Raw genomic sequence first — 57,671 nt, 5'->3', positions numbered from 1 at the left:
TCCGCACATCCGTCACGCCGACCCGCACGACCGATTCCGCGAACTTGAAGTACGTGCGGCCCTCGCGATCGAACACGGCTTCGAGCTTTGCCGGGTTCGGCTGATCGAAGTCGTAGACCGTCTTCGCGTCGCGCGTCACCTCGACGCGGCTTGTCGCGTCGGCCACGGTGAAACGTTCCGCGCGGTCGATCGTCATCACACTCTTGATCTCATCCCAGCTGGTGCGCAACGCCTTCCCATCCGGCGTCGTGAACGTGACAGTCTTTGCCGGTTTCGCCGTAAAGCGGATCTGCATATGCGTGTCGTCGCCATCACGGATCGCCTGCGCGCCAAAGCGCTCGGCCAGCCGGGACACCTGTGCAGGCTCCGCGGTGACACGCGCGACGACGCTGTTCAAACCGGCCTCGTCGGCATCGCGGCCGGACGACGCATAGTTCAGTGCGGCGGACTTCGGCGGATCGCGATGCAACCGCACATGCCGCCCGCCGAAATCGACGTCCGCATACAGCCCGGTTTGCGTCATCAAGCGATCGAGCGCCTGCATCCAGTTTTCGCCATCACGCGTGGCGAACAACTCCGAAGTCGTCAGGTCGACGTCCTTCTGCGCCGACCCCGTCCACCCTTGCGGAACGAGCGATTTGACGACGTTGCCGACCGGCATCGATGCATGAAGCGCGCGAACCGGCGCGAGCGCGGAGCGCGTGCCGATCAGCACCAGTCGGTTCGTGAAGCCATCGAATCCAGCCGGTTGATCGTCCTTCATTGCAGCGAGTGCGCCGGTGCCGCCGATGAAGGTGTTCGCCTTCTTCCATCGGGCCGTGGCCGAATGGGCACCGACTTTGTACGTGATCGACGCCGGTGTGCCTTCGACGACGACATACGGACCTTCGGTATGGCCGCCTTCGGCGACAATGACTTGTCCCGCGCGAGGCTGGATATAGGTCTTCGCGCCATCGTTGAAGATCAGCGCTGGCCGCTCGGAGATGCTGCCGAGGATGTCGTAGTCGAAATCGAACGGGTCCGTGTTCGCCGCCGATGCGGCCGCGCACACGATTGCCGACGCGGCGCACGCGAGAATCTTGGTCGTGTGCTTCACAGGCCTGCCTCGATCAGGGAAAGGTGCCGAACGAACCGCGTGAGGTACGAACGACCGGGATTGGGATTCGCGCTGTGGTAGTAGGCGATCGCCTTCGCGACCGAGTCGGTTCGCGCAAAGTTCTCGGTGAGGATCGCTTCGGCTACCGCAACGTTGGACGCGGGTGCGAGGGCGTCCCACGCCGACGCGAAGCGCTTGCCGTGATACCGCCAGTTCACCTGCATGAGGCCGACATCGAAATCCGTTCGCCCGCGAGCGAGCAGCGCCTCGACCGCCTTGTAGGCTTCCTCGCGTGACTCGAAGAAGAAGCCCTGACCCGCGACGTTCAACGTCCACGGCCACGCGCGGCCACGGTAGTTCGATTCGTTCAGCGCGATACCGGCGAGGATCTTCGGATCGACGTTGGTGTGCAGCAGCTCGAACGGCACGACAGCCCGGGAGCACGCCCATCCACCTCGCCGCTCGGCGAGCGCAGCTTGGGCGCCGTCATCCAGCACGAGTGGCTGCAGCCAGCCCCGGTCGATGAACAGGTCGTCGAGGGCGACGTCACGCCCGTCGATCGAGACCGTGATACCGGCTTCACGTGAGCTGCGCACGGTCTGGCCAATCAGCGGCGACGCCCACTCGATGAAAGCGTCGAGGCCGCAGTAATAGACCGGCTTGCCCGGCAGCATCGCGACCTGGCGCGTCGCGCCGTCTTGAATCACGATGCTCACCGGGCTGATCACCCGCGCGATCACGGCCGACTGAGCATAGGTGCTCGCCAACGCGATCGCCGCAAAGAGAACCATGCGCTTGATCATCGCGCCCCCCGGTACGGCTCGAGCACCATGTCGCGATTGATCTTCATCATGAAGTGCCGTTCACCCGGCTTCGAGGTGATGGTCGGTGGGATGTTTTTGTAGCGGTCGAGCACCGACTGCGCCGTTTGCGCCGCGATCTGACCAGCCGTGCCGCCTACTTGAGTGACACCAAGCGGGCCCGTCGTCGTGCTCTGATCGCTATTGCTGAACGTGCGAACCAGAATCGCCGTCAAGAACGAGGTCGAGTAGATCTTCAGGAAGTGGTTGTTCACGTCACCACTGAAGCCGGCCGTGCCATCACCGTTAGCACCTTGCGCGCCGTACAGCGGGACGTGTTTGCCGTTCGGCAGACGCATCTCCGCGCCGGCGACGAGAATGGACTCCTGCCCCGGCTGAATGTCCGAGCTGTAGGGCGCAACGATCGTGGTGCCCCACGGAATCACCAGGCAACGCCCATCGCCATTGTTTGCGTACACGTCGCTTTCGACGATCAGCGATGCGGTGCCGGGACGATCCGAGTTGAGCGCCTCGTTCGAGAGAACCGGGATCTTCGCCGGCGGCGACAGCGTGCAGCCGTGCGACTGGCCAACAAAGCCGGTTCGCGCAAAGTCTTTGTCGCCCTCGCTCAGCTGCGCGACGTCGCGCATGAACGCGTTGTCGCGCTGTAGAGTCGTCACCGGTCCGGCAGCCTGGCCGCCGCGCAAAGCAAGTGCAGCAGCCTGCGCCATCGCTTCTTTCGTTGCTGCGTCTTGAGCGGCCGCCTGCTGGAGCAGCATCTGTTGCGGCGAGATGATGCCGTTCGGCAGTTGCGGCTGCTGCGGCTGGGCGTCCTTCACCTTGACACCCGGGCGGAAGATCGGCGAGACATAGATCGTGTCCTGGTCATTCGCCGCTTTGAGCTCGCCGGTGCTTACGCTCGGCAGGACCGCGTCCGCCGACAAGGTCGGCTTCTTCGAATTCGTGGCAGCAGCGGCGCTTGCGGCCGCTGCTGCTTCCGCAGCGCGCCGACGGGCTTCGGCCTGTTGTTGCTCGATGATCTTGTCGACGTCAGCTTTGTCGGCGTTGCTTTTGTCGACCGCTTCGGCCGCTCGTTCACGCTTTGCCTTCAGCGCTTCTGCCTCTGCCTTGTTGGCTTCGAGCGTCTGCGTGTAGAAGCCCAGCGAGCCGATTGCAACGGCGGCAATCGCGCCGATGGCAATCATGACGTTGCGCGGCACCTTGCCCTTGAACAAGGCTTTCTCTTCCGGGCTGCTCGGGTCGATCTGTTTTGCCATGCCGACCTCAGAACCCGAACAAACCGCGGCGGCCGCGCGTGATCGTGACTTCCTCGCCCGGTCGCGTGAGCTTCACTTCATCTGCCAATCGCTGGATGACGATGTACGGGCCGCGGCGGATAAAGTTCGGGCTGACGATGTCGCCGCCGTCCTTGATGGTCGGCACGGCGAACGGCGTGCGCGGCGGCATCCTGATCCAGATGAACGTACCATCGTCGAAAACCGTCTCCGGTTTGAGCGAGCTCGTGCCGGACACGGTGTATTCAAAGTTCAGCTTGTCGGGCGGAACGCCAATCGGCCCGGAATCGGATTGACCAGCATGGTCCGCATCGCGGTCGTCGTCGGGAGCGTTTCCGCGCGTTCGCACCTTCGCCATCAGCGAATTCGGGTAGTTGAAGCGCACGTTCTGGTAGAACAACCCGCCAAGCGGCGACGAGACGAGCGTCAGCTCGTACTCGCGCTTGTTCGTGCTCAGGTGCAGCGTGTTGACGAGGCCGGGCCTCGTCGGCTTGACGTACACGTGGTTTGCACCGTCCGTGTCGATGACCCATTGCACCGAGTCACCCATTGCCGGCTCGCTGATCAGGCTCTCGCCGCGCTCCAGTTCAATCGTCGTGAGTTTCAGCGGTGCCGTCATCACGCGGTAGATTTGGTCGCGGCTATACGGGAACACCGCCATGCGTGCGTCGCCGGGCATCGTGATGGGATCGGCGCCAGAGTTGTACGGGTTCACCGGGCTCATCGCGTCGCCGATGATGCTGCCGACATCAAACCCCGGGATCGGCGAGACAGGACTCGCGGCAGTCTTTGCGGCGAACGCATTGGCCGACGCCACGATCAACGCGAGCGCGCCCCAAGTCAGGAGGGAACGGGGTCGTTTCATGCGCCGGTTTTTTGGAGAGTGAAGAACGGGTAATAGAGACCGTACGGATTCGTGCCGAGTACGTCCTCTGCGGTCGGAGGAATGATCTGGTAGCGCATCGTCAGCGCGAAGCGGACATCGATGGGCTTGTCGGTGGGCGATTGCCGGGTCGAGGTCGTAAATTCGACGACGACGGTTGAATCCTCCAGCAGCGAGACGTTGGTGACCTTCGGCTCGCGGACCAGCTTCGGATTGGTCGTGATCTGGTCGAACGGCTTGTCCTCGCTGATCCACGACGCGAACTGGTTCTTCGCGTTGCCGACCATCTTGGCTTTGACGGCGTTGATGTTCTTGGCGAGGCGTGAAGTTCGAATGTCGTCGGTGAGGACCGGCTCGATCGTGAACCAGTGCTCGACATCCTGTTTGATCGCCGTACGTTTCGCCTGGTCATCCGGGTTGTACGCGGCCAGTTGCTTGACCAGCGGATTACCGCCGGCATCTGACGAGACACCATAGGCCCGCACAACCGACGGCGGCGGTTGCCGCGTGTACACCGCTCCACCTGCGATGATCGCGAGGACGAAGCAGAAGGTCTTCCAGTGATTGGCTTCGATCCGCAGACGCGTCCCCTGGTCGAAGATGATCTTTTCGGGATCCTCGTTCGAGTAGTGGCCGGGCGCCGGCGACAGGGCGACCTGCTTCTTGCTACGGGGAAAAAGTCTGGGGAGTCGCATCACGGAGTTCCAATTGGGACGGATCAATTGGAACAGGCGAGGCGACAACGGCACTTGGGAAAAGGACCGTGATTTCAGGGGCCTTTTCGAGACGCCGAGAATCGCTGGCCATCGGTGCGACTGCGCGCAACCGGTTGAGGGGCGTACGGCAAAAAGCCCCACGAAAATCGTGAGCTTTTGGGTCTTGCGTTTACGACTACATCGATAGAATTAGTGCGCCATCGTTGCACGCGTTGCACGCAGCACTCTGGTGGTGACGAGACGGCAGTCATTCGCAAATCATTGTTTTCGCACGATTCTCGACCCAGTCCGCGTTCGAGGAATCCTGATGCACCCCTCAACCGGTTGAAGGGCATTTTTCAGAAACAACAACAATTGACGATCAACGATCGTCGACTCCTATGACCTGTTCCAATTCGTGTAATAGTTCGGCCGCTGAGAAAACAGGCATCCCGCGAGATCGCTTAGCCGCGATCGCGCGACATGAGGATCTCCGCGGGGCTGGCTCTCCACCCGTTGCGCTGGGCACGTTCTATCGGGAGCAGTTGGATCGGCAGCTTTGGCCGAGTCAAGCAACGATGGCCGCGGACTTCAACGTGTCGAAGGCCATTGTCACACGGTCTATCCATGCCTCGTTGCTTCCGCCCGAAGTGATCGCCTGTTTCGGCGGACCATGTCAAGTCTCATACCGGGCAGCAGAAATCGCTACGAAGTTGATTCGGGAAGTTGGTAAGGACCTTGTCACGCGAAGAGCTCTAACGGTGCCGGCCAACATTGCTCCATCGAAAGTGATATCGATACTGTCTACGGGCGTCGTCCACGCCGGGGACAGTGTCGAACTTCGATTGTCGCTAGGTGCAAACGGCAGGCATCTCAGAATCGATGCGCCTCATATCAACCTCGTGGTTCCCCATCTTCCCCTACTGCAAGATCTGCTGAACGCTCTCCTTCTCTCGGTCCTTCCGCGCAGCCGCTGACGGTATTTGCCGATCAGGTGACAGATTCCGACCTCGAAGGAGTTGCCAGACGATCGGTGACATTATCCGACCTAGTGCTTTCGGCAAACTGCCAGAACGAAATAAGTCGCCGCAGCGCAATAGTGACTGTTTCCGACCTAAGGCCTATCGAGAGGTGACATTTTCCGACCCGTGGCTACAGTCCCTAAAGGTGACGGATTCCGACCTGCTGGCTTACCGCGAATAGTGACATATTCCGACCTTCTGACTCTAGGCCTCAAAAGTGACGTTTTCCGACCCGGCACGCCGTCCCAAAAGGTGACGTCATCCGACCTGCACGCAGGACTGGTGGTGACAAATTCCGACCCGTTTGGTGTTTTGAGAAGTGACATATTTCGACCTGAGGCCGAAGCTCTTCTCTTTCGCACGCTGGCATTTCGCGCCAACAGTGACGTTTTCCGACCCAAGGCCGGGTCCTTTCTATGACTTCTTCCGACCTGCAGCGATGGTTTCTCCGACGATGAACCACCCAGGGTCAGTGGACTGGTCCTCATAGTTTGCAGTAACGGTGACGTTTTCCGACCCGGCAGTTCGACCCGTCACTGGCACGGGCACCTATTCGGTCAAAGGTGAGTGAGTACTTAGTACCTCTCGGCTAGTGAGGTCGGAAAGCGTCACCTTTTGCGCTGGCAAACCCGTCTTTACGGGCAATCGGATGCGGACTGGAGGTCCTGCAGGCGCATTGAGGTCGGGAAATGTCACTTTTCAGTGGTCCGGCGTGCGCTGGAGGTCGGTATGGGGGTGGGTTTTGTTGTATAGAAGCAACTTTCAAACGGTGCTTTTTGTAAGACAGTTTGTAGAACCGTTTGTAAAACCTTTTGTAAACGCTGTGCTCCGTCGCGCAGAGCCGTGTCAGCTAAGGCTCTGCGGGACCTCACAGTCGAGAAACTGTGACGTTTACCGACCTGCCGGTGACGCAATCCGACCCTAAGTAGACACAAAGCGGGCCGGTGGTGACAAATTTCGACCGTTATCCACAACGGTGACTTGCACCCTGAGCATGTCACCTTATAATTGTGACACTCCCCGCTGAAGGTCACCTTTGTGAACAAAAAGGCAAAAAACCAGTCCGAGCCCGCTCAGGTCGAGATCGTTGAACTCGAACCTCTCCAGATCGAGCCATTGGACGAACCTCCTCTGGATGGTGATGGCCGAGTGCGGGGGACTGTTGCCATGAGCCGAGCGCTGGTCAATGCCCAGCAAGGCCTGACCCTCAACGAGAAGCGAGTCATGATGGCGGCGCTGCGATGCATAGACAGCAAGAAGTCGCCGTACTTGCATGGTAAGGGTAACGGCTATGTGAGTGTTCGTGTTCGAGCCGACGAGTTCGCCGCCCTTGCAGCACTTGCTCCGCGGTCCGGCGAGAAACAGGCAACCGCTGCGTACGAGGGACTGAAGGAAGGCTGTGCGAGTCTTCAAAAGCGTCAATTGACGTATATGGATGGCCCGAGGAAGGTGGTACTGAATTGGGTGTGGAAGGCGGTTTATCACGAACGAGAAGGATGGGCAGAAGTTTCCTTCTCTCCGGATTTAACGCCCCATATCTTCATGTTGCAGCGGCGTTTCGTCTCGTATCAACTTGAGTTTGCCCGAGGGCTACAGTCACTTTACTCGTGGCGGCTCCTCGAACTGTTGATGCGAGAGCGGGATCGGGGCAGGCTTCTGATCACGTTGGAAGACTTCCGGCACGTGCTTGAAATCCCGGCGACGTACCGCTTTGCCGACATCAAGCGTCGGGTGATTGAAACCGCTGTGAACGAGCTGAACGCAAAGGCGGATCTTGTAATTTCCTGGACACCGGTGAAGCTCGGCCGCGCTGTGAATTCGCTCGATTTCAAGTTTATCCAGAACCCGCAAAGCCGCCTAGCGCTGGACGGCGAGTTGCCCTTTGAAGAATCAAGTGTAGCGGCAACTGCCGGAAGCTGAAGCGCGACGGTCTCGCAGTAGTTCCGTCGCGCTACATTGCTTGTAGTACGGCACGGGATGAATGCCACTCTAGCTGTGTTGCCTACCCGGTGGACATATACCTGGGTGTCGCACATCCCTACTTCAGTTGGTGGCCGTCTTCGGCAAGGAGCTTTTTGAAGGCCGCAACGTATGCCTCGGCTTTTTCGGCCGAACCTAGAGCGAGGTCCAGACGGACCTTCCCGTCGCCCCATTCCTTGATCGCACCGATCTCGGCCCCTTCAACAGTTGACACCTTGTACTGTCGCGAAAGGGACTTCCGTGGGGCCCGGCCATTCTCGAGACTTTCGCGTATAGCCTTCACCTTCTGAAACGGCAATTCCTCGTCACGAATGCGCTCGGCAAATGCCAAGGTGCGCTTCTCGTCCGATGCCTTGAGGAACAGGGTGAGCTCGTAGCTAGTTGATAGGCCGAATTGTTTGGGATGCGAACCGATCACGTCCAGGACTGACTGCGGCAGATCCAGAAGCGCGAGAATTTTGCTGACCTTGGATTTGCCCTCCTCCACCAAGACCGCCAGCTCGTCATTCGATTTTGCATGACCCTGATCGAGAAGTTTCTTGTACCCGAGTGCAACGTCCAAAATTGTTTCCTGCTCGCGCTCGTTGTTTGCGGCTCGAGCAAGGCGGTAGAAATCTATCGGGTCCAGGCCTTCGAGAAGCTTCACATCCAACGTCTCGGAGCGATTCCGGAGCGCACCAAGCTTTCGGAACTGGCCGTCGATCAAGATTGCGCGATCCGGAAAGTCGGGGTGGCGTCCGGCAAGCACAGGGACGAGTTGGCCGTCTCGGGCCATTGAGGCTGCGCGCGCGGCGATGAGCTCTTCTTTGTAGATAGTGCGACTGTTGAGCGGGTTATCGTCGATATGGCTTATTGGCATTGTTATATACCGCGCCTGCACCTTCCCTGCTTGCTCCAGGCTTGCCAAATACGCTTCTGCAGCCGATCTTGTCGGGGCAGCGACATTCTCATTGGGCTGATCCAATAGGCTGCTTCGGCCGCTCAATGCTTCATCAACGCGGTCGAATCTCGAAGGTGTCGCCGTCTCTCGCATTGTCTGGTCGCGCTTTACACCGGCATTAAGCGCCGCAGAGAAGTCCTTCTTGCTCATGCACGCACCTCCAGAACTTCAAGAATTTCGTCGACAAGATCATTCAGCTCTTTGTGGGCGGCCTTGGCCGAGCGGAGTTGAAGGACAGTAGCGCCAGATACCTCTGCTTCCTTGTACGCGGTGCGGAAGCCGAGCTTCGTTTTCAGCATGGGAAGCTCATCGTCTCCTGCTGCAGCTTCAAAGATCTGCTTCACAATCGTGACGTTCTGGTTCATGTTTGCGAATGAACGAAGCTTGAGATCCGGGTTGCGAATCTGCGCCTCCATACCTAATTTTTTTGCCTCTTGAACCGCCCAGAGGTTGCCGCCCGATGCTGCGATGGGAATCAGTCCCAGATCGGAAATAAGAAGGGCAACAGAGGGCGCTGCCGATTTAATGGCAGGTGGACAGTCGATGACAATAAAATCATAGTCATTCACGTACTTTGCAATCTCCCGATCCGGCCTGGGACTTAGCGCCAGGTTCGAAATAGCTGCCGGGTACGGTCGATCATCTGGGGCCGCGCCGACTGAGAGTGTCGCGGTGCCCTGCTCGTCCAAGTCGACGAGCATGGTTCGGTAGCCTCGCAGGCCGAAGGCACCCGCGATATTGGTCGAGGTCGTTGTTTTCCCCGACCCTCCTTTCTGGTTGAAGACGGCAATGATTTTCGCGGCCATGCGTTCTCCTTATGCACTCGGTGCTCGAACAGGAGCAGTTTCTACGTAGAAACTGCTCGCCAAGCGAACTGCCAGGGATATTAGGATGCCACCCGAAAAACATCAAGAAAAAACAACACGATTATGGGAAATTCTAGGCTCCGGTGCGACACATCAACCGAAACTTGTAGAGTGGCGTACTTCCCAGGAGTAGTTTCTACGTAGAAACTGGGGTATTGCCAGCAGCACCTTTGGCGGCTTAACGGTGCGGTGGACGGGACGCGAATCGAACGCAAACGGGGCAATTGCCATTCTCTTGTGCGACCTCTTTGAATCGTGCGCAGTTTTTGGCCTTACGTCCTAGCGCCGCAGTGGCCAGTTTCTACGTAGAAACTGCCGTCGCGTACTGCGGGCTCGAAGGCAACTTTTTGCGGTCGGTACCGGTCGGAGCGGCGCTCGGAGAGTTCTTTTTGGATGCTCAGAAGACGTTCAGTTTCTATATTGAAACTGACTCGTCCAAGCAATTGCAGACGTCGGGATCAATCTTCAACGCGCGCGTACTGAGCGTGACGCCGGATGTTCGCAGATCTAGTTTCTATATTGAAACTGCGGTCGATGCCGTCGGTGATGCCCCTCGGAGACTTCTAACCTGATGCTCGCGGGGGGGGCGTTCAGTTTCTACATGGAAACTGATCGGGCTAAGCAGTTACAGACATTGATCAACCGACAAAGCTCGCATGCTGAGCGTGATAGTGAATGCTGGCAGATCCAGTTTCTACGTTGAAACTGCGACCAGCTTGCACGACGGAAGCAATCACGAACCGTTTCGCCGGCGGAGACGATGGAACGCCGACTGATATCTCGTCGTTATCGGATTGTGGGATCCAAAGCTTCGATTTTTTTCTTATATACTGACTGTCCGCTACGCGCCCGCGGATGGTCGCAGCGTACACTCCGTCGCAATGTCCAGGATAATCTGCGGGATCATTGGCCTGTAAGGACGGAAGTCGTAGATCATCTGGTAGATCGATAACTCCCACGGAGTTAACTCCGACTTAATCTAGGAGAAGTCAGAGGTGGGTCGTCATCGCCACCGTTGATGATGTTTCGTCGGACACGTTCAGACTGGCGGTCAAAACAGCAATGTTGGCGTCGCAGATACTTCCGATTCTAGGGCGATTCGCCATCAATCGATTTTGATGACCCGAGCCGCGCTAAGCTGTAGCTAATCTAAGGAAGGTCTCGGCCTCTCGGTATTGGCGGCCAAGCTCCGCAGTCGCGTAGATCGATGTGGTGTCGAGCGAATCGTGACCGGCAAAATTTCGGGCGCTCTCGAGACTCATGCCATTGGCCAGCGCATGCGACACGAACGTGTGTCGCAGCGAGTGCGGACTGGCTGCGCTGAAAGCGCGTGCGTGTGGCGAGTCCTCACGCAGTGCCTCGGCAGTTGCCATCGCGAAAAACTGCCTAACCGCCTTATAAAGTTGAATCGGATGGATCGGTCCGGTTTGCCGCGCGCGTACCGCGAGCTCAGGCGCCGGATCGGTTTTGCTGGCCTTCGCCGCGCGCCGGATTTTGCCGATCTCGGCATTCGACAGCAGCGCCGGGATCAACGGAGTGGTGGCAGGGCAGGCGAGGGGGGCGCGCGGCAGGCCGCGGGATTCCAGATAGTCGCCCATCAAGTCCAACACCGCCGGCACCAGCGGCACGAAGCGTTCCTTTGCGCGCTTGCCGACCACGCGCAGCAACCGGATCGTCCCCAATTCCGGCCCGGCGTAGCGCTCCTGCACATCGTCCGTGAAGGCGCCGCATAACTCGGCGCGTCGCAGCCCCGTGCTGTACGCGAAGCTCAGCGCGAAGCGCCAGGCATCGGATGTCAAGCCGCGCTCGATCTGCAAGCGCGACTTCGCGGCCACGCGTCGTTCGTTGCCGGCGGCGTCGTGCGTCGACCCGGTGAACACGCGAACCTTCGCGAACGCGTTGTGATCCAGGTACTGCGCGTCGACCAGCTCACCGAAGAATTTCTTGAGCGCGGACAGCGCGTCCTGCCGGCTCTTGACCGATAACGGCCCGCGGAACGGCCTCCAGCCCAGATCACCGCGATGCGCGGTGCCCGTCATGACCCATTGGCTCGCAGGCTGCGGATCGGTCAGGAAGCCGTTGATGTAGTCGCGCGCATCGTCCGTGTCGAGGCTCGACAGCGCCTTGCGCTTCACGAAGATCGACCAGAGCAGCAGCCGCTCGGCTTCGGTGCGATAGCGCTGGCGCGTATGCGGGTTTTCGTAGTCGGCGAGCCAGAATTCGATCGCCTCGCGGTCGTTGTTGGCGCAGCTGTTGTTCTTGACCAGATTGCGGTGGATGCCGTGCGAACCGTCCATCTCGGGCGGCAGCAAGAAGCGCTCGAGCGGCACGATCGCGGTGGCGGGACCGGCCGCGGCGAGCCGCGGGGCGGGCAGTGTGGATTCTGACGGGTGGGTGTGCACGCCCGGGCCCAGCTGCCGGCCGGCGACGTCGCCGTGGTGGGCGAGCCACGCGGTGATGCGGCGCGTGCCGACTTCGCCCGAGAGCGGCACGCGTCCGTGCAGAGAAGTAAAAGTAGAGGCTCGTTCCTTAGGCCGCATATTGACCTAGTACGACCTGGCGCGACTGCGCCGTTGCTTTCGCTTCGGGTCGGCCAGAAGCGAATGTCGAAGATCTCGTAGGTCTGAAAGGAATCGCTGAAACCTTGCGGTAAGCGCGAGCTGCGTCTCGCCGTCGTGAAACAATCGGTGTGCAATCGAGAATCTTGCGGGATCGCCGTACGGCATGGCGTAGGGCGGGTTTAGGAGGTGATTTTCCGAGGATGTTTCACGGAGGGGCGCGTTTTGAAAGGCCAAAACAAGTCCAAATCGTCGCGGCGTCCGCACCACAGCCCAGGTCAAGAGAAATGTATCAACCACTATGTAATTTGTAGTGGTTGCCATCGTCGCCCAAATGCTCGCCTCGCTTTTGTACTGCAACTGGAACATTGACCGGAGTCGCCATGATCCCACCATGTTTCAGAAGGGCGGTCAATGCCGGTCGTCCGTTCGGGACTCATCGGTTCGATGTCTTCGGCCCGAAGGTGGCCCGTCCGCTGACGCTCTACGGCTGGAACGCCCTTCATCTCTGGCTGCGCCGGGAGGCAGACCCGTGCGTGATTACATATTGCGAGCGGCCGATTCATATTCCCAGGGCACGTCCGATGCGCCTGGTGGACTTCTGGGTGCGAGAGCAGGCGGCGGAGCGCCTATTGGTGGTGCCGCGCCCAGCGGAAGCGGCGGCAGACGCTCAAGGGGCTCGGCTCTTCCCAGCCTTCGAGACGTGGAGCCAGGTGCAGTCGATGGCGTTGCGAATGCTGCGCCCAAGCGAACTCGACGATCCCGAGTTGCTGCGCCGAAATCGGCTTACGATGCTTCGCCATGTCGCGGCGGCTATGCCGGTTGGGCGGGGACGTCTTCGCGCCCGACGTCTTGGAGGCTTGTCGAAACAGTTTGACGCTTGCCGAGCTCGAGCAACGCTTCGCCCCGCTCGACCCGTCAGTCCTGCGTGCGGCGGCATTCGGGCTCGTGCTCGGTGGCGCCTTGCAATGCCCGACGCTTGCGACACTGCCTGTGGGGCTCAACAGTACCTTGGTGGCGACATGAGATCGATCGCATTCGGTGCGCTGCATTTCGACCGTCGCTCCATTCCGGCGGACTTGAGCGATATCGCCGGTTGGCCGCATGCCGACGAGAATGCCCTGTCGGAGCAGGCCCGGGAGCAGTTGGAGAAGCGTCTGCAGGCGATGACGCTGTTCGTCGACGGACAGACGCCTTTGCGCGAGATCACGCGGCAGACCGGTGTTGGCTTCGACGATCTATATCGTATGTTCGAGCGCTGCGTCGCGCCGCACGACGATGGCCGCATATTCGGGTGCCGCGCGTTGATCCCGTATAAGCACACCCGTGCATAGAAGCGGTGTGCGCCCGTAACCGGCTTCGACCAGCCAGCCGAACAGGCTGTCGAGGATCAGTACGGCCTGCTTGACGCTGACCGGATCGAGCGGGCGGGCAAACGGTCGCCAGCGCGGGTCGCGTAGCGGGCGCCATTCTCCGTCATCCAGATCCGGCTCAGCTGGGGATCGCCCAGGAACCCCCGGTAGCGCGTCAGATCCTCGAGCGTGAGCGAGCGGGTCGGTTTGAGCTCGGCGATCACAGTCCAGATCGGGTGACGCCGGTCGGGCGCGGCCAGGAACGCCCGAAACGCGCGCAGATCGTCTTGTGTGGTCGCGCCCGGTCCCGCGAGCGCGTCGGCCAGAGCCCACAGCGGCCGCCGCTCGGCTTCCGTGCGGTAGTTCGCGTGCGTGGTCGGGCGATCGAGACGTCCACTCCTCCGATCGAGGCGCCGGCGCGGCGCCCGACGCTGCATCGGACGCCAGCTTGGCCGCCGAGATCGAATGCCTGAGGGCCGCCTATCCGAAGACGCGCGAGCTGTACCGTGAGGTCTGTGCGCTGCTGTTCTTCCGCTTCGGGCAGGCGCCGACCGCGAACCGCCTGTATCAGTTGGTGCGCAAAGGCAGAATGGGCATGCCCACCGAAGTGGTGGCCGAGTTCTGGGTCTCCCTGCGTGAAAAGTGCCGGGTACGGATCGAGCGGCCGGACCTGCCCCGGGATCTGCAGGCGGCCGCAGGCGAACTCGTCGCGGCGCTGTCGGACAAGTAGAACACGGCAGCCGACGCCGCGCTGGACGTGGTGCGCCGCGAGCTTGCCGACGAGCGCGAGGCCGGCCGAGAGGCGATCGCCCTCGCGCGCGAGGCGACGCTCGCTGGGCGAGAAGTCGACCTGGTCGCTGCGCAGGCGCGGATCCAGGAACTGGGCCAGGCGCTCGCGGGCAGTGAGGCGTCGCGCCGCGCGCTCGAGGGTGAGGTCCTGCGTCTGCAGGCAGAAATTCGCCAACGCGACGCCGCGCTGGTCCAGGCTCGAGCGGACTTCGCGCGGGAGTTGGAGAAGCTGCGCGAGGCGGCGCAGCGCTCGGAAGCGCGTTTGCTGGCGGCCGAGAAGCGTGCCCTGTTGGAGATCGAGCGCGAACGCGCAACGGCCGCGTGATTGCAAAAAGAGCTCGATGCCGTGACACGCCGGGTCGAACAGCGCGACGAGCAGCATCGGGCCGAAGCGAGGGCTTGCGCACCCAACTCGGCGAAGCGCGTCATCAAGTCGGTGCCTTGCAGGGGCGGCTCGAGGCCGTCGAGGCGAGCCGCGTCGCAGACACCCTCGAAATCAACACCCTTCGGCGGCAGCTTTCCGCCGCGCTAGTGCCGGCCGCCGAGGCCACCACGAAGCCGCATCGCGAAACTCGCGGTGGCGCTGCGCACGCCGCGTCGCGCCAAGGGATTGGGGGCGTGAAACTGTGCGACCGCCGAGGCAGCTGAGTAACCGCTTGCGGCCGAAATGCGATGCGCCGGGTGCTCGGCAATCGGGCGCCTGCAGCCGAGGACGACAGTACGCAGCTGCGCACGTGCTGGAGGTCACGGCGAGTCTCCACTGTCGGGCGAATAATTTTACAATCTCGGTGCCCGAATCGTGCCGCTGGCGCCGGGGACTTTAATATTGCGGCGGCCAACAGCTCAAAGACCAATCCTTGCTCGAATGCGAAGTACTAGAAATGTAACCAAAATTGTGACTGCGGAGCACTGGCTATATCCGTTGCCGTTCTGGGCGCGGCAGGTCGACGATGACGACAAGATTCCGACATTCCTCGTGTTCCAAGGTGGTGGAGCGAAGGGCATCGTCCACGTCGGGGCCCTGACAGCGATTGAAGACGAAAAGTTGTCCATTCATGGTGTAGCGGGAACCTCTGCAGGGGCGATGGTGGCCGCGCTCGTAGCGGCTGGCTATAAGGGTCGTGAGTTGTTCGACGCGGACACGGAAACGCATATTCTCGGCGCGCTCGGTCCAAAGCTCGGTTTCACTAAAGCCATCGATTTTTTCGGCTGGGGTCCGTGGCAGCTGTTGCGGTTTTGCCGTATGGTCGCCCCTCGCTTCATTGCCTTCGTTGTTGGCGCGTTCGCCCTTGCGTTTGCTGCACTTTCGTTTCTCGACGGTTCCCACCCCGACATTGCCAAGGTAATCGGTGTTGTATTGTGTTTGGCCGCCGTGGGACTGGGTTACTGGTTGTCGACGGGCATCACCACAGTAAGACGCGTCCGAGATTTCATTGAGCATGCGCTCGAGCGTAAACTGCGAGCCAAACTTGGCGACGCAAACCTGAGCGGATCGCGTGGAATAACCTTTCGACACTTGGCACAGGCCGGAGGCTTTCCGCTAAGCATCGTGGCAACGAACGTGACGGATAAATGTGGCGAGGTCTTTTCCTTTGAAAGAACGCCCGAGGTTCGGGTGGCTGATGCGGTTGCTGCTTCGATTTGTCTGCCGGGTGTTTTTCGGCCGTGGCGCTTCTCTTGCACCCGCCGCACCGGTATCGATGCGGATACGAAGGAACGGCGGTTCCTTGACGGTGGTTTCATCTCGAATCTTCCTGTTTGGACTTTGGATGCGGCGCGCGAGCTCGTTGACGATAGCGTGACGATCGCATTTGGCATCGTCCCCGACAAGCCCTTTGAACAGTCGCCGCGAGAGGGGCATTGGCTCGGTGCGATCGGTTCTTCTGTCATCGCTGGAACGATGGAATTGGATATGCGAGGGGTAGAGAACGTTGTACATGTGCCGATCGCGTGTAAGCTCAAGTTGCTTGACTTTGATGCCGGCGTAGCCAAGTTTCGTGACGCGGTTGCGCAATCGCGGGTTGCAGTTCGTGAACGGCTGAGGGAAGACTTAACCGTTTATCCGTCGCTCATGGATGAGGCCTGCGACGACATTTGTGGTGAAGTGAAGGATATGATCGCTGCGACGACGCAGATCTGGGCATCACAGGCGGGGTTCAAGGTGAAGGCGGCACTGGCCCTTCAGCCTCGAGGTCACTACGACGGTCTCGCGGTTCCGTATGGATGCGGGTTTGAGGCGCCGCCCGACCCCGACGGATATGTATCTGACGCGTGGCAAACGGGTCAATACGCCTTCGTCAATCTACCTAGCGACGGTGAATGGGCGGGGTCGTTCTGGCGTTTGACGGCGCCATGTTCACGGCGGCGCAACGGGGGTGAGCTTCCTCGGATCAACGGGCGGCTCGAGCGGCCTCTGGTGATTGTCGTCGAATTTGCATTAGATCTGCAGCCCAGTGCGGACCCGACGTCGCCCGCGTTCGCCGCCTTCGTTGGTAGCTTGAACGGGACCGTGCTACAGTATGTCAACGAAAGTGGCCTTTATGACGCCGTCCAGCGGAGCACTTCCTCACCATGGCACTAAATAAATTTGGCATCTACCGTATCGGCAAGCGAGCTTCGGCCGGCGAGGCGATTGGAAAGGTGTCCGTCGACCCGGGCGCAATGGTGACACGGTCCTGGCAAGTGAAGATTGCCGAAATTCCGGTGAAAATCGTCGGAACGGCCGCTCTTCCCGACGCACCCGTCGTGAAAGGGTACGGGCTCTACAAGTCTTCCGGATTCCGGGCAGCGAAGCTTAGGTCGAAAGTGGATCAGGCACTTCGTGAGTCCGATCAGGCCCGCGAAGAGGCGAAAAGCTCGGGCGACATGGTGGTTATCGCCAGCTGATTGTTGCATCGAACAACGACGAAAAAAGGGCGCGATGGCGCCCTTTTTCGTTTCGCTTGGTCGTTGATTCGTCAAGAGAAAGACCGGGTCCAACGGCGGAGCGCTCGCTGTCTATTTCGACGCGGAATAGCATAAGCGCGGTTGCTTTTACTTCCCCAGCGCCGCTACTTTCTCTTCATCGCACGCCAGTGATAGCACCCGCACCGGCCCGAGAATTGTGTGAGCGCTGGCCGGGCGGAAAACGTTCGCGATTGCTCTTGGCGAGCGTGGCTGCGACAGGTGTAAGCCGGAGTTCATTGGTGGGCTGCCCGCCGCAGGCAGTGGTGGGGCGGAGGCCAGCGATTTGCGTGTGTGCAGTGGGATGAGGTAGGGTGCAGCTTTGACTTTGTTGCCGAGGCGGTTCATGAACAAGCAGGAACTCATTGACGCGGTCGCAGCGGGCGCGGGCGTCAGCAAAACCGACGCGAGCAAAACCGTCGAGGCGGTCCTGGACGCGATCACGGACGCGGTGAGTCGCGGCGAATCGGTACAGCTGATCGGTTTCGGCGCGTTTTCGCAGGGGCAGCGCGCTGCCCGCACGGGACGTAATCCGACGACGGGCGCGGAGATTGCCATCCCGGCCGCGAATACTGTGAAGTTCACCGCCGGCAAGGCGTTCAAAGACGTGGTGAACGCACTGTGACGCAGCGCGAGGTCGGGCAGGCCGCTTATGCGGGACTGCACCGTGAAATTGCTGATGTAGTCGCGTCGGCGCGCACGGTGAACGCCCTGATGACGGCGACATATTGGGAGATCGGGCGACGAATCGTCGAGTTCGAGCAGGGCGGGGAGGGACGGGCCGCGTATGGCGAGGCGGTGATCCGCCGTTTGGGCGCCGATCTGTCAGAGCGATTCGGTCGCGGCTTCGGATGGCGCAATCTCGCACAGATGCGCGCCTTTACTTGACGTGGCCTGCGGATCGGATTGTGCAGACACTGTCTGCACAATCCACGCACGCCCGGATTGTCGCGACAGCGTCTGCAAAATCAACCAAGGCGGCGGTGAAGGCGCCGCCGGGCGTGGCGTTTGAGCTAAATTCTATCGCTCAGGCTTTTCCGTTGCCCTGGTCCGCCTACGTTCGCCTCCTCGCGGTGAAAGCGCAAGCTGCTCGCGACTTTTACGAGGCTGAAGCGTTGCGTGAGGGCTGGTCTGTGCGGCAGCTTGACCGTCAGATCAGTAGTCAGCTCTATGAGCGGCTGGTGCTGCCACGCAACAAGGCGTCCTTGCTCGGAAAGGCGGCTGTAGCGCAACCCGGCGATCTTCTCTCGCCTGAGGAAGCGATCCGCAATCCGTTTGTCCTCGAATTTCTTGACATGAAGGACGAATATTCGGAGTCGGATCTCGAAGCGGCTTTGATCCAGCACTTGGCGGACTTTCTCCTCGAGCTCGGTGATGACTTTGCGTTCATAGGTCGGCAGCGGCGTTTACGGATCGATGACGCTTGGTTTCGAGTCGATCTCGTGTTTTTTTCGCCGGCGCTTGCGATGCCTGCTCATTATCGATTTGAAGGTCGGGCCCTTCAGCTATGCTGACGCGGGGCAGATGCATCTCTACCTCAACTACGCGCGTGAACATTGGATGAAGCCCGGCGAAAACCCTCCGGTTGGCTTGATTGTGTGTGCTGAAAAAGGCGCGGCCGAGGCGCATTACGCACTCGACAACTTACCGAACAAGATACTCGCAGCGGAGTATCAGACGGTCCTCCCGGATGAGGCCACGTTCGCGCGAGAATTGGAACGTACCAGGATCGAACTGGAGCGCCGGGGCCGCAAGGCGTGACTTCCCGTCCGAGGTTCCGAGGTGCTTAAACACGCGCGGATGGGCGAATACGATGAAGCGGTCGCCCGGTAAAATTTGACGTTGCTGGCACGGCAATCAAGCTATGCGAAAACACTCAACCGAGCGCCGACGGCCACTGGCGAAGGCGCAACTACTACCTCTTCCGGTTGACCAGGTCCGTCGTCTTTCTCTCAAACACCACCTTGCACTTGCACTGCTTTGCGGCGGCAGTGGTGATATTGAGTCGATCGCCACGCTGTCCAATATGCTCGCGGTCGCGTTCGATTTGCGTTCCGACGGCGAAGCGGAACTGTATCGCTCCGCGGACTTCGCACTCAACCAATGCATTGCGCGGGCAGAGCGGGGTGGCAAGTGGACTTTTACAGACGCGGAACGGACTGCACTCGAAGCGTTGCTTCGTGTTCATGATAAGCAGCTTGCTGCGGTGCCGGTCCATCGCTATCTTGAAGCGCTGGAGCAGGTGCAGCATGTTGGCACGCCTTCCCCTAACTTGCCGATCGAATCGGACTGATGCTGAACGTTTTCTGCCGGTCGTGGCGAATACGCCGGCGGTCGATGTGCACGGATAAATCTGCGAGTTGACGCACCCAATGCGTGATCCGTATGTGGACTTCGTCGTCGACAGTTTCTACGTAGAAACTCTAGGAAGCGCGTCACGGCGTGTATAGTTGTATCGTCAAAGGCACCGCGATGCTCTTTGTCGAAGTGGTTCTATTCCGTGGCGGGATCTAGTGGAATGAAGGGGCATCAGGATGACGGTACCCTGACCCAAGAACAAAGGACTTACCGATGAGCACCTCATCCAGTCTCGATCCCAATCTCCGCGATGCCCAATGTGTCGGGGAAGCGGCGGACCTCGTGAGCTTTCTACAACACGTCGACATGTGGCTTGCCAGCGTCCCCGTGATGGGTCTCGATTTCCCGTTGTTTCGCGGTCAGGAAGTCGAGTCGTGGCGGCTCCTGCCCTCCATTGGACGCGCACCGTACCAGTTGCGGCTTCGGCCCGGCACCGAGCAACGCATGCTCGACGAGTTCAAGCGGCGTGCCGTGCCTCACGTCGAATCGACCGTGGAGCTGACGAATGCCGACTGGCTCGCGATCGCACGAGTTCCCCGACGCAGTGGCGCTGCTGGCGCTGGAGCATTGGGCCGCCGAGCACGACACGGCCGTGCTGGTAGTATCGACAGATTCCGACTGGCAGCGCTTCTGTTCGGCGCATCCGCGGCTGCTCTGAACGAGAAATTTGGCCAGTGCGCTGGCTGCGTTTCAGGACGAAAGCGCGCAGTTTGCGGCGCGGCGGCTGGCCGAGATATTGACCGAGGGCCTGGACGGGAAACTGCAGAATGCGTTATTGGCTGCTGGTCGGTCCTTCGCGCGTCACATTGGAGTGGGGATCGACGCGCGCTCGGCACTCGACTTTACGTGGACCTATAACATCCATATTGATGCGATCCAGTGGCCCGCGACGGACGGCGTGCTAGAGGAATGCGAAGCAATTGAGCACAGCTGTTGGTGTTCGAAGTTTCTGCTAACAGTGACCAGAGATACTGCTAATGGGAAAACTCGTGAAAGCGCCGGCTGCAAAGGCCGAGAGCCACGTTCTGTTCGTATCCGCAAGCGTTGTGCTGATGCAGCAATGAGGGGGTGTATGTGCGAAGATTTTGCTAATGCGCCTTCGAGAGCTTGCGATGCCGGATGTGGCTCACGAGCGGCGTAATGAGGAAAGTCACTCGTGACGAGAGCCGGGCGTGCACGTATCGGATGATCAACAATTTGGGTGCGTGCGCGACAATATACCTCTCCTCCAAAGGAAGGGGGCGCGACTTTAATACCTGTTTTCCAGGACCGGAAGGTTGGCGACATTGAGCCGTGGTGCACGCCCATGTCGCGCTCCAACACCATCGTTTGGAATTCAGGACTCGTCGATGAAATACGTCGCCAGCGATCGGCCGCTGCGGACTTCCTCAGCTTTACGTTCGTCGCCCCGCATTAGCGGAATCATTGGACACGATTAGCGAACGAACGGACACCATTAGCAGTATCTACGAACTTCAGCGGCTGTATGGTGCAGAAGGTCTATCGCTTCGCCTGAAACGGAGAAAGAAGCGTCCGAGTCATTTGCGCGTGGTCATGCCGACACCCAATGGCGCCGACGAAAGCTGGGCGATAGACTTTGTTGCCAACGCGCCGGTGCATGGCCGACGCATTCGAATGTTGACCATCATCGCAAGTGGAACCGGGAGTGTCCGCACATCGAGGTCGACTTCTCGCTGACGGGTGTCCGCGTGGCGTGGGTGCTTGAACAGTTGCGGCGACGAGGACGGTGCCCCAACCTGATTCAGGTGGATACCGGCCCGGAGTTCGTCAGCAAGGCGCTCGACGCTTGAGCGCACGAGCACGGCGTAAAACTGCAGTTCATCCGGCCCGTCAAACCGGTGGAGAACGCTCACATCGAGAGCTTCAACGGCCGACTGCGGGAAGAGTGCTTGGATCAGCATGCGTTCGTCAGTCTCGACGATGCACGCAGGCGAATCGAAGCGTGGCGCTTGGACTACAACTCGGTGCGTCCGCATAGTGCCCTGGGGCACCTGGCGCCGGACCAATTCCGGCAATTGCGTCAACCGAGAATTGGCAAGTCCACTAACTTACGAATGGTGTACTCGGCGGGGTAAGGTCAATCGTGCCTGAAACGCCGGGAGTTCTAGAAACTCTGGCGCAGCTCGACAACCGAACTCGCGAGCTTGTTCAATATGTTGAAGTGAATGGCGGATCAACGATGAACTATGGCGCACGACATCGTCATGGCAAACCTGTCTCGACCGCCACGACCGAGTCTGCAGTCAATCAGGTGCTCGATCAGCGCATCTGCAAGCGTCAACAAATGCGCTGGTCTCCAATCGGGCCTCATCTACTCGCTCAAGCCCGATGTACCGTGATCAACGGTGACCTTGTTCAAAGACTTGCGAGATACGAGCCAGCCGAGAAACCATTGTCACGCGATGCCGCCGAGTTCCTTGAGCAGTTCGGGTCGGCATCGGAGTTACAACGCCCCCGGTTTTTAACGCTCCCGAATCTCTTCAGCTAGACCGCTGAACTCCCGCCGATGACCGAACCGCCGGATCGTACTTTCATCCGGTAGTCGCGTCCTGCCTAAATCCGGCCGGGCAAACCCGCGATTGACGGACACCGGCATACAACGCTTCCTTCATCGCCGGTCTGGCAGTCCAAACCATTCCCGAAGGACGTGGATGCGCAGCATTGTCTCGGCTGGAAATGGCGGCCTTCCCGTCTTGACCTTCGGCTACTAGGGCTCGATCAGCGTTCAACGCTTGACCATGGCAGGACGCTGCTCATCTCATCCAGAAATTCACGCTTGTGTGTGCGTTTCGTCGACAGCTTCAGCTCAAGATTCAGTTGGATCCTCGCCCACCCATGTCTTCCCAAGACAGTTCACTACACGATTACATCCGGGGCTTTTGCAGACCTTCCTTGGTAACTACCGGACGACGGCTAGGGTGGAGCGGCCACGTAACGTCCCTGTGATCCAGGCCGACAAGTGTATCGCGGGTTTTAGGACTTTCGCGACAATCAATCGCACGAAAGCGGAGGGCGCTTCATACTCACAAGCTCCGTCAACTCAAGGCGATCATCTGCGGATGAGATCGCGAAAGTCAACCATTTCCCGTCGGGGTATGGTCGGGCTTCATCGTAGAGCTTTACCAACTGTGGACTCCAGGAATAACGACGCTCCTCAAACTTCTCTCGCTCGGCGCGCCCCAAGACCACCAGAACCGAAAACCGCCTGTATTCCGGCAGCAAGGTGCAAAACGCCTTGGTCTTCTTGTAGCGCAGTGACCAACCACGTTTCTTACCACCATAGAGCCAATCGGGCGCGAAAACACCAGGGTAGGATGCCTCGATCCAGCGCTGCAGCGCGGCCCAGTGCCGGAATGCTTGCGGCCCGATCCAGTCGCGAACGGTGCGCTCATCGGGCGGTGCTGCTTTGTCCGTAATTCTGTCGCCAATCTGGGGGGACTGTGTCATGTTGCTTTCCTCTTCGTGGGTGGAATGATTCTGGTGGTGCAGGTGCTCTCCTTGCCGACGATCTTTCACGAGCTTCTCCCTGGCTATCTAAATGCCTCGCAAGCCGTTCTCATATCCTCTGCAGGCTGCATTGGCGGTATCGAAAGTTCATCTATCCACGCTTCGGTCAGGCCAATCGCTCTAATCGGAGGCGGCAGTGGGCGCGACGTCAATATAGCGAATAAGCGACAGTGAGACTGATCTTGCCGCGTTCGGGCGATCGCTCAGCATCCCTGGTGTCACAAGGCCTTTTGGGGCATTCGATAAAAGAACTCGTGAGGGCGTTGCTTTGAGCGGTTAGCGTCAGCGGACTGTAGCCCGCGTTGCCGTCCTGACGACGCAACGCCAGCACTGCATCGACCGCGTCGACGAGTATTGACGGGAGGCCACTCCGCATGGCGTAGACGCGCTGATGATCTTCCCACCCGCCGAAGCGTACCCATTCCGGTCGAGACGCTTGCGTAGTCACTTACCTCCTTGAAGCTTAGGTCACTTAATTGGGGTGGTCAGGGGGGGCGTCGGTATCCACCACGAATACCGCGAGTAGTTCCGCGGGCTTGGTTTTGCTCGCGTTCCGACTCACTCGATGCAGCGAACCGGGTTCCTCGAAGAAGCTTTCTCCGGCGCGATAGACCCGCATCGGTTCGTCGTTCACTTGCAACTCGATAGCCCCGGATACGACATACGCATAGATGAAGGCCGACTTTGCCTGCTTGTCCGCTAGTGACGCTCCGCCTGGGGCGTAGTCAACAACTAAAGCCGTCAACGACTTGCCGGGAATGTTGGGAATGGCGCGATCGAAGTTGGGCAAGATCGTCTCAACAGAGTCGTGCGCTGCGGCCGGCAGCGCGGCGGTGAACGCAACGGCGTGAACGCGGCGGCAATGAGCAGTCGAAAGTTCGTGAGCAAGTTCCTCCAGCAGGCGCTTATATTGTGGGTTCCGGCTGGCCCAAAAGAAAGGTTCAAGAATGAAAATTTTCTACGTACCATAGTTCGCGCGTTTGCGCCGTCGAAAATCGAACCCGATCGGCGAAGACATTTTTGTCCGAACAGATCCGGAACGCAATTTCCGGATCGAGCGAACTCGACGTGTTCGCGCGAAGATCGCGGCTTCCGTCCACGGGGGCCTTGTGACGCAATTAGCCGTCGCCTGGCGCTGTGTGAGTGACCTACGATCGACTTTCGGACGCTCCGCTTATTGTCGCTTCTCTGCCGACGGAAACACGTGTCGTCGATCGGCCGCCCGCGCCTGTCGAGGTGGAAGAAGGCGCTGATCCGGGGCGGTCGTGAAGATGTAGGATAAATTCATTAGCAGACCGGCGATCTCATGCCGCGGGGAGTAATCGGCGATGAGCAGCCGGGACACGGGAGACGTGGCCACGACAAGAAGGATTAAGTGGCGAATGTCGCCCTGTCGATGGTCGCGTGCGCCACGGCAGACTATGAGGAGTAATAGCGTCTGGGTGTCGGGATCCTCAAGAACCCACGAAGAATTTCGGCTCGCTCGAATTGTCGATCGTAACTGTGGAGGCCAAAAGGCTGGTCCGTATTTCGGGTTACGCCTTAGCGCCTGTTTGGAACCCCCGGTTTTGAAGGCCGGTGAGAGATTGGTCTTAGTACGGGCGCGGGGGCGTTATCGACGCGCCGATCAGCGTCAGCGCGATCGCGGGGCGTGTCAATCTCGAAACGCCTGAGCGTTCGTTCTCACTGGTGTTGCGGCGGCGGTAGCGTGCACTGTAGGGTCAGAAGCCGCGAAGCCACTCCTCAGCAGGGTTGGCTGCCAAACTGGAAAGGAAGCGATGCGAGTCACGTGCGGACTTCTTGGTCCGAAGATCCGACCTGAACAGATACACGCGCGCCGCGATCATCGCGCGATGTCGAGCCCATCGTCTCAAAGCGAAATCTCGCCTGGCTCATCCGTCCCCATCTCATTGGCGCGGACTCTCGACAACGGGCCGCACGGCTTCGCACCATATATCCCTGAAAGACCGATCTGTTTGCTCGGTACAACGACTCTGGGGCGTCCGCAGTTGACCACATACGGATTTCCGGTGGCTTGCTCATTACTTCATGGTACATAACAAATTTTCGTTCTTGGTTCTTTATCGTGACCCAACAGAGATCGACAATACGGATAGCGGAAGGAGGACCGACCCATGAATATCCGTTCTGTCATCAGCAAGATCTGGACAGTTCTCGCGTAGACCAGTGCGTTGTCTTGTAATGCGCAGGCAACGGAGCAACCGTGACGCCGAACTTCGATCATGTTATTCAGAGTGTTTCTGACAAGCCGCTGACCACTGTGGTCGTTGGCTTTGCCCTCGGAAGAGCGTTGCCCCATACGCATGCAATATAGGGCTTCATTTATACCTATGTTGTATCGGGCGCAATCGAGTCACGGGTGAACGACGAGGCGAAGCGCTTCTATCGCGCCGGGGAAAGCTTCTTCGAGGAACCCGGTTCGCTGCATTAAGTGAGCTGGAACGCAAGCAAAACGAAGCCCGCGAAGTTGCTTCCGGTGATCGTTGTGGATACCGACGACAAACCTCTGACCACCCCGATTAAGTGATTGGGTATTTCGAGGCCAACGAGTCTCTCGATGTTAACCAGATCGCTCGATATGCACCGAGGTGGCTGGCAGCGTCTACGGGGATGTCAACCGGAGCGGATTTTGAGGCACTCTTGTGGAACTGGCTTGTCTTCTCGGGTCGGGGATCAATAACCGCGTCTTCCACATGGCCGCGCAAACGCGTTATCTGCTTGAGGTGCCGGTTCAAAAATCCTCCTCTGCGCGTCTGAAGATGTACCGGCAGACGCGAGAGCGGCCGAGTTTCAAGACCGCTTCGCGTATGTCCGCACGACGCTCGAAGCGAATACGAAGAGGACGAAAGTTGTGGAGCCAGGAGTGAGTTCGTTCGACGATCCAGCGAAATCTACCCAGACCACTACCGTGTCCGCTGCGGTGCTTCGCGATCGTCGGTTGGATACCCCGCTGGCGCAATTGCTGACGGTGGAAATCCGAATCGTAGCCGCGATCGACATCGAGAATCTTGGGCCGTCGAGGCGGACGACCACGCACGCCGCCAATCGGTGGAATCGCATCGACGAGCGGCGACAGTTGCGTGACGTTGTGTGCATTTTCGCAGATCAGGATCGCCCTGATCGGCACGCCGCTGGGGTATATGGGGATGTGGTGCTTCGAACCGGGGCGTGCACGATCCGTCCGATTCGGACCGGTTTTTCGCCCGCCCTAACGGCTCGTAGCGATGAAGAGTCGACGACAGAATACGAGAAGTCGGCCTGGCCTGCTTCGCGGTGCAGAGCCAACAGTTGGTCGCGCAGTCGGTCCCATACGCTGACGGCCTGCCGGTCGCGCAGTCACTGCCAACGCGTTGCTCCTGAGCCGAATCCCAATCGTCTCGACAAGTGGTTCCAACGTAGTCCTGTTTTCATTACGAACAGGATGCCGTTGAGCGTCGCGCGATCCGATCCGCGCGGGCGACCTGGATCACTCTTCCCCAAAGGTTTCGGTCGCGGCAGTAATGGTTCGATCAGCGTCCTCAAATCGTCATCAATGACTGGCGCTTCCATCCTTGGGCTTGCGTTGGTCAGGTGCCCTCGGTGAACAGCTCGACGAGAAAGCTGACATCCGCGTCAAGGTTTTTTTGACTGAGCGCCGGATTTTACAACGCAGCCTTTCGTATTGGCGTCATCAATCATTCAAACAATCAGGAGTGTGAAAATGTGGACACACAGATCGATCACGCAGCCGGGATGCCGATTGGCATGCTTGACGAAGTGCCACCGCCTGTCGATCCAACCGAGTGGCTCTTTTCCGCACTGAAAGAACCGTTGGAAAAGGGTGTCAGGAGTCTCCCTGACAAAAATGCTCCCTCCGGATTTTTTGAACCGAACTCTAAGAGGGTGGCGGAAATGCGACACGCAACGCAAGCGACCGACGTAGTGCCACCTATCGCTGATCAATCGGCACGTCGCCGAGTCGGTGTATTGCCGGATCGAACGTAATGAACCTCCAATTCCCAGTGGGTCGTACCGACGACTTCACCTAAATGCCATGCGGTCGATGACTCGGAGTAAGCCCGTTGGCCCGACCAGCTCACGTTCGAAAGAGAAAGGACAGCATGTACTCTGGAACAAATATGGCTATCGTGCGCGCGGTCGCATTGAGGCGCAGGTCCCGCTTATCAAGCGCGGGCTCAACAACGCCGCTGAGTCGCAGCATGCCGTTACGGCGTCTGGATGGCAGTATCATCGCCAACGTGATAAACGAGTGGAACGCCTTTGGCCAGGCGTGGCGCGTTTAGAAACGCGTGATCGCGTCCATCACCAACCGGGTGCCAACCTCCCGAACGAAGCCTATCTGAATGCCACGCATGACCTCACACCACACGAACGATGTTCTCGAGCGGCGCCTTGCTGTTTTGGCCGCGGGCCCGCAATGCGACGCGCTGACGCGCAGTCTGCGCGGCATCGAGAAAGAAAGCCTGCGCGTGATGCGCGACGGTCGCCTCGCGCTTTCCGCACATCCGTCCGCGCTCGGCTCGGCGCTTACGCATCCGTCGCTGACAACCGACTATTCCGAAGCACTGCTCGAAATCATCACACCCGCGGAGCACGAGGTGACAACGACGCTCGAACATCTCGACGAGCTGCATCGTTACGTGTACGCGATCCTCGATCGTCAGGAGGAAATTCTGTGGAGCCTGTCGATGCCGGGCCTCTTGCCTGACTCCGACGATTGCATTCCAATCGCACAGTACGGCACGTCGAATATCGGGCGGCTCAAGTACGTGTACCGTGTCGGTCTTGCGGTGCGCTACGGCCGCACGATGCAGTGCATCGCCGGCATCCACTACAACTACTCGCTGCACGAGGAAGTGTGGCGGCGGCTGCACGCGGAAGAGGGCTCGACCGCGACGCTCGTCGACTACCAGTCGGAGCGCTATCTCGCGCAGATCCGCAACTTCCGACGCACGAGCTGGCTGCTGATGTACCTGTTTGGTGCGTCGCCCGCGCTCGACACGAAATTCCTGCGCGGCCGGCCGCACGGGCTCGACACCTTCGATGCCGATACGCTGTACCGGCCGTACGCGACGAGCCTGCGGATGAGCGATCTCGGTTACTCGAACACGACCGCGCAGGTCGCGCTGCAAGTCGACTACAACACGCTGCAGGGCTATCTCGACGCGGTGTCGAAGGCCATGAGCGAGCCCTATCCGCCGTACGAGGCGATTGGCACGCATTGCGACGGCGAGCGGATCCAGATCAACACGAACGTGCTGCAGATCGAGAACGAGTTCTACTCGACGATTCGGCCGAAGCGCGTCACGTATTCGGGCGAGCGGCCGCTGCATGCGCTCGCGTCGCGCGGCGTGCAGTACATCGAAGTACGCTGCCTCGACATCGATCCGTTCGAGCCGACCGGCATCGCGCTCGACACCGCGCGTTTTCTCGACGCATACCTGCTCGCGTGCGCGCTCGACGAGAGTCCTTTGTTGTCAGCGCCTGACAATACGGAAGCGAACGAGAACTTCTCGGTCGTGACGAAGGAGGGCCGCCGTCCGGGTCTTAGCCTTACGCGCAAAGGCCTCAGCGTGCCGATGCGAGACTGGGCCGACGAGCTCTTCGCCATGATCGAACGCACGGCCGCCGCGCTCGATGCGCTGCGCGGCGACGATGCGCATGCACGTGCTGTCGCAGCGCAGCGCGCGAAATTCGAAGATCCGTCGCTCACACCGTCTTCACGCGTACTGCAGACGATGCGCGACAAAGGTCAGAGCTTCCTGAAGTTCGGGCTTGCACAGAGCGAACGACATGCGGCGTATTTCCTATCGCGTCCGCTCGATGCTGCGACCGTGAGGCAACTCGATACGCTCGCGCAAGATTCAATCGACGAGCAGGCGAAATTCGAACGCGAGGAAAGCGGGGCGTTCGATGCATTCGTCGCTGCGGCGTCGCAATAAGCGTTGCGATAGGATCGGTAGTCCCTCGGCAATGGCGACCTCGATGGTGATAATGAAGGCGCACGCAAGACGCAGCCCACCGGCACCAGCAGAGTACTGAAGCGTCTGCCCTATCTGGGGACGGCATCTCGTAGGCCATCTCGACCGTGCCGCGCGTCGGATTTAGGTCGCTGGTCAGGCTGCGTACGGACGGTAGGCGTTCCCCTGGTTGGGGCTTGTCGGCAGCAATCGCCTCGCTTTGGCGATACAACGGTAGGTAGATCGGCGTATTCTGCTCATGGCTCGGATTCCGGTTTTGCTGACACTTCAGGAATGCAATACTGATCTATCTGGTTCTTGTCTCTGTCGAATAGGCAATGATTGTCCAAAATTACTGTCCTTACGGTAGAGGACACGGATACAAATGAGTATCTTTCGGTCGAGTCATATCGATAGCGATTTGGACTATCAGACCAGTTTTGACGTCATACGTGAACTACGCCCGCACGTGATCGACGCCACCACATTCGCCGCACGAATGCGTCGTCAGATCGAACAGGGATATCGCCCACTGGTCGGATGGAAAGACGATCAGAGCGAGGCACTGGCGGCTTATCGCCATCAGGAAGGCCTTCGGCGCTGGCGTTTCTTCAATGTTGATGACTTGGTAACAGCTTCCGACGCTTGGAGCCACGGCGTTGGTGTGAAGCTGACTAAGACCTGGCACGAAGACTCGTAAAGGCAAGGTGGTGCGAGCTTCGCCTTTGACGCCGGTCTGGACAATGCGATTACGCAATGCTTCTATTTCCGTTCGGGCCTCTTGAGCACAGGGACGTATTTCCTCCAACTGCTGTAGGTCGCGCACGTAACGAATGGGACTTCGCGGTAGCAGTGTTCCTTTTAACTGGAGATTTCTTTTGAGTAGCCCGAAAGGTTTGCCTTATCAAACCTTATCCCCGGAAGCGTACCATTGGCTCGGCGCGGTAAAAGTTGCCGTAGGGAAGAGCCGTCTTGGCGAACAACTGATTGAGTTAGTCTGGCTGAGAACATCGCAGATCAACGGCTGCGCCTACTGCATGGAAATGCATGAAGAGGCTCTGCACGCCGGTGGCGTGCCAGATGCGAAGCTGGACGCGGTCTTGGAATGGCATGTGAGTGAGCACTTCACCGAACGTGAGCGTGCGGCGCTGGCCTGGACGGAAGCGTTGACGCGGGTCGACAGACCGCGAGCACCCAACGACGACTACGAGTGGCTCAAGGCGTACTTCGGCGATGTCGAAATTTCGGACCTTTGTTTCGCCATTGCGTTAATGGACGCATTCAACCGACTGGCGATCGGAACGTGGCAATAACGATTGTTGCTTATCCCCTGGAAGATCTGCTTCGGCATATTTTGTCCGCAGGACGTCGACTCGACGTTTAAGGCGAGCGAGACCGCGTTCCAATGATTCGCATACCATCACGAGCTTCCCGTCGACCGGCAAACGTTGTATGCGCATGCCCCATAAAACCTGAAGGCATGCTTTTACCGAGAACGTCGACCGAGACCATAGCGAGGCTGGCGTCGTGTAGTTCGTCATGCGGAAGTTTTCCAGCATGCGGCAGGGGCCGCGTATATTCCGCACACCCCCGAGTCGTCCATTTGAGGGTATCAAACAGAGCGCATCACGCTCCCACCCCCTGACAGTCGAACGGCGCCTTCTGCCCCTCTAGTGCTTCCCTCACATCAAGAACGCCGATATCCATGGCGTGCTGGCTAAGCCCGATCCACCACGGATGAATGCAGGACCAGCAATGGGATTCGCAACTGCGCGATCTGAGACCCCAAGTCGTGACGCGCCAAGTCGTCGACAAAACTTTTTCGCATAACGAACGGCCTGCCTGACAGAAGCACCTCCGCTTGCCCCTGCGCTTCAATGGTTTGAAGGCTTTCCGGGTAAAACTGATGCAGAACATGGCTGGTATCAAAGGGAGCACCCAGCGTGACCACGACGCCAATGCCTGACATCTCGCACGCCGCCATCAACACCGCAGCGCCGCCCAGGCTATGGTCGACAAGAATGGATGGCGGTCTTCCGTCTCCGGTCATCGCGTTGCCGGCCGCGACCAGATCATCCACGTCTGAGGCGAAAGTCGCGTCGGCGAAGTTTCTTCGCTATGACCCGGTCCGGCGAAGTCAGAGCGGAGCACGCCAATACCGCGAGCCGCGAGGGCGCGCGCCGAGCGAGTTGCAGACAGACTGTGCTTGCCGCACGTGAAGCAGTGAGCTGCGTCGGCCAATCCGGTAGTTCCAATGTGCCCGCGAGTCGATAGCCACGTGGTCCGTCAAATTCAAAAGCTTGCGCGGTCATAAGTCGATATCTCTGATGTCGGCGCGCATTCTATCCATGACTTGTCGGGCGAAACCTGAACATGTGCTGCGATGCTCGCCTGGCGACGGGGCTTACTCTACGGGCGGAAAGTCGACATCGGTGCCGTTGATACGATTGAAGGTATTGGTGAAGATGGAGAGTGCGATGGTCAACGAGATCTCAGCCAACTGGGTGTCAGAGTAGCCGGCCGCACGGATGGCCGCGAACTCGTCCTGGCTGATCGTGCCGCTCGTGGCCTGGAGATGGGACACGAAGCGCACCAACGCGTCACGCTTAGCGTCACCCGTGGCTTGCCCCGTTCGAATGGCGCGAAGCGCATCGACCGACAGGCCGGCCATCTTGCCCACATAGCTGTGGGCGGCCACACAAACGTCGCAACCCGTCTTCGCACTGACCAACAGCTTGATCGTTTGGAGGTCTCGCTGGCTCAGGCTGCCTGAGGCCAACGTGCGTTGAACGTCGAGCACCGCAGCCAAAGGCACCGGTACGAGATAGCCCAACGCGGCGTACGTGTTCGGGACGCGACCACCGGCAATCTTCTTGACCTTCGCGTAGATATCAGCCGTGGCGCCGGTGGCGGATTCGATGGCGGGAATAGTGATACGGCCCATGTTGTAACTCCTTCATCAGTTGGTTAGGAGCCTCCACTTTAGGTCTGCCCGATACCAACTGCGAGACTGAATCTGCTCAATAAAATGCTCGAAAGGATCAATGCGGGAGTGAGGTTTTGTCCCTCTAATCGCGACACGGCGCGATTCGCCTCGTCGAGACTGGAATCCGGCGCCGCAGCCATAGGCGTGTGGGTCGAGGGGCCCTTGCTCGAAAGAGTGGCCGCTTCGCGCGCGCGTCGAGTGCCTCGTCGATGCGGCACACCGAAGCTGAAGCGCCAATTTTCCGCCATTATCGTCCCACGCGCGTCAGGCGGTGCGATTGCCCCGGTGTCATCCTCATCCTTTCGGAAAACACCTGCGGGAACGCCGCCGTGGATTGATACACGATCGACTCGGCCGCAGCCTCGGTGGTCATCGCCCGCTTCTTTAGTCCATTGGCGACGGGAAGTTGAGTACCAGCGGGCGACACTTCAGCGGGCAGGTCGCGTTACCGCGTAACGTTTCCGTCGTCAGGCGACTGTTGCTAAATGGGCGGCGGGGTTGTCATCATAAAATTGATGCCGCGGATTCACTTTGTTGCCGGCCTTGCGGTGACGGTAGCTTGCGACATTGAGCTCGAAGCTCGTCGAGCAAGGAACAAACCGGTCGTACGCGGCGATCGCCGTGCCGGGGTGGGGAAACACCCGTTCTGGTCGGAGAACGGTTGGTTGGCTATTATAAAAAATACCACGCGTCAGTCAGTTCGAACAGAGCGCGGTTCTCGGCCTGGTCCATTTGGACGTACGAAAGGTCGTCCTGGATGGTCAAGTTGAAGCCGTCGAGTTCGGCTGGCCAGCGCTGAGGTAAGGCAGGATCAGGTGTTCGAGGCGATACGGTCGAAACCGCGCTGGCAAATCACGTGTCTTTTTCCTTGAGTTGAATCCATGCTTCGAGACTTGATCGTCGAATACGGTTTTCAGATCGTTTTTCTGAACGTATTGCTCGTGTCGCTCGGCCTCCCGGTTCCCGCGATGCCGACACTTATCCTCACGGGAGCAATCACCGCGTCTGCGGGCGCGGGCGGCAACATTTGGGCGATGAGACTGTCGCTGTTCAACGTGGTTCTCGTCGCAGTAGCGTCTGCCTTGTTTGGTGACTTGCTATGGTTCATGCTGGGACGGCGCTACGGGAGCCGAGTCCTCGGGTTCCTCTGTAGCTTGTCCCTCTCACGGGACACCTGTGTGAGCCGGAGTGCGGCCCTGTTCGACAAATTCGGCGTTCGTGTCCTGACGGTATCAAAATTCATTCCGGGTCTATCGACCCTCGCTATACCCATTGCCGGTGCGACCGGCGCGGCCGTCATTAGTTTCGTTTTTTACGATTCTGTCGGGGCCGCGTTGTGGGCGACCGTCGGGGTAGCCCTCGGGGCGTTGTTTGTCGATGCGGTGGACACGATTCGCAATGTTCTGGACTGGTTTGGCGGCGGGGCAGCCATCATCGTCGCGATACTTCTAGTTATTTATGTGGGTGTACGATGGCGACACCGCGCAGCCTTGCTGCGTCGTTTGAGCATGCCTCGAGTCGACGCCGCGCGGCTTGATGCGCTCCTATCAGTAAATCCGCCACCTTGCATAATCGATGCACGTAATGAAGTGCAGCGACGGACGGATCCCGTCCGGATTCCCGGCGCCATCGTGCTTGATCACGAAGCGTCGAGAGAAGCGCTCGACGGACTGGACCGGAAACGGACGTTCGTCGTCTATTGTGGTTGTCCGAATGAAGTGAGCTCGGCGCTAGTTGCGGAGCAAATGAAAACTGAAGGTTACACGGATGTGTTTCCGCTCGCTGGCGGACTCGATGCGTGGCGAGCGGCTGGTTTCGGCGTCGAGCCGCTGGTTCTTGACGCAGCGACATAAGAAGTCGCGGCTGGGATTAATCGAACTTTCTGGGGATGAGAACGCTGCGTTCAAACCGTCAACGTATTCCACAGCGCCAGCTTCGCCATGACCTGCGTCCGCGTCGATGACTGAGCGAGGGTTCTGATCGCCACAATGGCTGCTTGACCAGTCCAGTCCAATCAATGCTGGACCCATGCGTCCACATGCCGCGAGATCGAGATCCATACGCTCGGACGGCGTAGTTTGGCGTGTTAGCAACCTGCTGATACTTCGTGTTGCGTGCGATCCTGTAGTCTACGACGGGCCGACCGAGAACGCCGGCGTGATTTTATAGTGACCATGGCTTTTGCGACAGTTGAAGAGAGCACTGCCGGTGTTCGGTATCGACATGGCATGCAAAATATCCTGGATTCTCGCGTTCGTTTACATGACAGGGACAGAAGTGTCGCCACTTTGGTCGTTGACTTCCGCGCCGGATATCGACCATGTATTCGAGAACGCATAGCCAAACCTACGGACGCGGATTTCGGAAATCAACTGAAGTGCCTCTGCTGATCGTTGCGGATTTCGTGCTCAAGCCCCTGCACAGCCCATGGGGTGCGCACTTCACAGATCTCGTCGATGCGCGATACGAACCTACCGCGGCGATCCTCACATCGAATCAGCACCTCGGCGAATGCACCGGGGCATTTCTCGACAACCGCGACCTCCGTACACTGAGAATCTACGCGTACCCATATCGTGACTCGATGATTGTCGGTCGTCTTGCAGTGTTAGTCGTCACATCGTTGCAACCGAATCATCTCGGTATTCCATTTTTCAAGCGGACGGTAATCGGTGCGGCGCCGGGGTTAGCGTATCGGAACCGCGCTTCAGAATCCCGTTCGTGTCGACATTGACGTCATCGCAACAAATGATCGACTTCCGTCGATGTACCTCCGATCTTTGCTCCTCGATCACGTCGTCCGTTGCCTGGGTATGGTCATGCCGGCTCGCGGTGTCTTCGCGCCTCGAGCCAATGCCACGCGCCCGTCGTTGAATCGCGCCCGATCGCTATCGGCCCCGATCATCATTGCTGCCATGCTTGGAGCACGCATGTGACGCCCCGCGCGCACGGACCAAGTCGCGCTAGTGACGGCACAGAACGATGGCCTGCCTTGCCAAAGAGGTTGACCGGTTTCCCGGTCTGACGTTCATTGCGCAACCTGAATCGGACGAGCGTTCTACGTGCGGCGTGGAATATCAAGACCCTTCACAACGGCTGGACGCTCGAGGAACGCCTTGAACGCGCGCATGACGTGCGGAAAATCCTCGATGCCGACGAGATCACCCGCCTCGTAAAAACCCGCCAAATTGCGCACCCACGGGAAGGTGGCCATGTCCGCGATCGTATACTCGTCGCCCAGGATCCAGGCGCGTTCGGCTAGGCGCCCGTTGAGCACATTGAGTAAGCGGCGCGACTCGGCTACGTAACGGTCGCGCGGGCGCTTGTCCTCATAGTCCTTCCCGGCGAACTTGTTAAAGAATCCGACCTGGCCAAACATCGGGCCGATGCCGCCCATCTGGAACATTAGCCATTGGATCGTTTCGTAGCGGCCAGCCGTGTCTTTTGGAATGAACTTCCCACTCTTGTCGGCTAGATAGATGAGGATCGCGCCCGACTCGAACAGAGCGAGCGGCCTGCCGTTGGGACCATTCGGATCTAGGATGGCCGGGATCTTATTGTTCGGATTAAGCGAGAGAAATTCCGGCGACATCTGATCATCAGTATCGAATCGGACAAGATGTGGTTCGTACGGCAGTCCAGTTTCCTCGAGCATGATCGATACCTTGACGCCGTTCGGTGTGGGCAGCGAGTAGAGTTGGATGCGGTCTGGGTGGTGTGGACGCCATTTTTGCGTGATCGGGAATGCCGAAAGATCGTTCATGTGTGGTTCTCCAAGGATCAGTGGTGATTTGACAATGACTCGCCTTGCAGCGCGGCCTCGTCGCAGGTGGCATCACCGCTCATCGTGGGTCTTCTGACCGGTTAGCGGTTACGGAGTGGTCATCTTGCGGCACGATGAACCTGTAACAAAGGGCCATAAGTTGGCTGTTTTTATAGGCCATAGAGCTGGCAAATTCCTCAGGGTCGAATCGGCAGCGCGCTCAGATGAGCTTCAGGATGCGCCTTCCGATTCTCTCGGCCGTGCTTTCGGAGTCGATATTCGTGAAGCCGACCAGCAGGGCCGGTTCCACCATCTTACTGATGCTCCAGCTGGTCAGCGCCTGAGCATATATATCGTGACTGGCTATGCGCTCGGCGAGCAAGCGATCCGAGCCGCCTCCCTGCATGCGCAATACCAGATGCATGCCTCCTGGCTGCGGGTCGATCCGAATGTGGGCTCCCAAAGCTTGCTCCAGTCCTCTTGCCGTAGCTTCCCTGCGCTCCTTGTATAGCTTTCGCATGCGTTGGATATGACGGGCAAAATGACCTTCCGCCATAAATCCGGTCACTATCGCCTGCGTGAGTTCGGGCCCTCCACCCGAGAAAATCTGGCTGATCTGTTCGAACTGGTCAACCAGTGCTTCAGGTACCACGAGGTAAGCGAGTCGAAGGCCGGGAAACAGGACCTTGCTGAATGAGCCTGCATAGAGCACGCGTCCGTCGCGATCGAGACTCTTGAGAGCGGGTAGAGGGCGGCTTACATATCTGTATTCGCCGTCGTAATCGTCCTCGACAATCCACGCACGGTTTTGCGACGCCCAATCAAGCAGTGCATGTCGCCGCGGCAGCGAGAGCGACATGCAAAGAGGACTTTGGTGCGCCGGCGTAACGACAGCCGCACGCGCGCGCGGCGCGGTTTTAATGCCGTACGCGACGACCAATCCGTCTTCATCCACTGGAACCGGTGTGACCGCAATACGCGCGTGTTGCAGTAGGAGTCGAGTGGGTGGATAGCAGGGGTCTTCGACCCATACCTGGTCCCCCGCTTCGAGGAGCGTGTGGACGATCAACTCAAGCGTGTTGCGATATCCGGAAGTGACGAATACTTGTGATGGGGAACAGCTAATCCCGCGCGCTACCTGAAGGTAGGTGGCGATAGCAGTCCGCAAAGGCTGCAGGCCATGTGCGGGTGGATAGACCATCTCGGGAATCCGGGTGGCCCGTATGCATCGTGCGCCCAACCGAGCCCAGATCTTTCGGGGGAACGCGTCCAGAGCCGGTAGCCCCATCTGTAGGGGCAGTATCGACACGGGCCGCATGTTGACCATACCGGCGGGATAAACGGGCGGCTCGTCTGAAGCGACATGTGCCGGTACTTGCAGCTTCAAGTCTGGCGCGACGAAAGTGCCCGCCTGGCCACGAGTCTGAAAGTATCCCTCGGCTACCAATGTCAAATAGGCCGTCTCAATGGTTCCTCGGGACAAACCCAGCTCTTTGGCCAGCGCGCGGACCGACGGGATGCGGTCGCCCGGAGCCAGAAGACCGTCCGCAATGGCGCCACGAAACCGGGCGTATAACTGCCGGTGCAAGGGGTCCGTGGAAGCCGCGTCGAGTGGGGAAAGCTTGGTCGTTTGCGCGTGAATCATGGCTCGGTCAATTAGACGATCGTTTGATGTAGTCGATATGCCGTCGAATTCATGGTATAGGATTCGGCGGCACGCTCCCGCTGCAACTTCACAGCTTACGAGGCCTATTCTCGCCGACGGCATACGCGATGTCATTCAATGTGCGGTCCTTTCGCTCATCGCGACGGTGAACGACGATGGGACGCCGAATGTTTCGCTGAAGGAGTCGCTTCTCCTGCGTAGCGACCCGGCATTTTTCGCATATATCGCCTCGCCCCAGACCAGCGAGCATTTCCTACGCAATCCCACGGTTTCGATCAACGTCGGTGATCTTTTTCGCCGGCGTGGTTATCGGTCCAACAGGCCCGCCCGTGTCTTGCACACCCGCGAACCTGGCTGGACCGACGTCAGCGAGTGGGATTGGCGGAAGAACGGCGCAGACCATCCAGTGAACCATGTTGTCCGTATCGACGTGAGTGCGGCGTTGGCTGTGCTGTCGCCCGCCTATTGCTTCGGACGCGCGGCTTCGGAAGACGCGCTATGCGAAGCGAATATGGCGATAGACAGGATTCTGAAATGGGATGGAATCGCACCGTAGTGACCTGTCGGCGAAAGCTCTCCGGATGACTGCTGTCGGCCGTCCGACGATTGACTGGGATCGATCGATAGTGTTTTTGAGGACTTACCCCGAGAGTCAAGACGAGGTTTGAAGTCGTGCGCGAATTTGCGCCGCCGACCTCGTCGCCTGCCATATCGATGGAGTTGTCATGGCATTTTCCGCCGCCGACGTTTAGCTAGCGTGACCCGAGTATTCCGGTCGACTATATTATGGGAGCATTTATCAATTATCACGGGTGCATGTCGGGTTGTAGACTGGACGTGTCACGGCCGGTTGGCAGGTGGGTTGCGCACGCGAGGGGGGAGCCATGTGTGTGACGAGCATAGAGGATGGTCGTTTAAATAGCATCTTAGGCGGTGTACGCGTGGAACGCGGTTCAGCGCTTAATCGATTTTGATGCGTTTCGATCTCCCATCCTTGCCCGTCGAGAATATGTAGAGAGTAGTAACGAAGGCGATGGATGTCGGCACCGCGCTCCCACAAGCGCGAACTCATTGACGGAATGAACGGTCATTGCCGGTTGATTCGCGGACGTCCACTTTGAAGACGGCCTTGCGGAGTGGCTACCCCGTAACTTCGGTGGCGAGACCGAATCTTATACACGTACGGTAACGCGTGCTTATGCGGGTGCCGAGGAAGGGGCGCAGCGACCGAACCCGAAAAGGCCGCTCGACGTGTGTCGATCGCCCGCATTGGTGTGTCTGTCACGCCTGGCCTGAGAAAGCAAAGAGCCGGATGCAGGGGATTCTGACCATCTAGTAGGAAGATCGCCGCTGAAACGCCGGTCGTTGTGGAAAGCCTCGCACAGTGTGACTAGCGGACTCGAGAGTTTGTGACGTACGTTGAAGCGAACGGAGGGTCAACTATCAATTACGGAGAACGACGTCGTCAAGGCTAGTCCACCTCCACGTCAACAGTGGAGTCCGCCGTCAATCAGATGCTGAATCGGCGCATATGCGAGCGTCAACAAATGTGTTGACTGACAATCGAAGTCTATCCGCTTGCATAGGTCCGATGCGCTGTACTAAATGGCGACATGACTGAGAGACTCGAAATATTCAAACAACGTCCGGAAGCGACACCTATCGACGTCGCCGTCTGCCTCAACGACATCCGATGATCCTGTGAATCTCTACCCTACGGCTTTTAACGCTCCCTGTGGTTGCTAGATCAGGGTATTGACAAAATTATCGACGCCTACACTATGGATCCTGGTGGATGAGAGTCACGGCCATAAGAATCCGATTTTTCGCGCACGAATTAGTGTGGGATGTACTCCCTCCGGTCGGGGGGAGGGGCTTCGCGGACCAGTGACCGCGATAATTTGATTGGCCCACGAGCATTCCTACCCATGTCTGCAGAATTATGCAACTTAGTTGACCAGAAGGACGCTAGGATCGCTTCGTGGCGTTAGAATGGTTACTTTGCGCTTAGCTCGCGTGACACTGACCCGGAGCGAGTTACGAGCCTCGTCATTGATGTTCTCGGGCGAATTGGAGCGCACGATTCTGTCGTCATTGAAAGGCGGTAGCCCCTTGCGTTTAACCGGCCATCCTTCGAAGATGATCACTTCGTCGAACTGCTTGCCTTTGACCTTGTGCATGTTCATGACGATAACCCCAGACTCGGGTTTTTCGAATGTTGAGAAATTCTGCTGAATGAATGCTTGTCTCGTAACTTCCAGAGCGTTCCGGTATGCCCCATTGTCTCGCCAGTCTTGTGACAGTTCTTGACGCAACAGAGTACCAACGTCGAGAATACGAATGGTCCGTGCGTCTACGGCCACTTCCCTCAGGTGCTTGGAGGCTCCGACCTCTAACACATGTTTGACCGCGCACCAGTCGGCGTCGGGGTCGCCCGTGAGTTGCAACGCACAAACCCGCTCATACACGGCGAGAACGTTGACGATGATGCTGTTCTTGCGAACCGTCTTGCCGTTTACCTGGGCGACGAGTAGTTCCGCATATGCCTTTCGTAAGCTGGCGGCTTCGTTCCACGCTCGCTGCGTCGGCTCGTCGCCGCCTTTTCCAAGGTAATAGTCCAGAAGTAGATCGATAAGCTGTGCGAAGTGCTGGCGACCGGATGCGGGCTGCATCAGCAGTGCGATGATGTCAGACGAAAGAGCATCCGCCTCAGCCTCGACTACCGAAATGTGTGAGATCTCTGGCATGCGAACCGGTGGCCGGCGCAGTGCATCAGAAACTAGCCTCGCCATCTTTTTCGTTGGAACCAGAATGGCGACCGACCAATCCTTAGTGCCTGGTTTGACGAGGCGTTGTAGCGCTGCGTAAGTGGTCATCACGAGCATCGTCATCGCAGAATCTACGTCCGGCTCGAAGTACTGGACCCCGACCCCTTCGTAGGTTTGCTGGCGAAGTTTCCCCGTGAACAGATCGTTACCATATTTACCGATTTCCGTGCCGGAGCTTCGATGATTATCGGTCCCCAGGTCGACTTCAACCGGTTTAAAGACGGTCCGGAACTGCTTAAGGCGGGCGGGGTCTGCGCCGATCGACTCATAAATTCGCTGTCCGGGATCGGCGAGTGCGATCAGCCGGGAGTACTTGCCTAACGCCTGCGCCACGCGCCACTGGGCATTGTTCGTATCCTGGAATTCGTCGAGGATGACGACAGGATACATGTCAGAGAGGAGGCGAGACACGCGGTCGCTGCCATACAGGATGTCACCAGCAAATGTTGCGAACAGGTCGAAGCAGATTCGTCCCTCATTCATCGCGAGCCGATTGCGTTCCATCTCTTCGGCGAGGCCCTTTGCTTCCTTATGCGCATCTGTCAGCCTCCTCACAGGAAACTTCGCACGGGTGGCCTCGAGCGCGACAGCTTCTATCGGTGGAGTGAGAATTTCAATTCGTCTTGGTAGACCGATGAGATACCCGTGAGACTTCAGGATGCGCCAAAAGAATGAATGGTACGTCTCGAAGTCGATGCGACACTTCTGTTCTGGCTGTATCTTTTTTTCACGCTCGATGGCTTCTTCGACGCGCGAGACGGCAGCCCGCGAAAAACTGATAAACAGGATCTTCTGCCCTGTCGCCAGTTCGCTTCCGGCGATCTTTATCGCTTTGAGGATCGAAACAGTTGTCTTGCCTGAGCCCGGTCCACCGGTGACCAGCAGATGGCCTGAGGCGTTCATGACGCGCTGTTGGTCTTTAGTTAGGTTCATTGACATTGACCTCCGGATGAACATTGCCGTCCGCCGGCGCCGAATTGTCGGATTGCGGTAGATGAGGAGGCCACGCATCCTCGAGCGAGATCGTGGCTTCCTTGATCCGTGCGGGCATCTCGGCTTCATTAGACCGCACGAGGACGTCTGCGGTTTCGCCAGGTCCTTCGCAGCACGAAAAATTCTCGCCAGCTGCGTCCACCAACTTCGCAGTTGAGTCCGGATAGTTCGTCAGGATGTGAGGCGGCCAGTCAATCTGCTTGGCGAAACGCTCTAGTGCCACTTGGGTTGTACTCTTGATCACCAGCTTCTCTACTAATTTCTCTTCGTGCATTAGAAGGAATTTAATTTCGGCTTTGATTTTCGCCTCGTTATCACCATCCCGTTTGTTGCACGCGGCGAAAGTCCGTTTTCCGAAGCCGCGGTAGAGTTTCGTCATATCCGAAACATTCTCCTCCCGGGAGGCGTCAATGCTACATACGCGCGGTGCTTCAAGCGACAGGTAAGGGTCAGGTTTGAGTTCCTCCTGGCGTCAGCAGGTGACCGGGAACCCAGATGCGACCGCTGGAATTTCAGCGACTAGTCCGCCGCTACCGAGCAGCCCCGCGCAAAATAGTGTCCGGAATTCTTCCCGGTAACGCTTTGGCTTCCCCTTATCAGGGGGATTAATCTTCCGTTGCGTCAAATCGCTTTGTCCGTCGCCCGCGAAAACCAACGTCTCGTCGGTAGAGAATTCCTCCAAGGCAGACGATACGCGAGGTGCCTTAAATGTAGCCACTCGCTGGCGATAGAACCGGGTGGTGTACGGGTCGTCGCCGGCGGCGATAATAGTCCATCGACAGGAAGGAGTCCGTCATAACTGACCGTGATTCCGGCAACGGACGGGTCCAGATCGTCTCAAGCTCGTGGCAGACCGCATGCGCGTTGCATCGAGCGCTGCACGCATCAGGTCAGCGAAAGCGATTCCCACGCGGCCTCCTCCTGCAGCGAACGGTTCAAAACTCGAGGATTCCGCACTAACGATGAATCTCGCACCCGCGCGTGTCAGAACCTCTTGCGGCGCCTGACTACCATCGCCGTCTTGGCGATTCGGCAAACCTTCGCCTCGGGCGAACACGGTCAGATTGCTACCAAAGCGGAGGAAAATTGCGCGCGTTCCGGCGCAATAGAGCTTCTGCCGATGATCACCAGATGCTCCGAGAGTGCTGCCCGATCGGAACCGAGTCGAGTTGTTGTAGCAGCGAATCAGCTCGATGCCGTCGACATCCGGAACCAACGCGTGCGCGCCCAGATCGATGAAAATCTCTTTCCCGCGAAGTTCGTCCGTCACCAGCCATTACTACCCGGGATACCGATGGTGTGCGGACCAGTGAAATGCGCACGATTGGCGAAAATAGCCACGTTGTCCGAATTGAGCAGCCTTTGTTCGACGCCAGCTCGTGAACCGGCAATGCCGTCATTTTTGTATGTTTTCACATCCGAGAGATTGACTGACACATGACCACTTATGAGCACACAGCAGTCGGTACGGGACGTGCGACGCACGTCCGATCGCATAATAATTTTCAACGGCTGTGCAACCAGCGTTTTCTCAGCTTCCGCCAACGCGCTGCGTTCTATGACGCCGGGTTTCCGCACGCTCTCGCTGAAGCGTACGGAAAGCGGCGGGCTGCCTTGCCGTGTACCCATGACAATTGCATCGAAGTGATACTACATCGATGGTCTCCTGAATAGCGCCATGAGGCCAAGTATGTTACGCCACGTTTCTCAGCCATGCGCCGGACGAAGCGGCAGAAGCGCCACGAAAAAACTTAATCGGGGTATCGCGGTCGCGAAGAAGAGATTACCTGTTCCAATGTAACGATACGCCCACACGCGTTCGAGGGAGATCCAATCGTACTTCATCTGTCTGCTTCGCGTATTCGTTACACGGTAACGAATATTGCATACGCGCTTTAACCGGGAGTCTCCGATGTCGTCACAGCGCGAAGTGGCGGCCATGCTCTTATGGAAGTGACGCGTCTGAACCGAGGGTTCCTAAATTCTCACACGATGAAGACAGCCATTGGAACGCTGGACGGACCTGCTTACCACGACACCAATCCGGGTCTACTCATTCTCGTGTCACCTGTCTACAACTCGCCGGAACCGGTGAGCATCACATTCAAGCTTGATCATCGGTGAAATCATTATGGGCGCGGGCGCGGGCGCGGGCGCGGGCGCGGGTCGTTAATGTTGAGTTGAGTGGTGCTTGGATTGCCGCGCGTTTAGCCAACGCTCGATATGTTCAGCGGTGGCGAAATATACTGGCGCACCGGGCCGTTTGCAACTAGAAGCGAAGTGCTTGAGACATAGAATGTCCGCGGACGGAAGGGATGGCGATCGTCATTCCGTACTTCGCAGACTCGCTTAGTGTCACTCCCGAGGATCTGACCGGCGCTTTGTGTACCTCGTCCCGCGGTATCTCAATCGAACCTTGATTGCACAAGCGCCAAATCTCTGAACGGATGCGATCGACTAACGACGTCCACCCTGAGAAGCTCTGAGAGGCCAACATGTGTCCGCTAATCTGACGGAAATCAGAATGACGAAGTCGTCATTTTCATGAAGAGACAGTATGTCGGACACGCATAGTGCATGCGAAAGCATGATGGAGTAACGGTTGTTCGCGTTTGGCCGTTTCTTTGGACCACGACAACGTAAGCCATCCAGATAGAGCGCCATGATTCCGCTCGCCCCGCGAGTCCTGACGCCGGACCGACTCATCAACCGTGATGTGAGGCTACGGGGGCAATTTTGATCATCTCGAGGGCGCTCGACAGACGTAGGACAATGGTGTAGATATGGATCGATCGTTGGCTATCTCAGGAAAGATCTTTGTGAATTTTTTGCAACCGAAGGACTTGATCCAACGCTTCTTCAGGGGTGGCAATATTCGCGAAACCCATCAGAAGACCGACAGGGGATCGCCGGCGTATGCACCATTCACTCAGGGCTCTGACCGCTAGGCCATTGCTATTTGCCGCGGCCGCCAATGCCTTGTCGTTGTACTTTGATTTTAGGTATGCGAGCACATGGATGCCGCCCGCGCGGTCGGGCACGCGCAACTCTCCACCGAACACCTGAGCTAGGGCCTGAATCAGGTAGTTGCGCCGGGTAGCATAAAGTGACCGCATTTTCTTTATGTGGCGCGCAAAGTGGCCTTGGTCCATGAAATCCGCCACCGTGGCCTGAAAAAGGACGGGGCTGCTGCTCAGCAGAGCCATCGTGTCCCGGAACCTGTCGATCTCCTGTTCCGGAACAACCAGATAGGCTAGGTGCAATCCCGGATATAGCACCTTACTGAAGGTACCGGCATATAGAACGCGCCCTCCGTGGTCCAGACTCTTCAGAGGGGGTAGAGGGCGGCCGTGGTATCTGAACTCGCTGTCGTAATCGTCTTCTATGATCCAGGCGCGCTGAGCTTGTGACCATTCCAGCAAGGCTCTCCTTCGGGGTAGCGACATGGGGACGCCTAAGGGACTCTGATGTGTTGGAGTAACCACTGCGAACTGGGCGTTCGCGGCTCGTCGCAGGCCTGCTTCGACGTTTAGGCCGTCGTCGTCCACAGGCACCGGCGCCAGTCGGACACCGGTGCCTTCCAGAAACCGACGAGCGTGGAGATAGCCGGGGTCCTCGAACCAGCCGGTATCACCGGGCTGAAGCAAGGTGCTCCGAATTAGTTCCAGCGCTCCGCGATATCCGGCGGTTACGAAAACTTGATCGGGTGTGCAGGCAATGCCGCGCGAAACAGCCAGATACGCGGCGATCGCTCGGCGCAGCGGCTCATACCCATTTGGATCGGCGTTGACCATGTCGTCCACGCTCATCGAGCGTAAATTGCGCCCGGCGATGCGCACCCATGTTGTCCGGGGGAAAGCGTCCAGTGCAGGTAAGCCAAGTTGCAAAGGCCTGAATGCGGATGTCTTGACCGGATTTGGTCGGTGAAGTGCGGTCGACCCGATCGGTATGGTGGCGCCGATGCCCCCTTCTAGCTGCGGTGACACTTCCGTGCCTGCGGGTCCCCGAGCTATCAGATAGCCCTCACTGGTCAACATTTGATATGCCGCCTCGACGGTGCCGCGTGCGAGGTTCAGCTCGCTGGCCAAACTTCGAATTGAGGGTACGCGTTCACCTGGAGCGAGTTTGCCGGCGGTAATGGCATCTCGAAATCGCCAATACAGCTGCAGGTAAATTGGCGATTCTTTACCTCTGAGTGACTTCAAATCGGGTAAGTTCATGGCGATGTCCCACGCGGATAGACATTTCTTGCCCCTATTGAGTAGGCCATCATTCTCCTAGACTGGTCGCTCGGTAACAAGAAAATCGCTATGACCTCGGCGTCCTCGCGTCATATCGACGACAACCGGGATTGTATCGCCTGCGATGTTGTCATGCGGTGGCTGCGGGCGACTCTCGACGGGCAGGCGACGGTTATCGGGCAGTTCTAGCAGCCGCCAGTGCGGCGATCGTGTGCTCGCTGTGAGGCTGGGGTTGCAGGTCGCCGGGTTGAAGGGTCGTCGGTCGAGGGGGAAGATCTCCCGTATCGGCGCTTTGGATAGATTGATGGGCTGGTGGTAACCACTGGGATGCGTCCGCGCGACCGATAGATTGCTGAGGCCAGTCGTCTCCTCAACGTGGTCGGCGAGTCGCTTGTCGATCGTCTCTGGTTCTTGGGCGACGGAGACACGATCGCCGACATGGATGGCGACGTTTCCGTGGAATCGACACTTGATCGGTCGTTGCGAGGCAAGCGGTTTGGTGGGTATCTCGGATGTTCCTCACCCGATGCGAGCATTCGACGCCGTCCTCACGCATCCAGTTGTCCGCAAAGGGATCAGTATTCCCCATCGTGATCGGGTATGTAGGCGAACCTCGCGGCCTCCGCTCGAAGCCGACTTTCGAGCACCGAAAAGAACAACACAGTGTGCATTTGCCTCCGTCTGAAGATTGCCCTGAAAGCTGCATTGCATGATTTGTCTGTTTGTTCGCGGCATCACTACTTTTGCTTCTGGGAAACGATAGGTTTGAGTCGGCTTGAGTCACGCTCGTGTGGCCCCGCTGTTTATGAAATGATTGATTTGACGAGATGTTGCATATGCGCTTTAGGACATCTGCTTATTTGGGAACCTCGGTCGCGGCCGTTGTCATTGCGTCGCCAGCACACGGAAAAGAAGAATCTACTTCAAATACTCAAATACCTGAGATTGGCTTCGTCACGGCAAATTCACAGGCCGAGCCGATCTCCATCGACCTGCCCGGACGGACAAGCGCATATCTGGTCGCACAGGCAAGTGCGCGCGGGGACGGCATCATACTTAGGGGTGACTTTGTCGAGGGTAGCGAGGTAAGAGTCGGTCAACGTTTTTACAAGATCGACCTGGGTCCCTGCATAGCTAAGGGCGATATCGCGAAGGCTGCTCCAGTTAAGATGAAAGTCAACCTTATTACCACAAATGACTTTTCAAAGTGCGATAACGTATTTGTCACGGAAAGTGCGAATCGTGAACAGGATTACGAAAATACTGTCTTCACCAAGAGAGTGGCCGCCGTCAACGTTCCCGCTGGAAAGGCCAAAGCTGAGATGACGCAAATTAATCTTTACTATACCGACGTGACGGCTCCGGTGTCGGATAGAACTGGTATATCACTGAATACACGACATGCATATGTTAAGGTAAATCGGTCAGCGTTAACGAATAACCTTCGGAAGATTAAGCGTGCCCATATCGGTATCGCACCGGCCAGCCTCGATGGACTCAAGCATCGTCGGAAGATTCAAAGAGCGCGCCTAAAGACGTGCGTTTCGAGTGCAGTCAAAGTCACGTGGATTCCTGGGGACGCTCGTGATTATTCGCCGCAAGGCGCCTCGCGATTTTCCGACGCCACCGTGGACCATTCTACCGGCTCGATAACGTTACGGGCGGTGTTCAAGAATTCCGATCACATCCTGCTGCCGGTCATGCTCGAGCAGGCGCGCATAGAGAAAGGTGTCGATGGGCACGAGTTTGCCGTACCAGTGGTCGGTGTAACGCATGATCAAAACGGGCACGTGAATGCGCTCGCAATTGGGCCTGATAGCAACGTGCTTGGGCGGTCCCTGACTATGACTGGCATGTTCGACACATGTTGGATCGTTGACAGCGGATTGCAATCCGGTGATCGAGTGATCGTACGCGGTATTGGAAAGGTGCATCTCGGAATGATGGTGCAGGCGGTTCCGTCGGCAAGTGCGGCGACATTATCCGGATCTCCCGTGGGATTTGTTTCCGGACGCGGATTTTCACCCGGTGGGTCCGCCTCGCAACCAGCAGCCTTAGGCGTTTGAGTGGGATAACTGTCAAATGACCAAGTTCTTTATCGATCGCCCGATTTTCGCGTGGGTGATTGCGATCATTCTAATGCTTGCAGGTGCGGCATCGATCGTCGAGATGCCAGTCGCACAATATCCACAGATTGCTCCGCCTGCGATACAGATTACGGCAAATTATCCGGGTGCTTCTGCGAAAACTGTGGAAAGTACGGTGACCCAGGTTGTCGAGCAGCAAATGAACGGTCTCGATCATCTGTTGTACTTGTCGTCAAATAGTGACGACTCAGGAAGTTCAACTATTACGGTTACGTTCGCTCCCGGCACTAATCCAGACATTGCTCAGGTTCAGGTTCAAAATAAGCTATCTCTTGCGACTCCGCTTCTGCCACAGATTGTGCAGCAGCTAGGTTTGCAGGTCACGAAATCAACCAGCAGCTACCTGTTATGGATCGCATTCACATCAAATGACGGGAGCATGTCTTACGTAGACTTAACAGACTATGTCGCGTCACATGTTCTTGATCCGATTAGTCGGATCGACGGTGTTGGACAGACACGGTTACTGGGCTCACAGTATGCGATGCGGATCTGGCTCGATCCGTCGAAGCTGATGAGCTACTCGCTTACGCCTTTAGACGTAACTCATGCGATTGCAAGTCAAAACGTTCAGATTGCGGCAGGACAGATTGGCGGCGCACCCGCGGTCGCGAACACCGTATTGCAAGCCACAATTACCGCGGCCACACTTTTTCGAACGCCGGAGCAATTCCGCAACATTCAGTTGAGAGTCAATCAGGATGGCTCACAGGTCCGGTTGAAGGACGTCGCCAGAGTTGAGCTGGGTGCGGAGACATACGGTTTCGATACTAATTTCATGGGGCAACCTTCCGCCGGACTCGGCATTCAACTCACGCCGGGTGCGAATGCGCTGCAGACCGTCAAAGCGATTCAGGCGAAAGTGCGTGAATTGTCAGCATCATTCCCACGCGGATTGGCGGTCCATTATCCCTACGATAGTTCACCATTCGTGCACAAATCTATCGAGGAAGTCGTCAAGACACTGGTTGAGGGAATAGTGCTCGTGTTCCTTGTTATGTACCTGTTCATGCAGAACCTGCGTGCGACGTTGATCCCAACGATTGCTGTGCCAGTTGTGCTGCTCGGGACACTCGGTATCGCAGGTGTCCTTGGGATTTCGATCAACGTTCTGTCGATGTTTGGACTCGTGCTTGCGATTGGCTTGCTGGTCGACGATGCGATCGTCGTCGTTGAGAACGTCGAGCGCGTGATGATAGAAGAAGAGCTATCACCACGGGATGCGACCCGCAAGGCGATGGGGCAAATCAGCGGTGCGTTGATCGGTGTCTCGCTCGTGCTCTCCGCGGTGTTTGTTCCGGTTGCACTATCGCGTGGATCTGTCGGTGCGATCTATAGAGAGTTTTCCGTCACTATTGTCTCGGCAATGGTGTTGTCGATGCTTGTCGCGCTAATTTTGACACCGGCACTATGCGCCACGATCTTAAAGCCGATTCCGCGCGGGTATGAACCGGAGGTGAGAGGATTCTTCGGCTGGTTCAATCGAACGTTTGATCGGAGTCGCGCTAAGTATCAAAGTGGTGTGCATCACGTCATCCGGCGCTCGGGGCGGTGGATACTAATCTACTTAGTGGTCGTTGTTGGGGTGGGACTGCTTTTTATAGAGCTACCGAAGTCGTTTCTTCCGGATGAGGATCAAGGGTATATGTTCGTCATCGTCGAAACACCGCCTGGTTCGACAAAGGAAACAACTGGGCGCACACTTGTAGACATAAACGATTACTTGATGAAAAACGAGAACAACAGCGTTGACTCGGTGTTTACGATAAACGGATTCAGCTTCGCGGGTCGGGCTCAGAATGCGGGTCTTGCGTTCGTGAAACTGCGGGACTTCGCACAGCGGCGACGCTCAGATGAAAGCGTTCACATGTTGATTCAGCGTGTGGCGACCCACTACGCGAAATTCAAAGACGCGAAAGTGGTCCCATTTAGTCCTCCAGCGATACGTGAATTGGGTACCGCATCGGGGTTCGACTTCGAACTAACAGATAACGCTGGAGTCGGACACGAGGCTCTGATGGCCGCACGCAATCACCTCCTAAGCATGGCTTCCGAGGATCCGGTACTTTCACTAGTACGGCCTAATGGCCTCAACGATACTTCAACCTATCAAGTTGATATCGATCGCGAGAAAGCGCAAGCACTCGGTGTGTCGCCATTCGCGATCGACCAGTCGTTGTCAATCGCGTGGGCCTCACAATATGTGAACAATTTCCTCGACATCGACGGTCGAATTAAGCGGGTCTACGTGCAGGCGGATGCACCGTTCAGAATGACGCCGGAAGACCTGAGTAGGTGGTATGTACGCAATGAGGCGGGGACGATGGTGCCATTCAGTACTTTTGCTGATAGCCATTGGGCATATGGCTCACCGAAGCTCGAGCGTTACAACGGTGTGTCGTCGGTTGAGATCTTGGGCCGGGCCGCTCCGGGAAAGAGTACCGGGCAGGCTATGGCCGAAATGGAAGCTTTAGCGGCGAAATTGCCAACAGGCATCGGACATTCATGGACTGGACTGTCGTTCCAGGAGGTTCAGTCGGGCTCGAAAGCACCGATTTTTTACGGCATATCGATTCTCGTCGTGTTCCTCTGTCTCGCGGCGCTATACGAGAGCTGGTCGATTCCGTTCTCCGTGATTATGGTCGTGCCGGTCGGTGTGATTGGAGCGCTTCTCGCGACCACGCTCCGGGGTTTGGAGAATGACGTGTTCTTTCAGGTCGGTCTCTTGACCACCGTCGGACTGTCAGCGAAAAACGCGATTCTCATCGTCGAATTCGCACGAGAACTGCAAGATAGACACGGCATGGGTCCTGTCGACGCTGCGCTTGAGGCGGCGCGCCTACGGTTACGCCCGATCATCATGACATCCTTGGCGTTCATCTTTGGGGTATTTCCACTTGCCATTAGTAATGGGGCTGGTTCGGCCAGTCAGCATGCGATCGGGACGGGGGTGATTGGCGGAATGTTAACGGCGACTTTTCTTGCGGTATTTCTTATCCCGATGTTCTACGTGAAGATGCGAACGATGTTTGATAGTAAGGAGGCCGTCATCGATGAGCCCATGAGGACCGAGCGGGAGTATGAATAGTGGGCGTCGCGTAGATCACAACGGCAAAGTCAAGGAAGAGTTTAAATGAAAGCGCATATCCGCAGTGCCGCCGCAGGGACTGTCATGGCGACGGGCCGCACAATGATCCTGGAGTATCAGCGTCCCGTCGCATCGATCTCGAACGTATTTCCGATGGACGGAGAGCGGGCAATACCGGCGACGGGCAGCGCCGGAAGCCGCTGTGCGAACGGACGTGCTGCGGGCGATGGCGACCGACCCGAAACTTTTATCGAACCGAGAATGCGGCGCCTTGTTGAGTTGGCCCTCGGGAACAGTTTCAATCTGCGGCTAGCTGTTCTAAACGTCAAAGCTGAGCGTGAGCGGTTCCGCACGACGCGGGCCCGTAGTGAGCGGCCCGCGGTAAACAGTGCCATGATGTAAGCGGGGTTTCGGCGGACGTTTTCAGTATGAAAGGAGCCGTACGATGAAACGCAAGCGCTTCAGTGTCGAACAGATTGTGGCGGTGTTGAAACAGGCCGAAGCAGGCATGGCGGTAGCGGAACTGATTCGTCACGTGGGCATTTCGGAGCAAACCTTCTATCGCTGGAAGAAGGTATATGCCGGTTTGCGGACGGACCAGGTGCGGCAGCTCAAGCAGCCTCAAGACGAGAACGCCCAACTGAAGAAGGTGGTCGCGGAGCCGACGTTGGACTGGGCGATGCTGACCGACGTATTGAAAAAAAGTGGTGAAGTCCTCGCCGAGGCGCCACGTCGTGGATTATCTAAAGTCTGCCTATGGAGTAACAGCGCGGCGCGTTTGCCGCGTGGTGGCCATATCGCGCTCGGTGTACCAGTATCGCAGCCACCGCGACCCGCAGACTGCGTTGCGGCAGCGCATGTGTGAAATCGCGGCGACCCGGGTGCACTATGGTTACCGCGAGATGCGCGTGCTGCTGCCACGGGAGAGCTATCAGGTCAGCAAGAATCGGCTGTACCGCTGTATCGTGAGGAAGGGCTGTCGCTGCGCTACAGACCAAATCGCAAGCGACGTGCACAGATGAGCCCCCCGGCACGTGCAAGGTCGACGGCGACAAATCGCGCGTGGGGTTCGGACTTCATCGCCGACCAGCTTTCGAACGGCCAGAGGTTCCGCGCGCTGACCATCATCGACGTCTTTACGCGCGAAGCACTAGCCATCGATGTTGGCCAGCGACTGAGCGCTTCAGATGTCGTGCGTGCACTGGATGAATTGAGGAGCAAACGCGGAGCGCCCCGCACGCTGTTTTGTGACAACGGCTCGGAATTTACGAGTCAGGTGATGGACCTGTGAGCTTACCATCACAAGGTCGAGATTGCTTTCAGCCGGCCCGGCAAGCCAACGGATAACGCATTCGTAGAGTCGTTCAACGGCACGCTACGCAATGAATGCCTGAACGTGCACTGGTTCACATCGCTGGCCGACGCCAGCGAGCAGATCGAACGATGGCGGGTCGAATACAACGAGAGTCGGCCTCACAGGGCTCTCGGTGAAGTGCCGCATGTTGAATACGTCCGTCAGTTGGGCCCGCAGGCCCAACCGACGGACCAACAAAACGCCGAAGACGAACATTGCCTTTGGCGCTGAAAACCGTGACCGTTCAAAAACGAACGTTACTAGGTTCCGATTGGCACTTTTTGTTGGGGGCAGGTCAGCAGCGCGACTGTCAAGCGTGAGTTTGAAACCGGGAATAACGAGGCGCTTGGAAAATACGTTAACCTAGGCATTGCGGAGCACTGTCGAACTGTTCGGGACGGATTGAGAGACGTAATATATTGTCCGCGTTGTCAATATTCTGATTCTTCGCGTGCGTAGGCTTATTCCGAGGATTCGCGTCTTGGACAACTGCCGCGAACGCTCGCGCTGGAACGACCCCACGGACGCGGCAGTCGTCGGGCGCGGTTGGGTTCGTTGGAAAATATCGACAACACTGTGCTATACCACCTAGTATTCGCTCGCCGTTGGTTGGAGCGCGTTCGTCCCATAGCGACTTCAGTCGTTAGAAATTGTATTGCACATATAGTTGTTCAAAATCGATGCCTGGATTCGGTTCCTTGATACTGGCGTTTGATAGATGCTGGAAGCGAAATCCAGCTTGATACTGTTGTCGACTACCGAAGCTCGCACCAAGGCCAACCATGTCGGCGAACTGAAAAGCGCTGGACATCGTGTAGCGGCTCGAAAATGAGGGGTGCGAAAGCAATCGGACGCCGACTCCCGCTTCAACGTAAGGGCGAATTGCTCCACTTCCTTTGATGAAGCGGAGGACGGGCGTTACGCCAAATTCAAAAATGTTGTCGTGTACTTCCGACGTGCTCGAATGCCAGTAGACGGCGTGCCCCTCGAGCACGGCGGTGAAATGCCATCCCGCGATTGCCCACCACGACCAGTGGGGGTCCCACACACCGCCGAGGTCCACCTTATCTTCGTGGACATCGTGATTGTTCGAGGTACCGGCCGCGACCTGTACACCGAACTGATCCGCGCAGGCGACGCGGGGTACACTAAATGAAAGCGCGGTCAAATAGGCGATGCGAATAAGTGACCGGGAAGTTAAACCGGACAGAGATCGCATATTACGATACCGGAGAAATCCTTTCAAAATTTTCACTTGTTCTCAATTTGGCTATAAATTGGGTCCACGCGGAACCGGATGAGACGCCCCCGGATTCCGACGCACATGTTGACACAACGTGTTTTTGTTGCGGACCGTAACGGAACAAGTGTACTCGAGTACACGTAGTAGGAGAGTTCGGCACAACTATACGTGCGTATAGAAAATTCGCCGCGAAGCAGTTGGCAGGTTACCTTCATACTGCTATTCTCATCGCGAAGCGCTTCACATGACCTATGCTTCTGTAAGGAAACTGCACACGCCTTGTTTAAAATCTGAGCCACACCGAGGCGTACGCTCAGTGTGGATTAGTGTTTGAATTTTTGGAGTCACGGTGCGGATCCGCAATTTTCTCACGATTGAGTGCGGTCGCGAAGGCGTCAGTATGACGCGTCGCATATTCCAACGCAGTCTGACTCGACTCGGCCTTAAGGAAGACGCTTTCAGGTCGGAAATCAAAAGCGGGTGTAGACAGCATAGCTAGAATATTCCGATTTTTCGAAAAAAATTTTGATATGTTTACACGCAGAAACGACCATATTGGTGTGTGAAATCCCCTGCCTGTGTTCTTCACATGCGACGCAAACGCAAATAGACACCACGTTTGCGTGAGTCCACGCGCCGCATCGAACTCACGTGGAATAATTATCTCGGGTTTTCTGTAAAGGTTTGGGAATCCGAGGCTCACTTTCTGTCGGACTACGATATCTAACCTCTCACTGAAGGCGCCGGCTCGATGGCATCGAGCCTTCACTCAATGACGATTCGGGAACTTGGCAACGAATATGCCAGATCGCGCGAACCAACACGTAAGACGAACTGCGCAGGTGTGCGTTCGACGGCCCGCGCGGCTCGCTCAACTAGATTTCTTTCGATGTCTAACAACCGGTTAGCGAAAGCGAACACTACTTTTTTCGGACACGGTAAGATCGTTGTGGGGTAGCTCCGGCGTGTCGGGAAGTTTGCGCAGGGCCTATAGCTTCACCGAGGATTTTCCGTCATTTCTCCGGCTCCTGACCTCCGGCCGCCGGGGAGCGGGCTGCGGACAGATGCCAGAAGGAGAGAAAGCGATGCAGCCAGCAAAACAAGGTCCTTAAGAAGAAACTGGCCAGGCATCGCTGTAATGGCCGGAAATCCGCCTGTCATCGCTTCTCCGACGCCGGGAGTGCTCAAGAAGAAGGTGAGCGTGATCAGATAAGTCGTGGCCGACATCACCGCTCCCAATGCGGAGAAAATGGACTGGAAAGCTCCGAGAATCAGGGCCACTGCGGTTGACAACTCGAGTACACCTATAACGTCACTTGCGCCTTGAACTCCGAATAGCGTGTGCAACCAACTCATGATGGGACTGTTTATGATGAACGGAGCGATGCCATTAGCTTCATAAGCGGTGAATTTCATACCACCGAACCAAAGAAAAATGATGACCAGTGTCCATCTGAGCAAGGCCAGAAGGGAGAGTGATCCGAAGCTCTTTTCAGCGATTTGTAGGCGAAACCGATTTGCGAGATTGTTCATTTTGGATTTTTCCTTCAAGTTATATCTGTCCTGGTTAGCGAGTAATTTCATGTGCTGGCGACCGAACCGACAGCAGTTACCAGCGCTCGAAATCCCGAGAATGAGCGCACGTTACATCTATGGTCGATCGTGCGAAATCTTGGTATGTAATGGCACGCTGACTCGCCGAGGCGACTCACTCTACGGGCGGAAAGTCGACGACGGTGCCATTGATACGTTGGGAAATATTGGTTAAAACAGTGAGCGCGACGGCAAGCGAGATCTCGGTCAGGCCACCGGACGTCAATACGCCTTCGGCGCTAAGCTGCGCGGCCAAAGAGGCAGGCGCGAAGTGGCCCAACGCGGTGAATGTGTTCGGTACGGGCCCGCTGGCAATGTTCTTGAGCCGCGCATAGATATCAGTGGCGGCGCCAGTGACGAACTTGATGGCGCGAATCGCGATGCAGTTCATGGCGTGAATCTTTCATCTGGTGTTTAGGAATCTCTACTGTATGCCTTAAGGATGCCGACTTCGAGACTATATCTTCTCATTAAGATGCCTAAAAGGATCAAATTATGAATCAAGCAGTTGCTCGTCTACGGTAATGGTCCGCACAACTCGTCTCGTCGAGATTTAGGCACAGGTGTTTGCGGGTGCGGTGAGTGCGTCGTGAGTCGTTTGCGCGGCGAAGCGCTGACTCCGCGCCGGCGCGTCTAGTGTCTCACCCAGGCTGCACATCGAAAGCGAAGCGCATTACTCGCCCTCTAGTAAAGCGGATGATTCGCAGAAGATGGCCCGGCCGGTCGATTTGCCTTCGGGACCTTGAAACGCTCGAGCATCTTACGATGGACGAATTTTGGTTGCAGGCACCATGCGGCCAAGTGGTTGAAATGATCGAACGCTTCGCGTGGGCTAGTCCCGGGGATGAGTTGGTAAAGGTTTTTCTGTGCGGGGCGCCGTCGGCGGATTTCCGAACCGGCTTGGCATATCGACGGCGATCATCTATAACCAGCTTTCCGGTATCCCGTAATGTAGTGATGCGTCGCCCAGGTCTTGAGGACGGATCCGTGTCGCCGTCAGGGGAGTAGCTTTCGGTAGTGGATGAAACCCGGGCGATCAGCGAGGCCACCGTAGAGACGCATGGCGTTATGATTGGACTCGTGTGTCAGCCAATGCACCCGGGACGCCCCGTGACGTCTCGCATCGGCATAAACATGTGCGATGAGCGCGTGGCCGACGCCGCGGCCACGCGCGTCGTCCGCAACAAACAAGTCTTGAAGATAGCAGTAGTCACCCGTCGTCCAGGTAGATCGATGATAGATCGAATGCACCAGCCCCAATGCTTGTTCTCCCGCGATGGCCAGCGCCGCATGCATCGGCTCGGATGGGTCCATGAAGCGTAGCCAGGTCGTGAGCGTCACGGATTCGGGGATATCCACGTTGTAAAAGCGCTGATAGTCTTTCCACAACGAATGCCAGATCTCGAAATCGTTATTGTCAATTGATTTGACTTCGACTGATTGCATCGAATACTCCTGAGATAAAAGATGGCAATGGTCTGAATGCTAGCTTTTGTTCCAGAACCCGTCGTCATCAATTGCGTTCGATACTCGCCGCGTAAGTACTACGCTCATTATTGGCGCGTGAACATGGGCGATTTCCATCTCCTGCACCTGACGTTATGCGGCTTGTGGCGACACCTTGGGGTTTTTCCTCTCCTAGTCCTACTGGGCTTCTTCTATGTCGCCGTCACTTCCAGCCCGCGCTGCACTGCTGAACACGCGAGGCCTCAATCGAACCACGTCCGCACATGAAGAAAGCGGCGGGAGCCAACTAGCTCGTGCGCTTCGTAAAAGCCGGTCAGGTTACGCACTCAGTCGAGCGACGAAATATCCGCGCTGTTGTATTCGGCACCCATCACCCGGTTCCTGCCTTCGAGCTGTCCGTCGAGGACATCAAGTAGTCGCACTGATTCGGTTGCTTAGTGGTTCAGCGGGCACTTGTCCTCATGTTCTTTCCCGCGAAGTTGTTGAGGAAGACGACTTGGCCGAACATCGGTCCGTCACCGCCCATCTGCCACGTGAGTCACTGGATTGTCTCATAGCACGTGTTGGGACTGCTCGAGAGCAACTGCCCCATTTTGTTAGCGAAATAGATCAGGATCGCTCCTGATTTGAGCAACGCGAGGCGCTGGTCGCTCGGTCCATTGGGATCCTAGATCGCTGGAATCGTGCCATTGGGGTTGAGCGTGAGGACGCGGGATCATGATTCCTGTTCGCGATGATGTCGACCCGGTCCGACTCATAGGGAAGACCCGTCTCCTCCAGCATTATGCCGATGTTCACTCCGTTAGGCGTTGGGAACGAAAAATGCTGGAGTCGATCGGGGTGCTGTATCGGCCAGGGCGTCACAATTGGATGACTGAGTGTCACTTCTGTCCTCGTAGATTTGTCGGTTCAAACGAGGAAGCCCGGACACGATCCCGAGACTCATTTCCGGGTGCATCCGGGCTTCTGTGCTACGGTCACATCAAATGACACCGTTTGGGACCCTGGGAGAGGGTCGATGCGCGCGTCATCGAGTTCAGATCGAACCGGCCGGCGTAACGGGCGGAAAGTCTTTCTCGGGATCGAACACGTTATTGAAGAAGTTCGTCAGGGAGTACATGGCCACCAGCGCGACGATCTCGATTACGTTCGCGTCCGTATAGCCGGCGTCACGGACAGCTTGCAGATCGTCGTCGCTGACCTGACCGCGGGCCTC

46 protein-coding genes and 9 pseudogenes (1 of these 55 running past the window's edge) are annotated in these 57,671 nt (G+C 57.7%); 25 read left to right on the top strand and 30 right to left on the bottom strand.

All coding sequences use genetic code 11. The features are described 5' to 3' along the window. The 5 genes in view from NQV17_RS27745 to NQV17_RS27725 are tightly spaced (at most 7 nt apart) and all read right to left on the bottom strand, a layout consistent with a single transcriptional unit that may run on beyond the window. Positions 1-1,096 carry the 5' portion of a TrbG/VirB9 family P-type conjugative transfer protein gene (locus NQV17_RS27745; protein WP_257774786.1) on the bottom strand. It extends 170 nt beyond the left edge of the window, so 1,096 of the gene's 1,266 nt are visible here — the first part of the coding sequence; its start codon is at positions 1,094-1,096; its stop codon lies off the left edge, out of view. Further along, positions 1,093-1,899, bottom strand: a complete 807-nt coding sequence (locus NQV17_RS27740) for a transglycosylase SLT domain-containing protein (RefSeq protein WP_257774717.1) — start codon at positions 1,897-1,899, stop codon at positions 1,093-1,095. The genes NQV17_RS27745 and NQV17_RS27740 overlap by 4 nt, the downstream gene beginning before the upstream one ends. Beyond that, complete coding sequence (locus NQV17_RS27735) at positions 1,896-3,173, bottom strand: TrbI/VirB10 family protein (RefSeq protein ID WP_257774716.1); 1,278 nt, start codon at positions 3,171-3,173, stop codon at positions 1,896-1,898. The genes NQV17_RS27740 and NQV17_RS27735 overlap by 4 nt, the downstream gene beginning before the upstream one ends. 7 nt (positions 3,174-3,180) lie before the next feature. Then, positions 3,181-4,056, bottom strand: coding sequence for a TrbG/VirB9 family P-type conjugative transfer protein (locus NQV17_RS27730; protein ID WP_257774715.1), 876 nt, complete (start codon positions 4,054-4,056; stop codon positions 3,181-3,183). Then, positions 4,053-4,769, bottom strand: a complete 717-nt coding sequence (locus NQV17_RS27725) for a type IV secretion system protein (protein ID WP_257774714.1) — start codon at positions 4,767-4,769, stop codon at positions 4,053-4,055. The genes NQV17_RS27730 and NQV17_RS27725 overlap by 4 nt, the downstream gene beginning before the upstream one ends. Before the next feature lie 2,060 nt (positions 4,770-6,829). Here NQV17_RS27725 and NQV17_RS27720 point away from each other — a divergent pair. Beyond that, complete coding sequence (locus NQV17_RS27720) at positions 6,830-7,711, top strand: replication initiation protein (protein WP_208001330.1); 882 nt, start codon at positions 6,830-6,832, stop codon at positions 7,709-7,711. Positions 7,712-7,829: 118 nt separating this feature from the next. Here the strand turns inward: NQV17_RS27720 and NQV17_RS27715 are convergent, their stop codons facing one another. From NQV17_RS27715 to NQV17_RS27705, 3 genes are all read right to left on the bottom strand, one after another. Then, positions 7,830-8,861: a ParB/RepB/Spo0J family partition protein gene (locus NQV17_RS27715; protein WP_060320187.1), complete on the bottom strand. Its 1,032-nt coding sequence runs from the start codon at positions 8,859-8,861 to the stop codon at positions 7,830-7,832. Beyond that, entirely contained in the window at positions 8,858-9,517 is a 660-nt protein-coding gene (locus NQV17_RS27710; RefSeq protein ID WP_027791981.1) for an AAA family ATPase, read from the bottom strand. The genes NQV17_RS27715 and NQV17_RS27710 overlap by 4 nt, the downstream gene beginning before the upstream one ends. A gap of 1,193 nt (positions 9,518-10,710) precedes the next feature. Further along, the gene (locus NQV17_RS27705) at positions 10,711-12,069 is read right to left on the bottom strand and encodes a site-specific integrase (RefSeq protein WP_257774713.1); all 1,359 of its coding nucleotides are present in this window, start codon (positions 12,067-12,069) and stop codon (positions 10,711-10,713) included. A 1,088-nt stretch (positions 12,070-13,157) separates the two neighbouring features. Here NQV17_RS27705 and NQV17_RS27700 point away from each other — a divergent pair. Then, on the top strand, positions 13,158-13,469 hold the full coding sequence (locus tag NQV17_RS27700) for a hypothetical protein (RefSeq protein WP_257774712.1): 312 nt from the start codon (positions 13,158-13,160) through the stop codon (positions 13,467-13,469). 56 nt (positions 13,470-13,525) lie between these two features. On the opposite strand, the gene NQV17_RS27695 is transcribed toward NQV17_RS27700, so the two are convergent. Further along, on the bottom strand, positions 13,526-13,924 hold the full coding sequence (locus tag NQV17_RS27695) for a hypothetical protein (protein ID WP_257774711.1): 399 nt from the start codon (positions 13,922-13,924) through the stop codon (positions 13,526-13,528). Between the two features lie 11 nt (positions 13,925-13,935). On the opposite strand from NQV17_RS27695, the gene NQV17_RS27690 reads away from it, so the two are divergent. The 10 genes and pseudogenes from NQV17_RS27690 to NQV17_RS27645 all read left to right on the top strand — a co-directional run bounded on the left by NQV17_RS27690 (position 13,936) and on the right by NQV17_RS27645 (position 20,235). After that, complete coding sequence (locus NQV17_RS27690; protein WP_257774710.1) at positions 13,936-14,217, top strand: DNA-binding protein; 282 nt, start codon at positions 13,936-13,938, stop codon at positions 14,215-14,217. Between the two features lie 27 nt (positions 14,218-14,244). Further along, positions 14,245-14,601 carry a hypothetical protein gene (locus NQV17_RS27685; protein ID WP_257774709.1) on the top strand — a complete coding sequence of 119 codons (357 nt, stop codon included), beginning with the start codon at positions 14,245-14,247 and terminating at the stop codon, positions 14,599-14,601. Positions 14,602-14,675: 74 nt separating this feature from the next. Further along, positions 14,676-14,924, top strand: a complete 249-nt coding sequence (locus NQV17_RS27680; RefSeq protein ID WP_257774708.1) for a hypothetical protein — start codon at positions 14,676-14,678, stop codon at positions 14,922-14,924. A gap of 274 nt (positions 14,925-15,198) precedes the next feature. Continuing rightward, on the top strand, positions 15,199-16,857 hold the full coding sequence (locus tag NQV17_RS27675; protein WP_257774707.1) for a patatin-like phospholipase family protein: 1,659 nt from the start codon (positions 15,199-15,201) through the stop codon (positions 16,855-16,857). Next, positions 16,848-17,162 (top strand): hypothetical protein, encoded by a 315-nt coding sequence (locus tag NQV17_RS27670; protein ID WP_257774706.1) that lies wholly within the window; start codon positions 16,848-16,850, stop codon positions 17,160-17,162. Before NQV17_RS27675 ends, NQV17_RS27670 begins: the two co-directional genes overlap by 10 nt. A 403-nt stretch (positions 17,163-17,565) precedes the next feature. Next, positions 17,566-17,844 carry an HU family DNA-binding protein gene (locus NQV17_RS27665; protein ID WP_257774705.1) on the top strand — a complete coding sequence of 93 codons (279 nt, stop codon included), beginning with the start codon at positions 17,566-17,568 and terminating at the stop codon, positions 17,842-17,844. Continuing rightward, positions 17,841-18,980: pseudogene (locus NQV17_RS27660) on the top strand (YhcG family protein). The gene NQV17_RS27665 and the pseudogene NQV17_RS27660 overlap by 4 nt, the downstream one beginning before the upstream one ends. Before the next feature lie 103 nt (positions 18,981-19,083). Further along, complete coding sequence (locus NQV17_RS27655) at positions 19,084-19,512, top strand: hypothetical protein (RefSeq protein WP_257774704.1); 429 nt, start codon at positions 19,084-19,086, stop codon at positions 19,510-19,512. A gap of 278 nt (positions 19,513-19,790) precedes the next feature. Next, positions 19,791-20,045 (top strand): annotated as a pseudogene (locus NQV17_RS37965) (FRG domain-containing protein); the annotation flags it as partial. 37 nt (positions 20,046-20,082) lie between these two features. Next, the gene (locus NQV17_RS27645) at positions 20,083-20,235 is read left to right on the top strand and encodes a hypothetical protein (RefSeq protein ID WP_257774792.1); all 153 of its coding nucleotides are present in this window, start codon (positions 20,083-20,085) and stop codon (positions 20,233-20,235) included. An 880-nt stretch (positions 20,236-21,115) separates the two neighbouring features. Here NQV17_RS27645 and NQV17_RS27640 read toward each other — a convergent pair. Continuing rightward, entirely contained in the window at positions 21,116-21,499 is a 384-nt protein-coding gene (locus NQV17_RS27640; RefSeq protein ID WP_257774703.1) for a hypothetical protein, read from the bottom strand. Here NQV17_RS27640 and NQV17_RS38110 point away from each other — a divergent pair. Together NQV17_RS38110 and NQV17_RS27635 are read left to right on the top strand one after the other, a co-directional pair. Continuing rightward, entirely contained in the window at positions 21,437-21,673 is a 237-nt protein-coding gene (locus NQV17_RS38110) for a transposase (protein ID WP_374692759.1), read from the top strand. The genes NQV17_RS27640 and NQV17_RS38110 overlap by 63 nt on opposite strands. Further along, a pseudogene (locus NQV17_RS27635) lies at positions 21,670-22,070 on the top strand (ISKra4 family transposase); the annotation flags it as partial. The gene NQV17_RS38110 and the pseudogene NQV17_RS27635, both read left to right, overlap by 4 nt. A 136-nt stretch (positions 22,071-22,206) precedes the next feature. Here the strand turns inward: NQV17_RS27635 and NQV17_RS38105 are convergent. From NQV17_RS38105 to NQV17_RS27610, 4 genes and pseudogenes are all read right to left on the bottom strand, one after another. Beyond that, positions 22,207-22,278 (bottom strand): annotated as a pseudogene (locus NQV17_RS38105) (hypothetical protein); the annotation flags it as partial. 311 nt (positions 22,279-22,589) lie between these two features. Next, positions 22,590-23,045, bottom strand: a complete 456-nt coding sequence (locus NQV17_RS27625; RefSeq protein ID WP_257774702.1) for a DUF3788 domain-containing protein — start codon at positions 23,043-23,045, stop codon at positions 22,590-22,592. 528 nt (positions 23,046-23,573) lie between these two features. Next, a pseudogene (locus NQV17_RS27620) lies at positions 23,574-23,931 on the bottom strand (cupin domain-containing protein). Positions 23,932-25,857: 1,926 nt separating this feature from the next. Then, a pseudogene (locus tag NQV17_RS27610) lies at positions 25,858-26,675 on the bottom strand (IS5 family transposase). 794 nt (positions 26,676-27,469) lie between these two features. On the opposite strand from NQV17_RS27610, the gene gshA reads away from it, so the two are divergent. The 3 genes from gshA to NQV17_RS27595 all read left to right on the top strand — a co-directional run bounded on the left by gshA (position 27,470) and on the right by NQV17_RS27595 (position 30,399). Continuing rightward, a complete protein-coding gene (gene gshA / locus NQV17_RS27605) occupies positions 27,470-29,068 on the top strand; it encodes a glutamate--cysteine ligase (RefSeq protein WP_257774701.1) in 1,599 nt (532 codons plus the stop codon). Between the two features lie 439 nt (positions 29,069-29,507). After that, a complete protein-coding gene (locus NQV17_RS27600) occupies positions 29,508-29,786 on the top strand; it encodes a hypothetical protein (RefSeq protein ID WP_257774700.1) in 279 nt (92 codons plus the stop codon). A 178-nt stretch (positions 29,787-29,964) separates the two neighbouring features. Beyond that, complete coding sequence (locus NQV17_RS27595; RefSeq protein ID WP_257774699.1) at positions 29,965-30,399, top strand: carboxymuconolactone decarboxylase family protein; 435 nt, start codon at positions 29,965-29,967, stop codon at positions 30,397-30,399. Between the two features lie 404 nt (positions 30,400-30,803). On the opposite strand, the gene NQV17_RS27590 is transcribed toward NQV17_RS27595, so the two are convergent. The 3 genes from NQV17_RS27590 to NQV17_RS27575 form a co-directional block, all read right to left on the bottom strand. Next, positions 30,804-31,166, bottom strand: a complete 363-nt coding sequence (locus tag NQV17_RS27590) for a hypothetical protein (RefSeq protein WP_257774698.1) — start codon at positions 31,164-31,166, stop codon at positions 30,804-30,806. Positions 31,167-31,490: 324 nt separating this feature from the next. Continuing rightward, positions 31,491-32,030, bottom strand: a complete 540-nt coding sequence (locus tag NQV17_RS27585) for a carboxymuconolactone decarboxylase family protein (RefSeq protein ID WP_257774697.1) — start codon at positions 32,028-32,030, stop codon at positions 31,491-31,493. A 509-nt stretch (positions 32,031-32,539) separates the two neighbouring features. Beyond that, positions 32,540-32,713, bottom strand: a complete 174-nt coding sequence (locus tag NQV17_RS27575) for an amino acid ABC transporter substrate-binding protein (protein WP_257774696.1) — start codon at positions 32,711-32,713, stop codon at positions 32,540-32,542. A gap of 240 nt (positions 32,714-32,953) precedes the next feature. Between NQV17_RS27575 and NQV17_RS27570 the strand changes: the two genes are divergently transcribed. Further along, positions 32,954-33,925 (top strand): rhodanese-like domain-containing protein, encoded by a 972-nt coding sequence (locus NQV17_RS27570; RefSeq protein WP_257774695.1) that lies wholly within the window; start codon positions 32,954-32,956, stop codon positions 33,923-33,925. Positions 33,926-34,449: 524 nt separating this feature from the next. Continuing rightward, positions 34,450-34,806: an ATP-binding protein gene (locus NQV17_RS27565; protein WP_257774694.1), complete on the top strand. Its 357-nt coding sequence runs from the start codon at positions 34,450-34,452 to the stop codon at positions 34,804-34,806. 324 nt (positions 34,807-35,130) lie between these two features. On the opposite strand, the gene NQV17_RS27560 is transcribed toward NQV17_RS27565, so the two are convergent. Both NQV17_RS27560 and NQV17_RS27555 read right to left on the bottom strand, forming a co-directional pair. Further along, entirely contained in the window at positions 35,131-35,835 is a 705-nt protein-coding gene (locus tag NQV17_RS27560) for a glutathione S-transferase N-terminal domain-containing protein (protein ID WP_257774693.1), read from the bottom strand. A gap of 220 nt (positions 35,836-36,055) precedes the next feature. Beyond that, positions 36,056-37,480, bottom strand: coding sequence for a PLP-dependent aminotransferase family protein (locus NQV17_RS27555; RefSeq protein WP_257774692.1), 1,425 nt, complete (start codon positions 37,478-37,480; stop codon positions 36,056-36,058). Between the two features lie 37 nt (positions 37,481-37,517). Here NQV17_RS27555 and NQV17_RS27550 point away from each other — a divergent pair, with 37 nt between their 5' ends. Together NQV17_RS27550 and NQV17_RS27545 are read left to right on the top strand one after the other, a co-directional pair. Then, a complete protein-coding gene (locus NQV17_RS27550; RefSeq protein ID WP_257774691.1) occupies positions 37,518-38,057 on the top strand; it encodes a pyridoxamine 5'-phosphate oxidase family protein in 540 nt (179 codons plus the stop codon). A gap of 661 nt (positions 38,058-38,718) precedes the next feature. Next, a pseudogene (locus NQV17_RS27545) lies at positions 38,719-39,084 on the top strand (ISKra4 family transposase); the annotation flags it as partial. A gap of 366 nt (positions 39,085-39,450) precedes the next feature. Here the strand turns inward: NQV17_RS27545 and NQV17_RS27540 are convergent. From NQV17_RS27540 to NQV17_RS27520, 5 genes are all read right to left on the bottom strand, one after another. After that, entirely contained in the window at positions 39,451-41,262 is a 1,812-nt protein-coding gene (locus tag NQV17_RS27540) for a UvrD-helicase domain-containing protein (protein WP_257774690.1), read from the bottom strand. Beyond that, a complete protein-coding gene (locus tag NQV17_RS27535; RefSeq protein WP_257774689.1) occupies positions 41,249-41,701 on the bottom strand; it encodes a hypothetical protein in 453 nt (150 codons plus the stop codon). The genes NQV17_RS27540 and NQV17_RS27535 overlap by 14 nt, the downstream gene beginning before the upstream one ends. Positions 41,702-42,115: 414 nt before the next feature. Continuing rightward, a complete protein-coding gene (locus NQV17_RS27530) occupies positions 42,116-42,592 on the bottom strand; it encodes a hypothetical protein (RefSeq protein WP_257774688.1) in 477 nt (158 codons plus the stop codon). Next, on the bottom strand, positions 42,589-42,951 hold the full coding sequence (locus NQV17_RS27525; RefSeq protein WP_257774687.1) for a hypothetical protein: 363 nt from the start codon (positions 42,949-42,951) through the stop codon (positions 42,589-42,591). Before NQV17_RS27525 ends, NQV17_RS27530 begins: the two co-directional genes overlap by 4 nt. 1,175 nt (positions 42,952-44,126) lie before the next feature. Then, positions 44,127-45,542, bottom strand: a complete 1,416-nt coding sequence (locus NQV17_RS27520) for a PLP-dependent aminotransferase family protein (RefSeq protein ID WP_257774686.1) — start codon at positions 45,540-45,542, stop codon at positions 44,127-44,129. Between the two features lie 857 nt (positions 45,543-46,399). Here NQV17_RS27520 and NQV17_RS27515 point away from each other — a divergent pair. The 4 genes and pseudogenes from NQV17_RS27515 (at position 46,400) to NQV17_RS27500 (ending at position 52,383) form a co-directional block, all read left to right on the top strand. Beyond that, positions 46,400-47,629 carry an efflux RND transporter periplasmic adaptor subunit gene (locus tag NQV17_RS27515; protein WP_257774685.1) on the top strand — a complete coding sequence of 410 codons (1,230 nt, stop codon included), beginning with the start codon at positions 46,400-46,402 and terminating at the stop codon, positions 47,627-47,629. Positions 47,630-47,645: 16 nt separating this feature from the next. Then, positions 47,646-50,798, top strand: coding sequence for an efflux RND transporter permease subunit (locus NQV17_RS27510; protein ID WP_257774684.1), 3,153 nt, complete (start codon positions 47,646-47,648; stop codon positions 50,796-50,798). A gap of 45 nt (positions 50,799-50,843) precedes the next feature. Then, positions 50,844-51,200 (top strand): hypothetical protein, encoded by a 357-nt coding sequence (locus NQV17_RS27505; protein ID WP_257774683.1) that lies wholly within the window; start codon positions 50,844-50,846, stop codon positions 51,198-51,200. 43 nt (positions 51,201-51,243) lie between these two features. Continuing rightward, positions 51,244-52,383: pseudogene (locus tag NQV17_RS27500) on the top strand (IS3 family transposase). 412 nt (positions 52,384-52,795) lie between these two features. Here NQV17_RS27500 and NQV17_RS27495 read toward each other — a convergent pair. The 6 genes and pseudogenes from NQV17_RS27495 to NQV17_RS27470 form a co-directional block, all read right to left on the bottom strand. Next, on the bottom strand, positions 52,796-53,371 hold the full coding sequence (locus NQV17_RS27495) for an acyloxyacyl hydrolase (protein WP_257774785.1): 576 nt from the start codon (positions 53,369-53,371) through the stop codon (positions 52,796-52,798). Between the two features lie 1,020 nt (positions 53,372-54,391). Continuing rightward, positions 54,392-54,928, bottom strand: coding sequence for a YkgB family protein (locus NQV17_RS27490; protein WP_257774682.1), 537 nt, complete (start codon positions 54,926-54,928; stop codon positions 54,392-54,394). A gap of 175 nt (positions 54,929-55,103) precedes the next feature. After that, complete coding sequence (locus NQV17_RS27485; protein WP_257774681.1) at positions 55,104-55,379, bottom strand: hypothetical protein; 276 nt, start codon at positions 55,377-55,379, stop codon at positions 55,104-55,106. A 605-nt stretch (positions 55,380-55,984) separates the two neighbouring features. Next, the gene (locus NQV17_RS27480; RefSeq protein WP_257774680.1) at positions 55,985-56,434 is read right to left on the bottom strand and encodes a GNAT family N-acetyltransferase; all 450 of its coding nucleotides are present in this window, start codon (positions 56,432-56,434) and stop codon (positions 55,985-55,987) included. Positions 56,435-56,697: 263 nt separating this feature from the next. Continuing rightward, a pseudogene (locus NQV17_RS27475) lies at positions 56,698-57,340 on the bottom strand (glutathione S-transferase). A 151-nt stretch (positions 57,341-57,491) separates the two neighbouring features. Then, a partial coding sequence (locus NQV17_RS27470) for a carboxymuconolactone decarboxylase family protein (RefSeq protein ID WP_374692758.1) occupies positions 57,492-57,671 on the bottom strand: 180 nt, incomplete at its 5' end.

This window comes from Burkholderia sp. SCN-KJ (assembly GCF_024656005.1).
GTDB lineage: Bacteria > Pseudomonadota > Gammaproteobacteria > Burkholderiales > Burkholderiaceae > Burkholderia.
Note: the sequence above shows the minus strand (reverse complement) of the source record. Positions and strands in the feature narration are given on the sequence as shown.

What these genes read in the sequence shown, in the direction of transcription:
- NQV17_RS27740 (WP_257774717.1), bottom strand. Translation starts at nt 1,899, where the DNA reads ATGATCAAGCGCATGGTTCTCTTTGCGGCGATCGCGTTGGCGAGCACC.
- NQV17_RS27735 (WP_257774716.1), bottom strand. Translation starts at nt 3,173, where the DNA reads ATGGCAAAACAGATCGACCCGAGCAGCCCGGAAGAGAAAGCCTTGTTC.
- NQV17_RS27730 (WP_257774715.1), bottom strand. Translation starts at nt 4,056, where the DNA reads ATGAAACGACCCCGTTCCCTCCTGACTTGGGGCGCGCTCGCGTTGATC.
- NQV17_RS27725 (WP_257774714.1), bottom strand. Translation starts at nt 4,769, where the DNA reads ATGCGACTCCCCAGACTTTTTCCCCGTAGCAAGAAGCAGGTCGCCCTG.
- NQV17_RS27715 (WP_060320187.1), bottom strand. Translation starts at nt 8,861, where the DNA reads ATGAGCAAGAAGGACTTCTCTGCGGCGCTTAATGCCGGTGTAAAGCGC.
- NQV17_RS27710 (WP_027791981.1), bottom strand. Translation starts at nt 9,517, where the DNA reads ATGGCCGCGAAAATCATTGCCGTCTTCAACCAGAAAGGAGGGTCGGGG.
- NQV17_RS27700 (WP_257774712.1), top strand. Translation starts at nt 13,158, where the DNA reads ATGAGATCGATCGCATTCGGTGCGCTGCATTTCGACCGTCGCTCCATT.
- NQV17_RS27695 (WP_257774711.1), bottom strand. Translation starts at nt 13,924, where the DNA reads ATGCAGCGTCGGGCGCCGCGCCGGCGCCTCGATCGGAGGAGTGGACGT.
- NQV17_RS27670 (WP_257774706.1), top strand. Translation starts at nt 16,848, where the DNA reads ATGGCACTAAATAAATTTGGCATCTACCGTATCGGCAAGCGAGCTTCG.
- NQV17_RS27665 (WP_257774705.1), top strand. Translation starts at nt 17,566, where the DNA reads ATGAACAAGCAGGAACTCATTGACGCGGTCGCAGCGGGCGCGGGCGTC.
- NQV17_RS27655 (WP_257774704.1), top strand. Translation starts at nt 19,084, where the DNA reads ATGCGAAAACACTCAACCGAGCGCCGACGGCCACTGGCGAAGGCGCAA.
- NQV17_RS27645 (WP_257774792.1), top strand. Translation starts at nt 20,083, where the DNA reads ATGCCGACTGGCTCGCGATCGCACGAGTTCCCCGACGCAGTGGCGCTG.
- NQV17_RS27640 (WP_257774703.1), bottom strand. Translation starts at nt 21,499, where the DNA reads ATGCTGATCCAAGCACTCTTCCCGCAGTCGGCCGTTGAAGCTCTCGAT.
- NQV17_RS27625 (WP_257774702.1), bottom strand. Translation starts at nt 23,045, where the DNA reads ATGACACAGTCCCCCCAGATTGGCGACAGAATTACGGACAAAGCAGCA.
- gshA (WP_257774701.1), top strand. Translation starts at nt 27,470, where the DNA reads ATGCCACGCATGACCTCACACCACACGAACGATGTTCTCGAGCGGCGC.
- NQV17_RS27585 (WP_257774697.1), bottom strand. Translation starts at nt 32,030, where the DNA reads ATGGGCCGTATCACTATTCCCGCCATCGAATCCGCCACCGGCGCCACG.
- NQV17_RS27570 (WP_257774695.1), top strand. Translation starts at nt 32,954, where the DNA reads ATGCTTCGAGACTTGATCGTCGAATACGGTTTTCAGATCGTTTTTCTG.
- NQV17_RS27560 (WP_257774693.1), bottom strand. Translation starts at nt 35,835, where the DNA reads ATGAACGATCTTTCGGCATTCCCGATCACGCAAAAATGGCGTCCACAC.
- NQV17_RS27555 (WP_257774692.1), bottom strand. Translation starts at nt 37,480, where the DNA reads ATGATTCACGCGCAAACGACCAAGCTTTCCCCACTCGACGCGGCTTCC.
- NQV17_RS27550 (WP_257774691.1), top strand. Translation starts at nt 37,518, where the DNA reads ATGCCGTCGAATTCATGGTATAGGATTCGGCGGCACGCTCCCGCTGCA.
- NQV17_RS27540 (WP_257774690.1), bottom strand. Translation starts at nt 41,262, where the DNA reads ATGAACCTAACTAAAGACCAACAGCGCGTCATGAACGCCTCAGGCCAT.
- NQV17_RS27535 (WP_257774689.1), bottom strand. Translation starts at nt 41,701, where the DNA reads ATGACGAAACTCTACCGCGGCTTCGGAAAACGGACTTTCGCCGCGTGC.
- NQV17_RS27525 (WP_257774687.1), bottom strand. Translation starts at nt 42,951, where the DNA reads ATGGGTACACGGCAAGGCAGCCCGCCGCTTTCCGTACGCTTCAGCGAG.
- NQV17_RS27520 (WP_257774686.1), bottom strand. Translation starts at nt 45,542, where the DNA reads ATGAACTTACCCGATTTGAAGTCACTCAGAGGTAAAGAATCGCCAATT.
- NQV17_RS27515 (WP_257774685.1), top strand. Translation starts at nt 46,400, where the DNA reads ATGCGCTTTAGGACATCTGCTTATTTGGGAACCTCGGTCGCGGCCGTT.
- NQV17_RS27510 (WP_257774684.1), top strand. Translation starts at nt 47,646, where the DNA reads ATGACCAAGTTCTTTATCGATCGCCCGATTTTCGCGTGGGTGATTGCG.
- NQV17_RS27505 (WP_257774683.1), top strand. Translation starts at nt 50,844, where the DNA reads ATGAAAGCGCATATCCGCAGTGCCGCCGCAGGGACTGTCATGGCGACG.
- NQV17_RS27495 (WP_257774785.1), bottom strand. Translation starts at nt 53,371, where the DNA reads ATGCGATCTCTGTCCGGTTTAACTTCCCGGTCACTTATTCGCATCGCC.
- NQV17_RS27490 (WP_257774682.1), bottom strand. Translation starts at nt 54,928, where the DNA reads ATGAACAATCTCGCAAATCGGTTTCGCCTACAAATCGCTGAAAAGAGC.
- NQV17_RS27485 (WP_257774681.1), bottom strand. Translation starts at nt 55,379, where the DNA reads ATGAACTGCATCGCGATTCGCGCCATCAAGTTCGTCACTGGCGCCGCC.
- NQV17_RS27480 (WP_257774680.1), bottom strand. Translation starts at nt 56,434, where the DNA reads ATGCAATCAGTCGAAGTCAAATCAATTGACAATAACGATTTCGAGATC.